Here is a 57,671-nt window from a genome sequence, read left to right on the forward strand (position 1 = left end):
GCACGAGATAAGTTGGGTAGTCAAAAGGGAAAGAGCCCAGACCACCAGCTAAGGTCCCAAAGTGCGTGTTAAGTGGAAAAGGATGTGGGATTTCGAAGACAACTAGGATGTTGGCTCAGAAGCAGCCATACATTCAAAGAGTGCGTAATAGCTCACTAGTCGAGAGGTCCTGCGCCGAAAATGTCCGGGGCTAAAACACGTCACCGAAGCTGTGGAATTACACTACGTGTGTAATTGGTAGAGGAGCATTCTTAAAACGACGAAGCGTTACCGTAAGGAGGCGTGGAGATTTAAGAAGAGAGAATGCCGGAATGAGTAGCGAGATAGAAGTGAGAATCTTCTAGGCCGAATATCCAAGGTTTCCGGGGTAAAGCTGATCTGCCCCGGGTAAGTCGGGACCTAAGGCGAGGCCGAAAGGCGTAGTCGATGGACAACAGGTTGATATTCCTGTACCTTATATAGACAGAACTGTGGGGACACGGAAGGGTAGGAAGAGCCGGGAATGGAAAAACCGGTTCAAGCACAAAGGTTAGTCTGGGAGGCAAATCCCCCGGATGTTACTGAAGTGTGATGAGGAGCGAATTTAAAGTAGTGAAGCTTCCGAACCCATGCCGTCAAGAAAATCCGCTATTGTTCTATGTAAGCCCGTACCGTAAACCGACACAGGTGGATGAGGAGAGAATCCTAAGGCCGACGGGAGAAGCATTGTTAAGGAACTCGGCAAAATAACCCCGTAACTTCGGGAGAAGGGGTGCCTACGCAAGTAGGCCGCAGAGAAATGGCCCAAGCAACTGTTTAGCAAAAACACAGGTCTATGCAAAACCGTAAGGTGAAGTATATGGGCTGACGCCTGCCCGGTGCTGGAAGGTTAAGGGGAGAGGTTAGGAGCAATCCGAAGCTTTGAACTTAAGCCCCAGTAAACGGCGGCCGTAACTATAACGGTCCTAAGGTAGCGAAATTCCTTGTCAGGTAAGTTCTGACCCGCACGAAAGGCGTAATGATTTGGGCACTGTCTCGACAATGCACCCGGTGAAATTGAAATACCAGTGAAGATGCTGGTTACCCGCGCCAGGACGGAAAGACCCCATGGAGCTTTACTCTAGCTTGATACTGGGATCCGGTAATGCATGCACAGGATAGGTGGGAGGCTGTGAAGTTGTAACTCTGGTTACAATGGAGCCACTGTTGGGATACCACCCTTGTGTTACTGGATTTCTAACATTCAGCCGTAATCCGGCTGGTGGACAATGTCAGGTGGGGAGTTTGACTGGGGCGGTCGCCTCCGAAAGGGTATCGGAGGCGCTCAAAGGTCTTCTCAGAATGGTTGGAAACCATTCGAAGAGTGCAAAGGCAGAAGAAGGCTTGACTGTGACACCGACGGGTGGAGCAGGTACGAAAGTAGGACTTAGTGATCCGGTGGTATAAAGTGGGATTGCCATCGCTCAACGGATAAAAGCTACCCTGGGGATAACAGGCTTATCACTCCCAAGAGTTCACATCGACGGAGTGGTTTGGCACCTCGATGTCGGCTCATCGCATCCTGGGGCTGTAGTAGGTCCCAAGGGTTGGGCTGTTCGCCCATTAAAGCGGTACGCGAGCTGGGTTCAGAACGTCGTGAGACAGTTCGGTCCCTATCCGGCGTGGGCGCAGGATATTTGAGAGGAGCTGACCTTAGTACGAGAGGACCGGGTTGGACGAACCACTGGTGCATCGGTTGTCATACCAATGGCATGGCCGAGTAGCCAAGTTTGGAAGGGATAAACGCTGAAGGCATCTAAGCGTGAAGCCCCCCTCAAGATAAGATATCCCATAGCATAAGCTAGTAAGACCCCTGGAAGACTACCAGGTAGATAGGACAAAGGTGGAAGTGCGGTAACGTATGTAGCTGATTGTTACTAATAGGTCGAGGGCTTGACCTTAAAAGGTTTACAGTAAACGAACAAAACGTTCGTAAATGGATGAAACATTTTCTAGTGTAGGTTAAAGTCAATATGGCCTGGTGGCTCAGTTGGTTAGAGCGCCGCCCTGTCACGGCGGAGGTCGAGGGTTCGAGTCCCTTCCGGGTCGTTAAGTCTAAAAAGACTTATTGTTATCTCAAAAAAGGGTTGACAATTGATTCATTTTTATATAAAATCATTTAGTAACATTTTTTATAAACCAATATCCCATGGGATCTTAGCTCAGCTGGGAGAGCATCTGCCTTACAAGCAGAGGGTCATAGGTTCGAGCCCTATAGGTCCCACTCAATACAATATCGTATTGGTTTTAGATATTGCCGATGTGGCTCAATTGGCAGAGCAGCTGACTTGTAATCAGCAGGTTATCGGTTCGAGTCCGATCATCGGCTTTTCAACTGAATATTGTTGATATTAATTTTGGATGGGTTCCCGAGTGGCCAAAGGGGGCAGACTGTAAATCTGTTAGCGACGCTTTCGAAGGTTCGAATCCTTCTCCATCCATTGGCTTAATGCCAGTAAGTAATAAATATAAAAAAGTAATACAGGTTTAAAAAAATTGTCGCGGGGTGGAGCAGTCTGGAAGCTCGTCGGGCTCATAACCCGAAGGTCATAGGTTCAAATCCTGTCCCCGCAATTTAACACTATTTCAATCGAATAGTTTCGTAAACCAACGGAGTTAGCGTTTTATCCAATGGTACACGATTTTGACCTTGCCCAGATAGCTCAGTTGGTAGAGCAGAGGACTGAAAATCCTCGTGTCGCTGGTTCAATTCCGGCTCTGGGCATTTTGCTTGGAATAAAGCATGGGATATTAGCTCAGTTGGTAGAGCACATGACTTTTAATCATGGTGTCCCGGGTTCGAACCCCGGATGTCTCATTATTAATTAAACAAGAGAATGAAAAGAGAAGATAATATTCTTCTCTTTTTTTATTGCAATTTATATTAATGTAATGATCGCAGGCTTTATTTCGTTGTAATAATATATTATTGTAGAATAATGCAGTTAATATATTTACGTGTTATATATAAACCGTTGTTATACATGAATCTATAAAAAGGTACAATATATTAGTAACTGACGGTTTACTATATCAATAGCGAATGAGATTCTTGTAAAGAAAATCGGATAGGTATAATATTAAATCTAATCTTAGACCAGTATAAGAATATTAATAGAGTAAAAAATATGAGTATCGGTTATTCGAATTATAAGAGATATAGATACTTAAAAATGACATTATTTTATCGTAATTTGAATAATCAATAGGTCAATTTTATGTAGGTTTTACATAAAAAGTTATTTTAATATACGAATTAGTATATTGAATTGACTAAGTGGATAATTTTTTGGTTATTTTTTATAAAAGTGTAGTAAAAATGTGCATTGTATTGTCTTCAATTATATAGTATATTTAGTAATATATGAGCAAAAAATAAGTAGAGTAACTCAATTGTTTAGGAGTACTTTTCTTAATATATTTTAGGCGAAGTTCCGAAACTTTAGGTCTATGTTTTAGACGGATACTTTGACTTATTTTTAGTCACAACAATACTTTAAGACAAGCTATACGACCAATTTAGGGTTCGAGGAGTTTTGGTTGAATAGCATCTATCACAGGAGGTAAGTTATGAAACTTTTTATTGACACAGCCAATGTCGAGGAAATTAAGAAAGCAAATGATTTAGGTGTAATTTGTGGTGTTACAACAAACCCTTCTTTAATTGCAAAAGAAGGAAGAAACTTTGCAGAAGTTATCGCAGAAATTGCTTCCATCGTTGATGGTCCAATCAGTGGTGAAGTTAAAGCAACAACTGTAGACGCAGAAGGTATGATTGCTGAAGGTAGAGAAATAGCAAAAATCCACCCTAATATGGTTGTTAAGATTCCTATGACCTTAGAAGGTTTAAAAGCTACAAAAGTATTAGCAAGCGAAGGTATTAAGACAAATGTAACACTTATCTTTTCTGCTAATCAAGCGCTTTTAGCTGCAAGAGCAGGCGCAACATTTGTTTCTCCTTTTGTTGGACGTTTAGATGATATTTCTCAGCCTGGTACTGAGTTAATCGCAACTATCGCTCAGATTTTCGAGACTTATGACATTAAATCAGAGATTATTGCAGCAAGTATCCGTAACCCGATTCACTTAACAGAATGTGCTTTAGCAGGCGCTGATATTGCAACTGTTCCTTATAGCGTAATTGAGCAAAGTTCAAAGCATCCTTTAACAACATCCGGTATTGAGAAATTCGTTCAGGATTATAAAGCTGTCTTTGGTGAATAATTAAACTTTAGTGTAATAACCGGAATTCGAACGTTTTGAAATCTTAAATAATAAATCTATGTGATTTAAGGAGGAACAAAAATGAGTAATATCGATACCATGTCAGTAAATGCGATAAGAGTATTATCCGCAGATGGTATACAAAAGGCAAATTCTGGACATCCCGGACTTCCACTTGGTGCAGCTGCAATGGCATATGAATTATGGGGTAAACAAATGAACCATAATCCTGCAAATCCAAAATGGCCTAATAGAGACAGATTTATTTTATCCGGTGGACATGGATCCATGCTTCTATATTCTTTATTACATTTATTCGGATATGGTCTTACAACAGAAGATTTATCTAATTTCCGCCAGGAGAATTCTTTAACTCCAGGACATCCGGAATATGGTCACACAACTGGTATTGAGGCAACTACAGGTCCTTTGGGAGCAGGTATGGGTATGGCTGTTGGTATGGCTATGGCTGAGGCACATCTCGCTGCAAAATTCAACAAAGAGAATTTCCCGGTTGTTGATCATTATACCTTTGTACTTGGTGGCGATGGTTGTATGATGGAAGGTATTACATCAGAAGCAATGTCACTTGCTGGTACACTTGGTCTTGGAAAATTAATCGTATTATACGATAGCAATAAAATATCAATCGAAGGTAGCACAGATATCGCCTTTACTGAAGATGTAGCGAAGCGTTTTGAAGCATTCGGATTCCAGACTTTGACCGTTGAAGACGGTAACAATCTTGAAGAGATCGGTGCAGCGATAACAGCAGCAAAAGCTGATTTAACCAGACCTTCTATGATTACAGTTAAGACTAAAATTGGTCATGGTAGCCCTAGAGAAGGTCTTGCAAGTGCACATGGCGAGCCTCTTGGAGCAGATAATGTTAAAGCTTTAAAAGAGAAGCTTGGTTGGCCAAGCCAGGAAGACTTCTTCGTACCGGATGAAGTATATGCAAACTACAAAGAACTTGCAAATAATGGTGCGAAAGCGGAAGAAGCTTGGAATAAATTATTTGCTGATTACAGCACATCTTATCCTGAGTTGAAAACGTTATGGGAACAGTATCATGATGAAGATGCTCCAAAGAAATTACTTGATAATGAAGAATTCTGGGCATTTGCAGATAAGCCGGAAGCTACTAGAAATCTTTCCGGTTTAGCTATTAATAAACTTAAGAATATCCTTCCTAACTTAATTGGTGGAGCAGCAGATCTTGCTCCTTCCACTAAGACATATATGAGTGATATGGGAGATTTCTCGAAGGATAATTATGCAGGCCGCAATCTTCATTTCGGTGTTAGAGAGCTTTCGATGGCAGCGATGGGTAATGGTCTTGCTATTCACGGCGGACTTAGAGCATATGTATCAACATTCTTCGTATTCAGCGATTATGTAAAACCGATGGCAAGATTATCAGCTCTAATGGGATTGCCGTTAACTTTCGTGCTTACACATGATAGTATCGGTGTAGGTGAAGACGGCCCAACACATGAGCCAATTGAACAGCTTGCTATGCTTCGTTCTTTACCGAACTTTACCGTATTTAGACCGGCTGATGCTACAGAGTGTAATGCTGCTTGGTACTATGCGGTATCTTCAACAAAGACACCTACTGCTTTAGTGCTTACACGTCAGAACCTTCCACAGCTCCCGGGCTCCTCAAAAGAAGCATTGAAGGGTGGCTATGTAATCTCTCCTTCCAAGAAAGATGTTCCGGATGCTATCATCATGGCGAGTGGTTCTGAGGTTGAACTTGGCGTAAATGCTCAGGCAGAGCTTGCAAAAGAAGGTGTAGATGTTAGAGTAGTAAGTATTCCTTCTATGGATTTATTCGAGGCACAGTCTTCTGAATATAAAGAAAGTATTCTTCCTAAGAGCGTTAGAGCTAGAGTAGCGGTAGAAGCTGCATCCGATTTTGGATGGGGTAAATATGTTGGTCTTGACGGAACAACAGTTACTATGAAGGGCTTCGGAGCATCTGCTCCTGCAAGTATTCTCTTTAAGAAATTCGGATTTACTACTGAGAATGTAATAAATGCAGTAAAAAGCGTATTATAATAATTAAAAAAAGAATAGAAATAAAGAAAGAAGTCGCAGGTTTTTCCTGCGGCTTCTTTCTTGTAATATGATCATTATTTAAGTTATGTTGTAGTACTTACATATGCAGCGTACATACTTAGTTTACATAGTTTGCTCATCTAAGGTAGGGTTTTTATGAAATTGTAAGTAGGCTCCTTCGATCAATATATTTACATATTTACTTTCTAATGAAATTCTAATTTCCTTATATTGAAAAAAATGATTATAACCGATACAATGGAGGAAGAAAGTTCATTTGGAGAAATTGATGTTGTATATAATAGAAGCAGAGAGTTGCATCTACGAATAAGAAAGTTTATTAATATAAAGTATGGAGGGATATACATGGCTAAAATATTGATTGTTGAGGATGAGGTTAAAATTGCCCGCTTTCTGGAGTTGGAACTGAAACACGAGGGGTATGAGGTTGAGCTTGCCGGCGATGGCAGACTAGGATTAGAAAAAGCGCTAAATAATAATATAGATTTAATTGTACTAGATATTATGCTTCCCGGTCTAAGTGGTATCGAAGTATGCCGAAGAGTAAGATTGGAATCTCAGGTTCCCATTATTATGCTTACTGCCAAGGATGATGTAACGGATAAAGTGGCTGGATTAGATATGGGAGCGGATGATTATATGACAAAGCCGTTCGCAATAGAAGAGCTTTTAGCAAGAATTCGTGTTGCGTTAAACCGAAAAACGAAAAAAGAGGAGAACAAAAGTGAAATTCTTCAAATTGGTGATTTAAAACTAAATATAAAAAGTCATAGCGCATTATATAAAGAGGAAGAATTGGTATTGACGAAGAAGGAATATGAACTTTTGGAATACTTAATACGAAACAAAAATACTGCACTGACAAGAGAGCAGCTTCTCAATAATGTATGGGATTACGAGTATTTTGGTGATACCAATGTTGTAGATGTGTATATTCGTTACTTGAGACAGAAGATAGATGAAAAATACGGAATACGCTTAATATCAACGGTACGTGGGTTGGGCTATATAATAAAGGATTGAAGATAAATTACTTAACGAAAAGGGAGAACTTTTATGGGTGAAAAGCTGCTTGAGCTGATACGAACTATATTAAGGAAAACTGTTCTTCCATTTAGAAAGAAAAAAGAAGAATTATTGAGTAAATTCCGGTTATCGATGGCATTTCGAATCTCCGTATCCTATTTCAAATTATTATTCCTATATGGAATTTTGCTAATGATAGGATTTTTCTTTCTATATATGTATACAGAGGAAAATACTTATGAGAACATGGCTGATAAAGTTGTTAAAGCTTATTCAAACAAAGGGGTTGACGGGATTGTTAACCCCTATTATATCAATGGAATCTCTGTTCGAATTATTGATAAGAAGACGAAGACAGAAATCTATAGTGATATGGATAAGGAAGCAAATAAAAATATGGAGTTCCTATATGGAATTCACTTTAATAGAAAAAGCCAAAACAATATATTAGTTATCGACCAAGATAAAAACTTTACGGTGGATGGAAAGCATTACTTAGCCGAATTTAATTTTGATTTAACAGGGAGCTATTTAAACTTTTTTAATTTACTATGGAAGTTGATTATTCTCTATCTTGTAATTGTTATATTCATATTAAGAAGCGGAAGAAGAAGCGATGAGAAGCTTTTTGAACCACTTCGGATTATGTCAGCAACGGCGAATCGTTTGACGGTGAACAATCTAGATAGTGAGAGGTTAAATGTAGAAGGGACAAAGAATGAGTTAAAAGATTTAGCAAATGTAATCAATGCTATGTTAGATCGTCTGGAAACTTCGTATGAAAGTCAAAAACAGTTTGTATCAGATGCATCACATGAACTGCGTACTCCAATCGCCGTAGTGCAAGGGTATGCAAATCTCTTAAGTAGATGGGGAACGACAAATGAAGAGGTTTTGCATGAATCCATTGAGGCCATTCAGAATGAATCTCGATCAATGCAGGATCTGGTAGAGAAATTATTATTCTTATCAAGGCACGATATGAAAACCTTAAAACTAAACAAACGACGTTTTAATATGAGACTAGTTGTGGAAGATATGGTTAAAGAAACAAAATTGGTGGCAACGAATAGAATTATCAGTAATCCAATTATGGAGGATGTGATTGTATACGGTGACAAGCAATCATTAAAGCAAGCGATCCGCATCTTTATTGAAAATGCAATAAAATACACACAGGATGGGGATGAAATAACAATCCAATGTCAAAAGATCAATGATGACTGTGTAATTACCGTACAGGATACCGGTATTGGTATGAAGAAAAAGGATATCGATCATATATTTGATCGTTTTTACCGTTCGGATTATGTAAGAAATAAAAATATCAGCGGGCACGGCTTAGGTTTATCACTGGCAAAGTTGATTATCTTAGCACACACAGGAAGAATTAAAATTAGAACCCAGTTTAAGGCGGGTACTAGCTTTATTATTACCCTTCCGAAGAGAAGATATTAAAATATATACCAAAAAAGAGAATGTTCCGGGAAAACCTCGTAAAGAATTCGTACGAGATATATATAAGCTTGTAGAGATATACCGAATACACAAATGCTAGTTAAGATATACGGGATACTCGTAAGCTTGTGGAGATATACCGAATACACAAATGTTAGTTAAAATATACGGGGTACTCGTAAGTTTATTGAGACATATATAATACTCCAAATTGAATGACTTGCAGGTTATACGAGTAATAAGATTTAATTATCTGACTCTATACAGTATTCTATAGTATGCTGTTGTAAAGTATTAATCGCTAAGAAAGAATGTTAGTAGACAACATTCTTTCTTAGTAGAAATGTATTTTACAACAGCATTTTGTTATTCTGATTAGAGACAGCCGTTATCCGTTAATATGGCAGGAACATCAAATTTACTTAAAGTATTTGAATCAGCAAAGGATATTAAATGAATCAGATAAGAGGAACCATTTTGCTGAATATTAACGGTGACATTCTCGGGTATTTGACCGGGATCAAATTGGATTAATTTTATTGCATTTTTACCACTGTATACTATATTCCATTCATTTTCAATTACTCCGCCATCCTTAAATGCAAAGCGTTTTACTTCACCTTTATTAACCCAACCGATCGTAGAGATTGGCTTGGAGTCTAGTTTTTCTTGTTTCTGTGTAACACTCCAGATTCCAAATGAATTCTTAGTTAGAATAGCAAGAGTATCTGATTTATCCTTCGAGGTAGTTTTAATCACTTTGAATTCTTTATCATTTTCATCATGACTGGTATCAATAATCTTAACATCGGAGGTGCTATACCCTGCGATTAATAAAGTAATGTAAAAATTTTTAGCCCATGCGGTTGACAGGGCAGTTATTAATACGGCTGCAACAGCTAGTATAATAATTACCGGCTTCTTCATAAATTTCCCCTTTATTAAATAGTCTTTACAGTATAATTATATCCAAATGTAGAAAAAAGGTGATTTATAAGACGAAAAGATATTATATGCAGAATTATGCGTAAACTCATGCTGTTATTAAAGTGTTATTGAACTACTACTATAGGTTATCTATATAATTATACATCTTACCTACGTATTCTGCATCTTACTGGTAGAGATATTGAATATCCAATAAAAGGATAATATAATCATAGAAGATTAATAATGGAGGTAATTATGGAAGATATCATTCAAGTAAATAATCTTAAGAGATATTTTAAAGAAGTAAAAGCAGTTGACGATATCAGCTTTCGAGTTAAAAAGGGAGAGCTTTATGGATTTTTAGGAGTAAATGGAGCAGGGAAATCCACAACCATCAATATTTTATGTACATTACTTAACAGCGGCGGAGGGGACGTTAATATATGTGGGCATACATTAGGGAAAGAGGATAAGATGATCCGACAAAAAATTGGAGTTGTATTTCAGGATAATACCTTAGATGAAAACCTTACAATTAAAGAAAATTTGTTAACCAGAGCAGCCTTATATCACAAAAGCAGTAAGGTGATTCATGAGAATCTTAAATATGTGAGTGAGGTTCTAGGAATCGAAGACTTGATGAAAAGGCAATTTCGTAAGTTATCCGGTGGGCAAAAGAGAAGATGCGAGATAGCAAAAGCATTGATGAACCGTCCTGAAATCCTCTTTCTGGATGAACCAACTACCGGTTTGGATCCTCAGACCAGACAGATGGTATGGGAAAGTATTGAGAAGTTGAGAAAAGAGGAAAACATGACGGTGTTCTTAACGACTCATTATATGGAGGAAGCGGCAAAAGCACAATATATCTCGATTATGGAAGCAGGCAAGTTGGTGGCTACAGGAACACCACCACAGCTAAAGGAAACATATGCTCATGATATATTAAAGCTCGTGCCGGAGGATCTAGATGTACTGAAGGAGGATTTACATAAATCCAATATAGATTATCTAGATAAGAGCAACCATATTCATGTAATAATTCCGAATACTATGTATGGGCTGGAGATTTTGAACCATGTTAAAGACAATCTAAAATCTTTTGAGGTAATTCAGGGAACCATGGATGATGTATTTTTAAATATAACAGGAAAGAGTTTATAGGAGGTAATTATGCTTTTATTAAGATTAATAAAAAGAAACATCTTAGTTTACATCAGGGATAAATCAAATATATTCTTTTCCTTGCTATCTATGCTTATTATTATCGGGTTAATGGTTGTATTCCTTGGAAAAATGAATGCAGATGGTGTTGTTGATCTATTAAATCACTATGGCGGCACAAGAGATAAGGTAGCAGACCGTGACAATGCAAATCAATTAGTAATGCTGTGGACACTTGGCGGTATCGTTGTTGTAAATTCCGTTACAATCACTTTATCCATGATAGGAATTATGGTGGAGGATGAGGTAAAGAAGAAGCTTGGTAGCTTCTATGTATCACCGGTGAATCGAATTATATTTGTGCTTGGATATATTAGTGCTGCAATAATTATGGCTATTATTATGTGTGTGCTAACGGTATTTGTGGGGGAGGTTTATTTTTCAGTAATTGGTGCAGACATTTTATCCGCTACACAGTTCTTTAAAATTTTTTGTTATATTGTTTTAAATGTCTTTACTTCTTCATGTATGGTATTCTTCATATTGAACTTTGTGCACACCCAAAGTGCATTATCCGGGTTAGGAACAATTATCGGAACATTAGTAGGTTTTATGTCTGCAATCTATCTGCCGATGGGAATGCTTCCGGATAAAGTTCAAACGGTGTTAAAATGCTTTCCGATGGTACATGGATCGTCTTTTCTTCGAGATCTTTTTACCTCTGATATTTTAATAAAGACATTTGAGAATTGTCCTCAGAAGGTAATAGATCAATATAAGGAGTATATGGGGATGACGTTGACATACCAGAATGACATAATTTCGGATGGATTTAAGATAGCATTTCTGATGATAAGTGGTATAATTTTTATAGGAATCTCTACGATTTTGCAGAGAAGAAGAAATGTTATGAAAAGATAGGAGCCCTATGAAGATTATAATCGAAGAGCCAAATCCAGAAGAGGAAGATCAGATTATTATTCGCTGCAAGGTTATGGACGAGAATGTATTAAAAGTAATATCGGACTTAAGGATGGGACAAAAAAAACTGAGCGGAGTAAAGGACGGTAATATTACCATGATAGATCCCATCAATGTGTATTACTTTGAAGGGGTGGATAATAAGGTGTTTATGTATTGCAAGCAAAACGTATATGAAACCCGGTTAAAGTTATATGAAATAGAGGATGATTATAAAAATACTGATTTCTTTCGAGCGTCAAAATCAGTGATTCTAAATGTAACCAAGATAAGAAGTATAAGCCCCGCATACTCTGGGCGTTTTGAAGCAATTTTACTAAACGGAGAAAAAGTTGTCATTTCAAGACAATATGTACCAGAGCTTAAAAGAAAGCTTGGTCTTTAGGAGGTAAGAATATGTTTGTATATACAATAAAAAACATGATTAAGATCTTTTCCTATATCATGGCTGGAATGTCCATCTGTACAGCAACCTTTATCACAATTTTTAATGGTAATGCAAATATTACAGTGGATATATTATGGCAAATAATCGCGATAGCAGCCGTTTGTTCCATGGGAAATGTACTCTATATAAATCATGCTGTATTAACCAAGCGAATCATGATTATAAGATTTTCCTTCCACTATCTTTACGTCAATCTAGTTGTAATCGGAGGTGGGTTTTACTTCAAGTGGCTTACCATGGATAAGTTTTATGAAGTGGTAGTTATGTTCATAATGATTGCAATCGTCTATATAATCATTATGGTGGTTGATTTTACGCAAGATAAAAAAACAGCTGATTCCATCAACCATCATTTACAGATGAAGTATCCACACAGGGAGGAATGATGACTTTTAACGAGTGGGTAAAATAAAAGAAGCAATATAATAATAATATTGAAAAAAAGAGAAATAATGTATAAAACCATGGATTAATTTTCTTGAATTTACTTATACTACATAGTAATATAAGAGTGTAAGACAAATTATGGAATATAGAAGGTAGGGTGGAGTAAATGAAAGGAAAAACATGGTTAAGGTATCTGTTTTACATTATTCTAACTATTATAGCAGTGTACTTTAAGGGGTATTTTGAGAATTTATATGCTAAGGAAATAAGCGAAAATTTTAAAGTAGAATGGTACATGCTTATTTCAACGGCTCTGATCACAGCAGCAATTGGGGGTGCTTTGGGATTAGAACATCTATGGATTCAAGCGAAAGAAAAAGGGGTTTGGAGATTAAATGGCGGAAGGTTTATCATTCTGGGAATACCGGCGCTCTATCTTTCCTCGATGTATATAATATCCAATATGCCTAATATGAATGGATTAGTGTGGCCAGTTTACAAGATTTTTGGTAATGCATCCTTTATATCCATTTTTCAAATTGTTTTTGGTTATGTGTTAATCACTTCGTTTTACAAGAAAGAACAAATGGTGAAGCAAAGTACATTTGATGATTTAATGAATGAAGATATTGAGGATTCAGAACTATTGGAAGAAGAAACAGAACCGAATCCCGGTGCAGAGTTATATTTTTATTAATTATTAAATTATAGAATGCGAACTACTATGAATTTATGTAGTGTAGTTCGCTTGGATTTATAAAAGAAGGAGTGTTTAAAACCAGCTGAGATTATCTTATACGAGATCTCTTCGGGATTAACACTCCTTTTTAATTTTATAGGAAAAACCTTGTTATTTTAAGTGATAAAGTTTGTGAAGCCTATTGGTATGTTTTATAGCAATGTCATGGATTATAGGTTCTTAAACTGTGCCATATAGAGGTCGTAATATAGGCCTTTTTTCTCTAGAAGTTCCCCAGAGGAACCCTCTTCCATAATTCTTCCTTCATCAATGACGAATATACGATCTGCTTTACTGATTGTAGAGAGCCTATGTGCGATGACAAAGGAGGTTCTTCCTTTTAATAATGCTTCAATACCCTCTTGAACAAGTAACTCAGTATGCGTATCGATACTTGAGGTTGCTTCATCCAGTATCAATATCTTCGGCATGGATATCATGGTCCTTGCAAATGCAAGAAGCTGCCTTTGACCGATGGAAAGGCCTGCACCTCTTTCTTTAAGCTCTGTTTCATATCCAAGCTCCATCTTCATTATGAAATCATGTGCATTTACTGCTTTGGCAGCAGCGATAATCTCTTCGTTGGTTGCATCCAGCTTTCCATATCTAATATTATCTGCGATGGTGCCGGAGAATAAAAAATTCTCCTGTGTCATGATACCCATCTGCATTCGCAAGCTCTCTATTGTAACATTCTTTATATTGTGGTCATCTATAAAAATATTGCCCTGCTGAATGTCATAAAAGCGGCTGATTAGGTTAACGATGGTTGATTTACCGGCTCCGGTAGGTCCGACCAAAGCGATAGTCTCTCCAGGATTTACAGTAAAGCTCACATCATTCAGTACTTTAGAATCCTGATCATAAGCAAAGGATACATGATCAAAATGAACCTTGCCGTTGATGGGAGGAAGCTCTGACACGGAATCTGAATCGGTAAGCTGCGGGGCGGTATCCAAAATCTCAAAGATACGCTCAGCACCTGTCATATTGGTGATTAAGGAATTATAAAAGTTACTTAAGTTCATGATTGGTTGCCAAAACATCGTGATATACATACCAAACGCCATCAAGGTTCCGACGCTTCCAGCATTAATACCTAGGATAGAGACAGCTACGAAGTACATCGCTACGGATCCAATACTCCAGCTGATATCAACACTTGGAAAGAACGCATCATTGAGTCTTACGGCTTTAACAAAGGCATTGCGATGATCGACTAGAAGTTCTTCAAATGATTCCTGTGCCTCGTCCTCCGCAGTAAAACTTTGAATAATTCTTACGCCGGATAAATCCTCGTGAATTAAGGCAGTTAAGTTTGAGCTCTTCTTGCGCCATGTTTGCCAGTGATGATGAGAGTGGGTCTGTATGAACCACAACACAGCCATCATTAGCGGCACTGCGATAAGTGCTGCTAATGCCAACTTCCAGTTGATAATCAACATAATGGTTACGACGGAACAGATCGTTATAAAATCCGGAATCAAGGTTGTAACACTATTAGAAAGGACATCCTTTAATGAATTAACATCACCAATGATTCTGGCCAAGATTTTCCCTGTAGGTCTGCTATCGAAAAAGTCAAAGCTTAGTTTCTGTATATGAGTATATAACTCCTGTCTAATTGTGAGCAAAATTTTGTTGGATATCTTCGCCATAATATACATACGAATCTTAACCAATATAACAAATAATATATTTAGACCAAAGGCAAACAATCCAAGCTTTATCAAACCGTCAAAATCTTTATTTGCGATGTTGTTGTCAATAGCGGATTGAATAATGAGTGGGTTCGCTGTCGTGATCCCAACTGTAACTAACATAATCAGAATAACTAAAGCGATCGAACCCTTATAATCTAGCATATATCGAAATAATCGAAGAAGAGTAACTCTTTTACTTACTATCTTCAGATTTTCATCTTCTCTGGTTGAATTTACTGCCATATAGCCACCTCCTTTGCATATGAACCACCTGTATAGGTATGGCTCTGTTTCTTGTTCAGATAATCGCCATACTGTGCCATATAGGTTTTATAATAATATCCTTTTTCCTGAAGAAGAGTTTCATGGGTACCACGTTCCACAATACGACCTTCATCAAGAATAATAATCTCATCGGCATTACGTACCGCAGAAATACGATGAGCAATAATAATCTTGCTAACTTCAAATTCTGATAAGGAGCTCTGAATCATATGCTCCGTTTCCATATCCAAGGCGGAAGTAGAATCGTCAAGAACCAGGATAGGAGTTTTCTTAGCCAGTGCTCTTGCAATACTGATTCTTTGTTTTTGTCCACCGGACAGCCCGACACCTCGTTCCCCAATAACGGTATCATATTGATTATCCATTCTTTCTATAAATTCAGTTGCTTGGGCATTTGCAAGCGCCCCCAGTACATCATCTTGTTTCACTTGCTTTTTGTTACCCATTTTCACATTCTCATTAATTGTATCGGAGAATAGAAAAACATCCTGCATTACAAGGGAGATGCTTCCTCGTAATTGATTCAGTGTCAAATCTTTAACATTTACACCATCCAGCTTAATCGCTCCATCCGTAACATCATAAAAACGCTGAAGCAGATTTATAATAGAAGTCTTTCCGGTACCGGTTGCACCCATGATGCCGATTGTCTTGCCAGCGGATAAGTCAAAGCTAATATCCTCTAGAATACTCTTATCATCGAGGGAGAAGGAGACATGATTAAATGAAATATTCCCCTCCACCGTATCTAGGGATAGAGGATTTTCTGGATCGGTTACAAGTGGCTTTTCCTCGAATATTTTGCTGACTCTGTTGCCTGAGGCAAGGGCTGAAGCAAATAGATTGGACAGCCATCCAAACATCTCTAAGGGCCATACGATATTCATGGAATATTCTGCAAATGCACCCAGAGTACCAAGCGTAATTTTACCGTCAATTACCATCTTACCACCAAGCACAACAACAACTAAAGGAAGAATCTTTGTTACAAACTGAAAGTATGGGTATAACTTAATAAAGATCCTGGATTGTTGCATGTTTAAATCATAATACCTTTTATTATGGGATAAGAATTTTTTGATTTCATGCTTTTCTCTGGCAAAGGCTTTTACCGTACGGACACCCGCTAAGTTCTCCTGTGCTACCAGGTTTAGCTTTGAATTCTCATCACTGATTTCTTCATATACCTTACCTAATTTCCGTTCCATATAGATAGCGAGCATACCCATAACAGGAATTAGAATCACCGGGAATATCGATAAGGTAGGGGACAAATTAAACATACAGAATAATATAATTACGGTATGAATCGTGATTTCAATCAGCAGCATGCTGACGAAACTAAGACCCTCCCATATATGATCAACATCATCCTTTACACGTGACATTAATTCCCCCGTGTTTGTTTTATCAAAGAATCTTAACGAGAGACTTTGAATATGTTTAAATAAATCTTTTCTTAGATTTACGGAAATCTTTGATCCTACGAGGTCAAATAGGATTTCCTTCGTATAATGAAAGATACATCGCCCAATACCTATAATAAAGATAAAGAGTAATAGCTTAGGCAGCAGGTTTTTATCGCCCCCTACGATGACATCATCGATTACACGCTTTGTAATCTGCGGTGTAAGCATATCAAGAGATACAGCTATCACCATACTAAGTATCGCAAAGAAATATACGTACCAGTATCTGAATATATATTTTGAAATTTTTTTCATTCATTCCTCCGTTCTTGCATTCCCTCAAATGCAAATTATGTAATACATGTTGTCTGAATAATTGTTCTCATGGATTTTCGAAGATTGATAATGATTTCTTCGATAATGGCGATAGTTAACCGGGCGAAAGCGCAAAAAAAACCACGGTATGACATACCGCGATACTATAGTTAAAATATGTGATTATAATTCATTCTCTCGGCTGCAACAACAAGAGAAGTAGAAGTAAATCTTAATTTTTACTATTCCATGAGGTAATATCATATAGCTTATTCAGTATTAAATTATTGCGTTTGTTCATAATTGCAATCTGCATATGTTTTACCTCTCTTTCTGTAATAGTCTGCCAATATTATAGTCTGCATAAGCTTGTCCTGTCAACCTATATTTATAAAAAATTTATAATTTGCATGAAAATTATGGGATTTACAACGCGTTTTTAAGGATGAACAAGTATTTCATAGGTAAATGTTTCAAGATTCTTAATTTTTGATTAATCTTTTAAAACTTCAAGAATTGTTCATATTTCTATGATATAATAAAAAACGTAAATAAGATATGAACACAGATTACCATAGTAGTTGGTGAATGATATAAAAGGATAAGGTGGTACTTAAAAATGGAGTTACCGGTGTTTTATAGCGAAGCAGAGGATTGGGGAAGCGCTTTGTTATTGTATGATGCTGCGCTAAAAGAGATAAGCACAAAGTTAGAGATATTAAACAATGAATTCAAAATGGATCATCAATATAATCCGATTGAACATATTACATCAAGAATCAAAACACCTCAGAGTATTGAGAAAAAGCTTAGACATAATAACAGAGAATTAACGATTGAAAACATAGTAAAGTATGTTAATGACGTGGCAGGAATCAGAATTATCTGCTCGTTTACTTCTGATATCTATCGAATTGCAGATTTAATTGCCAAACAAAGTGATATCAAGGTGCTGAAGGTAAAGGATTATATTATGTGTCCGAAAGAAAACGGTTACACAAGTTATCATATGATTGTATCAATTCCGGTTTTCCTCTCAGATCGTACCGTAGAGACCAAGGTTGAGATACAAATTCGAACCATTGCGATGGATTTTTGGGCGAGCTTGGAGCATAAGATCTATTATAAATTCGAGGGTGGAGCACCGGAGCATATTCGTAAGGAGTTAAAGGAGTGCTCTGATATTGTATCGTATCTTGATCAAAAGATGTTAAAACTAAATGATGAGATTAGAAGCTATAGCAAAGATAGAATTGGAGAATACCATTCTGAAATGACCACCAAGCACCGAACTGTGGTGGCTGAAACCTTCGGTACCATCGTGGAAGAGGAAGAAAACACAATTGAAGTGACGATTTCAAACGAAGAAAATACAGTGGAAAGTGAAAAGACGAAAAAACGAACATTTTTTGGCTTTCGCTAGAGTGTGATTTTACATTAATAAAAACTATACAACAATATAATAGGATATTGAAGTTCAAAGACCAACATGAGTTTTGTTACCTTGAACTTTAATATCCTATTTGTCTACACTCAAGTCAGAACGCACTGTCAAATTAATCAATTCGATATCTCAAGCTCTATAAGATAATTATATGACTAGAGTTAAGTGTACCTCTTTTGTCATTAACCATATTATAGCTTAATATTCTTTAACAATGCAGCAAGTCCTGTAGTCGCTTCTTCCCCGGTGGTAAATGTGTAAGGGGCCACTTCAATATCTTCAACGACTTCTTCTTTTTCTTCAACTGCTTTGATGCTTAAGCTTATCTTACCTTCTTTCACATCGATGATCTTAACCGTTACAGTCTCCCCTTCTTTTAGAACCTCATTCGGAGATTTGATTCGTTTATCACAGATTTGAGAGATATGAACTAATCCGGTTAATCCGTCTCCAATGTTAACAAATGCGCCATACGGAGCTATCTTTTCTACTACGCCGGTGGTTACAATTCCTATCTGGAGGTGAGAGATTTTATTACTCTTCTCATTACTTTCTTTTTCACGTTCCACTTCCTTTGCTGATAAAACCAACTTCTTATCTTCAGAGGATGCTGTAATCACGACTACTTCCACTTCTTTACCAATCCACTCTGATAGATCCTCAACGTAGGATAGGGATAACTGGGAAGCTGGGATGAAGGCACGAACACCGTGTAAATAAGTTACTACTCCGCCATTAACGGCTTGTGATATTTTAACGGTATATTTTGTTTTATTACTTAGAGCCTCTACCAGATGATCCCATGCTAGAATATCATCTGCACGTTTTCTGGAAAGTAATATATTGCCCTGACCGTCATCCTCACGAATTACAATTGTGGATAATTCTTCGCCCATCGTAACATCGGCTTTGATGGAGAAGGAAGGGTCATTGCTTAATTCCTCTAATTTTATAATTCCCTCTGCATAATAACCAAGATCAAGAATTACTTCGGATTCAGAGATACCGATTACGGTACCGGTAAGTATATCACCTTCTTTGACTTTCTTGAAAGAGCGAGCAATCTCCTCTTTGAATTCATCCATTGACGGGATTACTTCAGCAGTAACCTCCTCTTCTACAGAGTTATTTTCAATCTGTTCATTTGATACATCATTCATAAGTCGAACCTCCTTTATGTTAATATTAATATCAAGTATACCACATATACTTGGAAAAATTAATGATTTTACTGTGTAATTAGTTAATCGGTGTATCCAAAAAGTCATAATTTCTACGGGAATATACAAAAGTATTGCCCTTCTTCCCAATTCTTTCAACAAGGCCGATATAATGGAGTATACGTAGCGCAGTTTGTGCATGGTGCAGGGATAGTCCGGAATCTTTCTTATAATCTTTGGAGGTAAAGGTTTCGCCAAGTGTATCCGGGATTAATAGTCGGTAATCCATCAATGTATTGATTTCCACCTCTTTGACTAGTTCGGTTGGGATGCGGTCGCAGCGAGTGGATCCTTTCTTTTTATCCTGGCTCCATCCGTCAAGAAAACGATATTCCTCCAAATTCATCATAATAATCTTAAGCTTGAGATTTGGATTAAGCAGGAAATCCTTTATTTTATACAATTCTGGAAAGATACTGTAGGGTGATCCTGACTTTGGTGATTTTCTACGTGGACTAATTTCACCTGTTTGTGGATTAACCCACCGAATCCATTTGATATTGTGGATAGGATATACGATGGTAACGGGTGAAACTACGAGAAATGCTTGAAGCTTTCTTCGAAGCTTATCAAAATTCCTTGTTTGAACTTCAATAATTTCGTTGCCGGTGCAGATATCCGCTACAAAGCCGGCTACTTTAATCTCATGGAGAATTTGGTCGGGTGCCAGATAGTTTTTTATTACAGAATGGACTGTTTTTTCAGCTAATGTTCCGATCCCATTTCTCGTTTGAATTTGTCCAATCACATCATCGCATATTTGATCAAATAATTGCTTATCCATTACTTCTTCTCACCTTCTTCATATCTTACATTAAGAATAAAGGATTCCATCATATTAAGCAATACAGAACATAGTAAGCAATAAAAGTTGGAAATTCTTTTATGCATTATTACATAATAATCATAAAATATGATAATTCCTATTGACATATTGCCTAAAATTTGATAATCTGATAAAGGCTAGTACGTGAGAAGGTATTATCCGGAGGAAGAAGCTGGGGAAGCGAGAGGGTAGATGATAGAATAAGGTTGACTGAAACGTATGTCTTTATGATATACCTTTTCGGTCAACCTTATTTGTTTATTCCTACATACTACTCAAATACTTAAGAAAAAGTAATGAGTGGTATGCAGGAAGATTGTTAAGTTCATCGATTTCATAATCAGGGTTTATACCAGCTACCGAGAACCTGCTTTGCCAGGTTACAAAGCTTCTTATAGGTTATGTTACCTTGCTTTGCTAAGTCTGAAACTCCGTGTCGTTTCGCTAATTTTTCATTATAATCATGGAGCTTATAGATGCCATAATGATAGTCCGCAGGTCCATTTTCATAATGGGTTACAATTGGGGTGATGGATGATTTCGTAATACGAGTTCCGGAGGAATCTTTCGTAATTGTTACTTTTGCCATACCGCCAAGCATACGGGGAGCTTCCCTTTGATATGAGATAAAATTACCTAAGGAATAATACACTAACATACTATGATTGGGTTTTGTTTTAATCCATTTTACGGGTTCGATTACATGAGGGTGAGCTCCAATGATAAGATCCACTCCATTGTTATAGAAAAATTGGGTCAAATCCTTTTGGTATTTGGTCGGGGAATAGGTATATTCGGTGCCCCAATGTGGAAACACAACTACAAAATCTGATTGTGCTTTTGCCTTTTTTATATCCGCAGCCATTTTCTTTTTATCGATAATATTAACAAGATAGGATTTGTTCTTAGGTGGTTTTTTACCACCATTTAATCCGAAGGTATAGTTTAGCATGGCTATTTTAATACCATTCTTGTTGACGATATCAATCTTATCGCGTTCCTTTTGAGAAGAGTTGATTCCCAGTACCGTAATTTTGGGATGTTTCTTCCAATAGGACAAAGTATTTTCTACTCCCTTAACACCCTTATCCAGGGTATGATTGGAGGCTTGAAGAACAACATCAAATCCAGCCTTAATCACGGCATCGCCGATCTGGGTCGGGGAATTAAAAGAAGGGTATCCGGTATAAGGGATACTTTTTCCGCCAAATATTGTTTCCTGATTGATCACGGCAATATCTGCAGCCGAGATATCTTTCTTTATCTTGGAATAAAGATGATCATAATTATAAGTACCATTTTTCTTCTTGCCACTTTCGATAATCTGGATATGTATTAAATTATCACCGACTGCCAATAAAGTTACCGAGGTAGATTTCTTCTTGGTAGTAGTGGCGGCTGTCACAGGAATGGTATCCGTCTTATTATCATTAAGTGAAGGTTTTAACGTTGGGGTCTTGTTATCCTGTTGATTGTTTTCATTATATAATGAAGCTCTTTTGGTACCACAAGAACTTAACGGTATAAAAAGTAACAATAATAATGAGAATAATATGTATAGGATCAATCTTTTGTGAGATAATGCTTTATTAGATACTTTCATAACAATGCTCCATTCTGCCAATACTCGCAATTAATAAGAATTGCAAAACATATTTTGATTTTATACATTTCATTATAACAACTATCAGGAATAATACAAGTTCTTAAGGTAGAAAGCCTTTGACAAAGGAAAATCAGCATGATATACTTTGCATAAATATTGTAAAGGCAATGAAAAGAAGAGTAGGTAGTGGATCGGTCAACAGAGAACCCCGGTAAGCTGAGAAGGGGAGATGAACGAAGTTCTATGTGCCCGAGGGGCGGATACGAAGAAGCTGCTGAAGATGGTCTTGGAGCTGCGCACCGAGGAGAAATCTTAGGCTGCGACGGATGCAACCGTTATATTGCTTAGCTGTAGTTCATAGCAGCGATGGAGGCTTTTACTGTAAAGTAAGGGCAAATTAAAGTGGTACCACGAGAGTTTCTCTCGTCTTTAAAGTGATTTTAAAGGCGGGGGTTTTTTTATTATATTTCTTAGGAAATATGCTGGGCGTTCCAGACAGAATGAGAACTCGGTGGCTACGATGAAGAAGCATGAAGATAATATGTTAATTAAATGAAATAGTGAAAGGAATGATAGGAAATGAGTAAAAAACCGTATTATATTACAACCGCGATTGCATATACTTCCGGTAAACCACATATCGGTAATAGTTATGAGATCGTATTAGCAGACAGTATCGCACGTTATAAGAGATTTGAAGGTCATGAAGTATTCTTTCAGACAGGAACGGATGAGCACGGACAGAAAATCGAGTTAAAAGCTGCTGAGGCAGGAACAACTCCGAAGGAATTCGTTGATAATGTTGCCGGAACCATCAAAGACATCTGGGATTTAATGAATACCTCCTATGATAAGTTTATTCGTACTACAGACGCGGATCATGAGGTTCAGATTCAAAAGATATTTAAAAAGCTGTATGAGCAGGGTGATATCTATAAAGGAACTTATGAAGGAATGTATTGTACCCCTTGTGAATCTTTCTTCACTTCTTCACAGTTAGTGGATGGAAAATGTCCGGACTGTGGCAGAGAGGTACAGCCTGCCAAGGAAGAGGCATATTTCTTAAAGCTTAGCAAGTATGCGGATCGTTTGATTGAGCATATTAATACACATCCCGAATTCATTCAGCCGGAATCCAGAAAGAATGAGATGATGAATAATTTCTTGCTTCCTGGACTTCAAGATCTCTGTGTATCCAGAACCTCATTCAAATGGGGTATTCCGGTAGACTTTGATGACAGACATGTCGTATATGTATGGATTGATGCATTAAGCAACTACATCACCGGTATCGGCTATGATGCCGACGGTAATAGCAGTGACCTGTATAAGAAATTCTGGCCGGCAGACTTACATCTGATTGGTAAGGATATTCTTCGCTTTCACACCATCTATTGGCCAATCATGTTAATGGCGCTTGGAGAAGAATTACCGACTCAGGTATTCGGTCATCCTTGGTTGTTACAGGGTAATGCAGGTGACAAGATGAGTAAGTCCAGGGGTAATGTAATTTATGCCGATGATTTGGTTGAATTATTTGGTGTAGATGCGGTTCGTTACTTCGTGCTTCATGAAATGCCGTTTGAAAATGACGGAATTATCACTTGGGAGCTGTTGGTAGAGCGTATCAATTCTGATCTTGCCAATACCTTAGGAAACCTTGTGAACAGAACAATATCTATGTCCAATAAGTACTTTGGTGGTATCGTTCAAAATGGTAAAGTAACAGAAGCAGTGGATGAGGAACTCATCGCCTTAGCTCTTGAAACACCTAAGAAAGTCGCAGCAAAGATGGAGCTGCTTCGTGTGGCTGATGCAATCAGCGAGATATTTACGTTGTTTAAACGTTGTAACAAATATATTGATGAGACCATGCCTTGGGTATTAGCAAAAGAGGAAGAGAAGAAGGCACGTCTGGAAACCGTTCTTTATAACCTGACTGAGAGCATCTGTATCGGAGCAACCTTACTTGCGTCCTTTATGCCGGAAACAGCTAAGAAAATCTTAACACAGCTTAACGCAAAGGAAAGAACGATTGAAGACCTCTCCTCCTATGGTTTATATGAAGACGGTACAAAGGTGACCGAAACACCGGAGATTTTATTTGCAAGACTTGATCTTAAGGAGGTACTTGAAAAAGTGGAAGCATCAAAAGAAGTAGAAAAGGTATCAACAGAAGCTGTGGTAGAAGAAACAAAGGCAGCAGACGTGATTGATATCGAAGCAAAAGCGGAGATTACTTATGACGATTTTGCAAAGTTACAGTTCCAGATTGGTGAAATCATCGCCTGTGAGGAAGTTAAGAAATCCAAGAAATTATTATGTTCACAGGTAAAAATTGGTTCCCAGGTAAAGCAAATTGTATCAGGAATCAAACAGCATTATTCTGCTGAAGAGATGGTAGGTAAGAAGGTTATGGTAGTTGTAAATCTTAAGCCTGCAACCTTAGCAGGTATATTATCAGAGGGTATGCTCTTATGTGCAGAGGATGCAGAAGGTAATTTATCTCTTATGGTGCCGGAGAAGCCAATGCCTGCAGGAGCAGAGATTGCTTAAGCTTAGGAAATAAAAGTAGATTAATCGTTAAGCTAGATTTATAAATTAATAATTCGGGAAGGTTCTAGAATAGAGTTACATTCTATAACCTTCCCGTTTAATATAATAAAATAATTCTTTATTTTTTAGTATTCTATTTTCAATCATTATACAGTCATAAACAGTATGGAGTAGATAGATAATGCATTACTGCTTCATTTCTCTAAAATCGGTTGGGGAGATTAAAAAATAATTCTTAAAGGCCTTACTAAAATAATTACTATTACTATAGCCCAAAAGATCGGATATCTGTTGTATCTGAATATCGTCACGTAACAATAACTCCTTTGCCCGATTCATTCGTAAAGAAAGAACATATTCATAGATACCAATTCCATAGCTCTTTTTAAATAATTTAGATAAGTATTCCTTGGTAAAATGATATTTTTCACTAATATCAGTTAAATTAATTTCTGTAGTATAGTTTTCATTGAGATAGTTCTTAATAACCTCCGGTATCTCAGCAGTATTATAGGTTTCTAACTGCTTGATATCCGTATCCGTAGACTGTCCTGTATCATTATTTAGCGAAGATACAGCAAGTGCGATCACCTCATTCAATTCCTTGCCGGATATCGGTTTTAGCAAGTAATCGATGGCTTTAGTCTGAAGAGCGGTTTTTACATAGGAGAATTCATCGTGGCCACTGATCACAATATACTTTATGGAGGGGAAACTGACGGAGGCCAGCTTTAAGAATTCATTGCCATCCATAATGGGCATCTGCATATCTACAAATACAATGTTGGGATGGAAATCGCGAATCATCGAGATGCCATCTTCACCATTTGTTGCGGTGATTGGAGGCTCGATTCCGAAATCCTGCCACCGACCAAGCTTTGAGATTAATATACGTGAGGATTTTTCATCATCAATAATTAACGCCTTATACATTAAAACCACCCTCCAACTCTGAGTCATCAATAGGAAAAATCTTAATACTGATACAAGTGTATTTGCCGTAGACACTGTCAACCTCTAATGTGGCACGTTTGTTATATAAGATCTTAAGTCGGCTAGCAATATTATATAGACCGATGCTTCGGTTTTTACCTGAAGTATCGATCACGTCTACGTCCTCCAGAGATTTCTTGATGGAACTTAACTTGTCCGGAGGGATTCCCATTCCATTATCTTCTACCCTCAACAGGATATAATCCTTGCATTTTTGAACGGTAATGTTTATTTCAATCTTTTGACCGGAGCCCTCCATACCGTATATGATAGAGTTTTCAATCATTGTGATAAAGGATAGCTTCGGCACTTGAATATCCAAACAATCTTCAGGTGCATGAATGTAATATTCCACAAGATCCTCAAACCTGGATTTTTGTAAAAAGAGATAATCTTCTACATGTTTTAGCTCTTCCTTGATCGGAACCAAATCACCACCTTTTATGGAATAGCGGAACATATTAGAGAGAGATAAGATCATCTCATGAATATGCAGCTGGTCATTTTCTACGGCCTTGGCGCTAATGGTTTGAAGGGTGTTGTAAAGAAAATGAGGATTGATTTCTGCCTCTAGAGCAAGTAATCTGGCGGTTTTTTCTCTAAGTTCTGTGACGTAGTTTTTCTCAATTAAATCAGTTATCTGAGTAATCATTCCGTTGAAATCTTCTGTTAATGTACTGATTTCACTACAACCACTGATATCAATCGTGGTTTTGAAATTACCCTTACCTACCTGACGCAAACGATGTGCCAACTTGGATAGCGGCCTGGTAAACAGTTTAACAAGAAGTATGGCAAGCAAGGTGGCAATTGCAATAGCGATGACACCGATAATGATCGTAACATTACGCGTTAAATTAGCTAGCTGATCAGTGATATTCTGTGAACTTAAGGAAAATACAGACCATCCACTTTCGGAATCCTTAATTGAAACAAATAAGTATTTATCACTTCCTAAATTAATAATGCCCGTTTGTTGATTCTTATTCGCTAAAGTTAACTTCGGATTATAATCTTTCTTACTGATGATCTCCGGGTTACTACTGTATAGAATTCTACCGTTTTCATTGGATATGCAAAATATTGAGTTATTCTCGGTTTGAGTACGAGCAAGTTCATTGGGGTATGAATTATTAATGCTTAACTTAACGATGGCAAGGGGCTTTTGTGTTTTTATATCTATGATTGTTCTATAGTATATAATAAAATCATTATCGTTTGGTGCAGGATATATTGCACGAAAGTAAGGTGGTTGTGTAAATATTACAGAGCCCATTAATTCACCCACGGATAAGAAGGGTTTCATGATTATATTACGATTGGTTTTTGATATGGAAAATGAGGATTTTTGATTCACTAAATATAAATCATATCGGTTTAAATCGTTACGGGAATAGAAATTTACGCGAAGAAGATTCTGAATATATATAATGTTGCTTTGGGTTAATCCCTCATTAGAGGAAATCAGCTTCATAAAAGACTCATCACTTCGAAGCAGCAAAGAGTACTGATCAAGCTGGTTTGCATAGGAATTTAGATTTTTATCTTCTAAGGAAAGAAGAGCCTGCTGACCGGAGGCCTCTAGCTTGTTAATTGTATCGATGTTTCTAATATAAGAATAGCCAACGACCAAAAATAGAATAATGGTCATTGATAGAACGAGCATGACGGTTAGTTGGACTGCCATGGATAATGCATTTATTTTATTCTTTATAAATTTCAACTTAAATCACCTCGTATTTGGTATTATAACACGGAATAATCATTAATTCCAAGGATATTTTTGTTCATTTTTTTACCCATAAGCGTTTTGGATATTGCATTCACCATATATTCTGACAATGATATAATCAGATTACAAAACATAATTCAACATTTTTTAGGAGGAGATATTTATGAAAAAGCTTTTTGCTGTAATGTTAGTATCGCTCTTACTGGTATCATCCCTTGTAGGTTGTTCCAGTAATACATCAACAAATGATAAACCAACTCCCGCAGGAGACAAAAGCTCGAGTGAACCGGTAACACTTCACTTTATGTTAAACAGTCCGGAGAACACAGATGCTTATAAGGCTATGGCCGCTGAGTATCATAAAGAGTTCCCGAACGTAACAGTTGAGATGGATATCTTACAGAATGATTATCAGACTGTGTTAACAACGAAACTTAATTCAGGAAATGTTCCTGATCTGTTTATGACTAGTGCTTATAGTGATAACACAACTTATAAGGATTATATCTATGATATCACGAATGAAGGCTTTATAAAAAACATTGATCCGGCGCTTCTATCCAGTGTGTCGGTAGATGGCAAAGTAACCGGTTATCCATTCCTTGTTCAAGCACATTCCTTCATTTATAATAAAGATCTTTTTGAAAAAGCAGGAATCACTGCATTACCTAAGACACTTGATGATTATAAGGCTGCTTGTGAAAAGCTTAAGGCAATTAAGGTACAACCTTTTAGCTCTGGTTTTGGTGAATGGTGGGTTATGCCTCAGACAACCTATCCTTCTATGAGTGATGCATACAAGGGTGACTATGTAAAACTCTTTGGTGATGTTCAAAGTGGCGCATTAAAATTCGGTGATCTTCCTCAGATTGATTATGCACTAGATCTTCTTGATATGATTAAGAATAACAGTGGTAAAAAACCGATGGAATCAACTTTCGATGTACAGGTATCTGATTTAGCATCTGGTAAGGTAGCTATGATTCATCAGGGAACCTGGGCAGAGGGAAGCATTCGAGCAATCAGCCCTGATATTAATATCGGATTCTTAGCTGCACCTCGTTTGGATGGCAAGGATGTAACAGCAGTAGAATCAAACCTCACTTTCCGTGTGGCAAAGGATTCCAAGAATCGTGATGAAGTTTTAAAATTCTTAAACTGGTTATCAACCTCTGATTATGGTAAGAAATGGGTTCCTGAAGTGGTTAAACAGAACTCACCGCTTGTTGGAGCACCGGCACCTGATACACAATTAGCAAAAGATACTGCAGCAGCGCAACAATCAGGCGATATTTGCCCTTGGTGGATCTTTAATGCTCCATCAAAAATGGAACAACCATTTGGCGAAGCATTACAAGCTTATGTTGCAGGAAGTGCTGATCGTGCACAGACGAAAACAGCCCTGACCAAAGTATTCAAGGACGCTTATCAACAGTAAAGATATTTAGTGGGGTAGGGGGTTACAACATCCCCTACCTTTTATAACGAAAGGATCGTTCTAATGAGCAAAAAAACTTCCAAAAAGTTTACCTCCACATTGCAATTTTTTGTATATACATCACCGGCAATTATTGCAATTATGTTGTTTGTAGGAATTCCGTTTTTATCTACTATCAATTATTCCTTCCGCAGTTGGAATGGTATCGATAAGGTTTCAACCTTTATCGGTTTGAAGAACTATATTCGTCTATTTACGGATGATCCCTCCTTTCTCCATGCGGTGGTTTTCACATTTATCTATGCATTGTTTGTTGTAATCTTCGTTAATATATTTGCACTATTATTTGCGCAATTATTGGAATCAAAGATTCGTGCTAAGGGACTCTTTCGAACAGCCTTTTATCTACCTAATATCATCAGTCTTGTAGTAATCGGTTTCATATGGAAATTCATCTGCACACGTGTATTTGACCAGTTGGCGACAGTTTCAAGTATCGGATTCTTTGATATGAGCTGGTTGGGTGATCCAAAGCTAGCGGTTGCTTCCGTAATCTTTATCTCAGTTTGGCAAGGGTTAGGATTTTATATGGTAATCTACATAGCAGGATTACAATCTGTACCAGAGGATATCGGTGAAGCAGCCATGATTGACGGCGCAAGTTCATTTCGAAAATTCTTCAAGATAACACTACCGATGATCATGCCTTCAATTTCTTTCTGTATGTTTTACTCGGTGGCAAATTCCATGAAGATGTTCGATCTTATCTTCAGTCTTACAGGTGGCGGCCCTGGCGCTGCTACTACACCGATGTCACTCGATATCTATAATACCGCTTTCGGAAAGCAGATGATGGGATATGGAACTGCGAAGAGTGTTGTTTTATTCATTATCGTTGCAGCGATATCGGTTATACAGATTAACTTTTTCAAGAATAAGGAGGTAGAATCATAATGAGAAGAAAACGCAATCTTACTACGATACTGATTACGCTTTTACTGATGTGTTTTCTGGTGATCTATTTGTTACCACTTGTGCTTATGGTTACCAATTCCTTTAAGTCCTATAGTCAGGTTATGCTCAATGCGCTCTCCCTCCCGAAAGTATTCTCCTTTGACAACTTTAAAAAAGTATTTGAGACCATGGATTATCCAAAAGCATTTATTAATACTTTTATTATTACATTGATAGGAGTTTTTGGTATAATAATAATTGGATCCATGGCAGGTTATAAATTAGCAAGAACCAAAACAAAGCTCAGTAAATACGTATTCCTGTTTTGTATTATGCCGATGATGATACCCTTCCAGTCCTTTATGATTACCCTTGTACAGGTATCCAGGCAGATGCATCTTACAAATAGTGTGTTAGGAATTACCGTGGTATATTGGGGTCTTGGCGCACCGATGGCAATCTTCCTGTATCAAGGTTTTGCAAAATCCATACCACTGGAGCTTGAGGAAGCAGCGATTATTGACGGCTGCAATCAATTTCAATTGTTTACAAGAATTATATTCCCCCTCTTAAAATCAGTAACGGCAGCAGTCGTCGTAGTAAATGCGATGTGGGTTTGGAATGACTTTTTACTTCCGCTCCTAGTACTTGGAACAGATAAAAAGAACCAGACCCTGCAGCTGGCCGCATATTCATTTATGGGTCAGTACAAGATGGAATGGCAGAATATTATGGCAGCAGCCATTATGATTATTATTCCTGCTCTAATTATCTATCTGATTTTCCAAAAGCACATTATTAAAGGTATGATAGCCGGTGCGGTAAAGGGATAGTAAAGTATGATTATAAATTTTATAGAAAGTGAAGGATAGATATGAAATTTACAGATGGTTTTTGGGTTGTTAAGCCTGAATTTACAGCAAACTATGTCCAAGACATATACACCGCAAGAGAAGAAAATGATACATTATATATCTATGCTCCTTATAAAAAGGTTCAAAACAGAGGTAACACACTCAATATCGGATTGATGAAAATTACTGCAAGTGCACCCATGGAGGATGTACTAAAGGTTACGCTGACTGCTCATGGCGGTAAATATAAAAAAGCGCCGGAATTTACTGTAGCGGAAGCACCGGTTAAACCGGTGATATCAATCGATGAAAGAAGTGCTTCGATATCTTCCGGTGCATTAAAGCTTTCGGTAGAATACGGAAGTCCGATGCTTACTTATACCGCTAATGGCAAGCCGCTTACTTCCAGTAAACATAAGGATTTGTCACAGATGACCCATAAGGATGGAAGAAGATTTATAGTTTCTTCCCTTTCCCTTGATGTAGGGGAGACAGTATACGGTTTTGGTGAGCGTTTTACCGCATTTGTAAAGAATGGTCAGTCCATCGACATATGGAATGAGGATGGAGGAACCTCCAGCGAGATATCCTATAAATCAATACCATTCTATTTCACCAATCAAGGCTATGGTGTGTTTGTAAATCATCCGGGTAAAGTCAGCTTTGAAGTAGCAAGCGAGAAGGTAGAATCGGTACAATTCTCGGTGCAGGATGAAAATATCGAATACTATATAATATATGGACCAACTCCTAAGGATATATTAGAAAAGTATACCGCCCTAACCGGTAGAGTGCCACTTCTTCCAAAATGGAGCTATGGGCTATGGTTAACAACCTCCTTTACAACCAATTACGACGAAGCTACGGTAAATAGCTTTGTTGATGGAATGGAGGAAAGAGGCCTTCCGTTAAGTGTGTTCCACTTTGATACTTTCTGGATGGAGGCCTTTGAATGGTGCAGCTTTATCTGGGATAAGAACATGTTCCCGGATCCGAAAGGTATGATAGAACGTCTTCATGCGAAGGGACTAAAAATTTGTCTCTGGATTAATCCGTATATCGCAGAGAAATCCCCTCTCTTTCAAGAAGGTATGGACCTTGGATATCTGCTTAAGAATTCTGAGGGTGACGTTTGGCAATGGGATATGTGGCAGGCCGGTATGGCATTGGTAGATTTTACGAATCCGGACGCGGTAGCCTGGTATAAGAGTAAGCTAAAAGCGCTACTGGATATGGGCGTGGATTGCTTTAAGACTGATTTTGGTGAGAGAATCCCGGTTAATGTTCAGTATCATAACGGTGCAGATACCCTAAAGATGCACAATTACTATACACAACTTTATAACCAGACGGTATTCGAATTACTAAAGCAGGAGAAAGGTGAAGGTCAGGCAATTCTTTTTGCCAGAAGTGCAACAGTGGGCGGGCAGCAGTTCCCGGTTCATTGGGGCGGTGATAGCACAAGTCAGTTCGTATCTATGGCAGAGAGCTTACGTGGTGGTCTCTCCTTAATGGATAGTGGATTCGCTCTATGGAGCCATGACATTGGCGGTTTTGAGGATGAAGGATCTGCAAGTGTATATAAGAGATGGGTTCAGTTTGGTATGCTGTCCTCTCACAGCAGATTGCATGGATCGGATTCTTATCGTGTTCCGTGGAACTATGATGATGAGGCATGTGATGTGCTACGCTTCTTTACGAAGTTAAAGTACCGCCTGATGCCTTATATCTATAGCAAATCAGTGGAAGCACACCTAACGGGTATTCCGGTTATGCGTCCGATGCATATCGAATTCCCAGATGATCCGGCTTGTGAGTATCTGGACAGACAATATATGCTGGGTGATTCCCTGCTGGTTGCACCGGTATTTAACGAAAGCGGTGACGTTTCCTTCTATCTACCAAAGGGTAGATGGACGGAGCTTTTGACCGGTAAAGTTGTGGAGGGAGGAAGCTGGTATCAAAGACAGTACGGATATTTCGAACTACCCCTCTTTGTGAGAGAAGAATATTTCCTACCGATGGGTACAGAAGAATCTACACCGGTATATGATTATGCCAAAGACACCGTGGTTCATCTATATTATCCGACTAGAGAAACAACCTGTAGGGTCTATAATGAAAGCGTAAATCCGGAGCTGGAGATAACAGTGAAACCGAGCATGGATGGTTATGAATTTAACTGTTTGATCAAGATTGGAGTGGAAATAGTCCTTCATACCGAGAAGAAACTGCTATCTTGCACGAATGGTTGTGTATGTGAAGAAATAGAAGACGGAATTCGCATTGTTCCTGTGGAGAATAGGTTCTCAGTGACGGTAAAGTAATAAGAAAAAGGCATATTTTATATTGTAATATAGATTAATAGATAAAAAGTGCTGTAGAAAATCCCGGATTTTCTACAGCACTTTTTTAAAATTTATTTTTCAAGCTCCGCTACAACATTCTTTAACGCTTCGAGTGCATCTTCAGGAAGTTTATCAAACCCACCCTTTTCGGTATCTCTTGATTCAACGAAAGCGATTCGATCCTTCATTCTTGCAATCAACTGAGCCTTGTAAGCAGGATCATCAAGATTAGGAACGAATCCATCCCACTCAAAGATTTCAATATCAGAGAACGGTCCCCAAGGCTTAAAGTTGGTTTTGCCTTCTACAACGGCTTCGATTATACCTAATGTGTCAGCGGGCTTAACCTTCTTGCCCATGAAATCACCGGTATTGATGATATAACAATCCACGTTTCTTTCCCCAACGAGCTTCTTAAACTTCTCATAGTCGTTTACCAAAGGATAGGTTCGGAATGGATTGGCATAAGGCTCAACAACCAATGCATTAGGGTCAACACCCGGGGCGAGACGCTCAGCGGTTGTTCTCTTAGTGGCGAGTGTAGCGCCCATGACGGAAGCCAAGGAAGCACCTTTTAATTTAACAATTGGTGGTATCGTTGGATCTTTCATAATCCAGAAGATTGAGTTAACCGGTTCATAAATCTTATCAACACGGTTTGGCGACCACAGCTTTGACTTGATTGCACGACCGTTACCATTACGGATATCTTCCGTTACGAGTACGACTTTGCCGTCTTCGTCGATCGTTGCAGAACAGTTTTGAGCAGTCAGTAAGTATTTGTTATCCTCACAGTTTGTGGGATAATCCTGAGTTTTATCAAAGTATGTAGGCTCCATCGCGATAGAAGAACCGGTTTCTGTATTGATAATGAAAGCATCATCATGAAGAACCGTCACATCATATTTGTTGCCATGCTTTGCATGGGTTATGGTTGATTTGCCGGATCCTGAGAGACCGAATACAGCAGCAACATATGATTTACCGTCAGCCAGGTTATATCTCTTCTCTCCGCCGTGGCAGGAAGCATAACCGTTACGATTAGCGATTGCCCAGGCTATAGTCAGAGTACCTTTTTTGTGTTCACCAAAGTATCTCATACCAAGAAGAGCAGCACAGTTTGTGGTTGTATTAAAATAAGTTAATCCCATAGGGTGGTCGGTATGCTTCCACTGGGGATTTGAGAAGATATAGATATCGCATTCGTCCCCAACCTGCTTAGAGGATTTATACATTCTCACATATTCATCAGACATATATTGAAAATTAAGCATCCAGGAGTAAAGAATATTTTCTTCGCCCTCCGGTATTAATAAATGAGCCTTTACCATAAATTCCGGATCCAATCCGATAAATACTTCAGCGTGGTATAGTGTAGAGTATCTAGTGTCATAGATAGCGTCCATCAATTTACTGTCAAGATTGGTCGTGTCTACTCCGGGTTCACCGGTTATCTTTCTTGCAGATGCAGCGCGCCCGGTCACAAAACCGTCGTTAAATAATAAAACCTTTGCATCTTTTTCCAAACCGAAATCTTCGCCGTGGTAGACCGGCATATCTGTAACTACAGTACCTGGTGAATTTTTTGCCAGTTCATAAGCTTCTCTTAGAGTATTCACTTTTATAACATTATTACCATAAAATGCAGCCTCAATAATAGAACGCGTTTTAGAAAACCCGGGTTTTCCGGTGCCGATTTCGTCACGTTTAAAGTAAGCTTTTGTTGACATGTTAAATCCTCCTAATTTCGTATTTTAAATAAAAGCCATACACGGCATACGAGTATTACTGTATACAATATCGCTCTTATTTAGTATAATTGTCAGAAATTAAAATGTCAACGAATAAAAGTAAAAACAAGGAAAATTTAGCAATTATTTCTTGATGTTTTTGACCCATTCATTCATATGTTCTTTAATGATTTCAAACTGTGCAGGGCCGATATCCAGAAGGAACTGATGGAAGTCTTTTGCAACAAATTTATCGCCCAATGCACTTTCTGCATCATTTCTTAAATCATCCATCTGAAGGTAACCGACAGCATAAGGAAGATAGATTGCAGGTTCCTCAAGAAGGGTATCATAAATCTGTTCCGCGGCGCTATCATCATTAATATACTGCTTGATAAATGTAACCACATCCGCTTTTTTCCAACCTTGATAATGGATGCCAATATCTGCACGAGCGTACATGCAGAGGACAATGATATTATTGTACTCCAAAAAGTCGGCTAGCTTATCATCGATTCCTGCCAGGTGGTAGGAATATAGCTCAACATAAGTGGCCCATCCCTCATCATACCCGGTAAAATCCAGTACACTGCGGATCGGAGCCGGGTTTTGATTACGGAAGTATACGCATTGGTACAAGTGTCCGGGGTATCCCTCATGTGCTACAGTGGTATAAATCATGGAGAGTGTTTTTTGATTATTTCCATTTATGTAGATGTTGTTATTATTAAAGTTATCAATCGGCGGAACCAGGTACATAGCAGGACTGAGAAAATCAGACAATGACGGGGGAACATATTTAATCTTACAGTTAACCGGTACGGCAGGAGGGAAATCTTTCGCGATATCCTTTTTTAAATCCTTCAGAATATCCTTCGGGTTAGTAATTGGGAAGGAGTTAAAGTCCAGGTATTTGTCGATTACATCTGGGTCGGATTCTGTTAAAGCATTCAAGTCTGCCATATTGCGATTAATTCCGGAATTAAGTAACTGAATCATCTGATCCATCGTCTCATTACTGCCAACCTTCGACTGAGCAAGACATTCATAATAATCCTTACCCTTAGGATAATAATATAAACCGGCACTGTTTTTTCCCGTTCCTAACAAATTCGTAAGGGAGGTAACCAAATTCTGGTACGCAGGGATAACATAGCATAAAACTGCTTCTGTATTTTGCTCTTTATAATAGTTAATCTGATCTTGTGAAAGCCCTTTAAAGTTCGAAACCTTCTCATTAAAATATCCTATTAAAAAATTACTTTCAGGATTTTTTATAAATGTTTTACATTGCTCTATAATTCTCTTAGCCACGGAATCACTCATAAATAGCCCATTTTTTGATTTCTCCTTCTCGTATTGAATGATATCTGCAAAATAATCCTTTACACAGGGCAAAAGGTTTAAGTATTCTTCGATGTCCTGTTTATCGTTAAAGCTGAACTCAGCCAGGAGGATGGGCAACTGCGCCTGTATTCCGGTAGTGGGTCCTAAGCATTCTGAATAATAAGGATATTTCTTGAATTTGATTTGTTGCTCCAAATAACTTCTAACGATTTCGTAAGTAAGCTTCTGCTTTTTAGTAAGTTTGTTATAATTATAGTTTTGAAGCTTTTTTAATTCATTTTCAGAATTTGTCCAATCCTTTTTCATCTGGGTCAGGCTATATTCTCCAAAAGTCGCAGTGTTTTCATTAATACCGTAGTTTTCAGGATGTGCGAGGGAGTAATTTAAAGATAGAGTATCAGATTGAACCTCTTGAATAAAGATATCATTCATAAAAGAATCAAACTGATGCTGCATCAGCTGATGTTTTGTTTGGTGAGCACAACCAAATGCGATTAAGGCAGTACAAACCAGAAAAGTGAGGAATAGAATGGGCTTGAATCTTTTTTTAATCATAAGGACCTCCTTAATCATTTCCAATAACAATATGATGTACCATGAAAGATCATCCTATGGCGAGGGGAAATACCCGGATGTACAAGATATCTGCTTGTTCGCCATTTATCAAGAGGATAAGCTTCTCCCAGTATGTAAAATGCTATTTAATTCATGTTTATTCGAGAAAATGGACGATAAGAAGTAGTACAATTAACTTTTAAATAAAAATTGTATCATATTACCTACGCTCAACAATGCGGACAAAGGTTAAGTTTTGTCATTGGTTTGCCGAAATATACAGCATAGGCAAGAATAATGAAAACGCTTAATTGAATGCAGAAAGCAAAGGTGTTCGAATGAAATATAACAATATATTAAATAACGGAACCGGAGTTAAGACAAATAAATCAAATATTAATCAACTTAAAATAGAACAGGGTAACAAGGATAAGGGTATCAATTCACTTAAAAATGGGCAGCAGATAGCTGGACTGGTTGTGTCTGTGGGTGATCAGATTACGCTTAATTTTAACGGTCAGGAAGTGACTACCTCAAATAGAGTGCTGGGTGATGTAAAACCCGGTGATGTGAAAAAGTTTGAAGTAGTAAAGGCAAATGGTAAAGAGATAGAGCTTCGTGTACTAAATGAAACACTAAGTGCAGCCGGCACTACTTTTAAAGCAGTCTTAAAAAAAGATTCGGATTGGGAATCCGTACTTGAACAGAAGAAAAAGAATGCAGATAAATCAGAAAAAGAAGCTGACATTAATCAGACGAAGAATAAATTGAACAAACTGCAAGCCTTGATAACGGAACAGGATTGTACCAAGCTAGAAAGCGCCGGTTACAAAATAGAGGATTATACAATTAGCGCGTTACATAGGGCTTTAAAAAGAATTAAAAGACAAGAAAAGGGAGTGCAACAGGAGCAAGCTAATGATCATCAAGGAAATGATGTGAAAGGGTTTGAGAAGGTATTAAAAGATAATAACTTACCAACAACCCCGGACAATGTAGCGGCGTTAACCAAAGCAATGGAATTGACCTCTTCAATACAGGGAATGAATGATAAATCCATGAAATATCTGATATCCACGAATTCAGTCCCTTCTATTGAAAATATATATAAAGCAAATTACAGTCAAACAGCGGTAAATAAAAACAGCACCCAGTCATTATCTGAGGATACCTGGAAGGAGCTTCAGGGTCAGGTGGAGGATGTGATAAAATCCGCGGGGTATGAAGTGAATGAGAGCAGCCTAAAGGATGCGAGATGGTTAATTGAAAATAATCTTCCATTGACAGAGCAGACCTTTACATATAAGAAAAGTCTTGATCAGATGAAAGAAAATTCAGACGATAACACCATATTAAATAAGATGGTGGAAGGGATGAAAGAGGGTATAGACCCTAAAGATGTCTCTTTGGTGGAGGGAAGCGCGGGTAATGCAAAGCAATTGGTTGATGATGTCCAATCAATTAGTGATGAGGCTATATCAAAGGCTGTTCAAGACGGTGACGAGCTCACCATAAATCGATTAAAGACGATACAGGAAGGACTATCCTCCGTTAAGAAAGATGATAATGGTGCTGAGAAGGATGTAACGATACCTTCCGATGAAGATACAAAACAAGCAACAGTGCAGGATCAGAGCAATCAACCTCAGGAGATTACATCTAAGGAATATGAAGAAGCAAAAGCAAAAAGGCAGATGGAAGAGATACGACTGAAGATGACACTGGATGCTGCCAGACAACTTGAGAAAAAAGGGATAGATGTTGATACGCAGAGCCTGGAAAAGGTAGTGGACGAACTTCGTCGTATTGAGGAGCAATATTATCAGAAGGTTCTTCAAGAGAGTGACGTGGAATCAAGTGATTTTGCTGTTCAGATATTAAGAGATACTTCGAACAGTATGGAAACGCTCCGAAATATGCCGAGTGCTGTACTTGGAAGTACCTTAGCAAATCGTGCGACACAAACGATACCAGGGTTATTATCAGAAGGAAGTAAGCTGCAGTCAGAGTATGCTAAAGCCGGAAATGCTTATGAGTTATTAGCTACCGTTCCAAACGCTGAATATGGTGATTCTATTCGAAAGGCATTTGGTAATGTGAGTGAACTACTGGCTCAAATGGGACTGGAAGATACACAGCTAAATCAAAGAGCGGTTCGCATCCTCGGATACAATCAGATGGAGATTACAGAAAGCTCTGTTAATCAGGTTAAGGCATATGACCAACAGGTAACAAGCCTTATGCAAAATCTTAACCCTGCAGTAACGGTTCATATGATAAAGCAGGGAATAAACCCTCTTGATATGACGATTACGGATTTAAATAGGACAATTGATCAGTTGAAAGAGGAACAGGGGATTAACGCGGAGGACAAATATAGCGTATACCTAAATAAATTGGAGAAGCAAAACGGCATAACCGAAGAGGAGAGAAAAGCCTATATCGGGATCTACAGGCTTCTATATAATATAGAAAAATCAGATGGAGCAGTTGTTGGCTCTGTGGTGAAAGCGAATCGTGAGGTAACATTAAATAACCTACTAACTGCAATTCAAACGAATAAAAAGGGAAGCCTGGATGCAGTAATCAATGATGAGTTCGGAACACTCCAAAGCATCACGCAGAATAAGGAGAGCATCTCGTCCCAATTAAGCTCGTTTAACGGGGAGGGTGCCAAGAAACAACCGGAACAGCAAGGTACCGGGCTGTCTGTGGAAGAGCAGATAGAATATGCTGACCGCGTATTAAAGCAGCTAAAGGATGAATTATCTCCAGCCGGGTTAATGGATGTTGTAAGCAAAATGGCACATTCGGGTATGCAAAAAGGAAAATCCACTACCGCAGCACCGATTTTATCCGGGGATAATGGGGTATGGGATAGCATTAAGAATATGTCACCTGAAAAGTTGATCGATCAGCTTCGCCAGAACGGAGATAGATCTGCGGAAGGTGACTATACAGCCAAGATTAATGAACTTCGCGAGATATGTAAAAATGCAGAGCAGTCCATTCGGTTTTTAAAGGACTTTAGAATGCCAAGTACACCGGCTAATATGATGATGACAAGTCAGATATTAAGCAATGGAGAATCCGCGGTTAAAAAGTTTCTTAATTTGGAAAAAGAAAGAAAAGTCGAAAAATCCGAAAATGATATAAAGAATCCTGACGATTTATCCGATAAACTAATCGACAGCCAATCAATGAAACAAGCATACGAACAACTAGATACCCAGGCGAAGAGCGCAGTGGTTCAAGCTTGTTCAGGTGAACAGATTGATAGCGGTAAGCTAGCGCAGTTAAAAAGTATCGGGCAGCAGATAACATTTGCAAAAGAATTAGCCCACAGAGAATTCTATCAGATACCGATTGAAACCAAGAATGGTATTACGAATATGAACTTGACCATACAGCGGGGAGCGAAGGAAAGCGGAAAGGTATCCGTATCTCTAGCCTCAGAGCAACTTGGGAATGTGAAAGCAGAATTCATGTTAAAGGAAGATAAAATAATGGGCTTCCTCGGTAGTGATAAGAAGGATGGTTTGGATTGCTTGAGACAGAATATGGGCGCGATAGAAAATGCCGCACAAGAGCAGAACGTAACGATAAAACATATTGATTACGGGGTATTGCAAAGAGACAATGATACTTACAGCTATGGGAATGTAGATGCTGATGGAAATGGTACAAGCATATCTACAGATACAGAAAGAATTCTGTATCGAATCGCAAAAGCGGTCGTTCAAACAGTACGAATGGCAGAAAACAGTGAAACAGCTTTTGATAAAGCAGTTTCCTAAATGAGATTAAATCGGCCACATGGAGGTTGCTGATCATAGAATAAACTTTTATGTAGAACCATCAATTCACGGAGGGTAGATGGATTCGATCAGAAAGGGAAAAGGTGAAACACAGTGAGAATTAATCATAATATCGCAGCTTTAAAAGCAAATAACCAATTAGGAAAGACCAACAAATTATTAGACAAGAGTTTGGAGAAATTATCCTCCGGATACCGTATCAACAGTGCAGCAGATGATTCTGCAGGTATGGCAATTTCTCATAAGATGAAAACTCAGATCGCAGGTCTTGATCAGGCATCCAGAAATGCTTCCGATGGTATCTCGGTTATTCAGACAGCAGAAGGTGCTTTGAATGAAGTTAGTAGCATGCTCCAAAGAATGAGAGAACTGGCGGTACAATCTTCAAACGGTACCTATACAACAGAAGATCGTGGTGCAATCCAGTCGGAAATCAATCAGCTGAATCAGGAGATAACAAGAATCTCAAAAACAACAGAATTCAACACCATGACATTATTAGATGGTAATATTGATAGAAAATCATTTTCCAGTAACAACAATGTAAAATTGGTATCCTCCTCAGATGATGTACCGATCGGTGATTATAAGATAAAAGTTGAGGAAGATGCAAGACAAGCGGTATTTATAGGTAACACCTCTGCTTTTGGTGGAACGACTACAATTGGAGAAGAAGGAACCATTAATCTTAATGGAGAAACCATAGAAATCAAAGCAACCGATACCTATGATGATATATTCAAGAAAATCATTGATGCCGGCGATACTGTTGGGGTTGATGTATTTGCAACCTCAGCAACAGCAGCTTCCGGTAGCACAGGACCTGCAGGATATGCAACAACAGCATGGGCAACCGGTACTCGTTTGGGGTTTGCATCCCAAGACTACGGTTCAAGTCAAAAGATAGAAATCTTCACAGATAATGCGGCATTAGCAACAAAGCTTGGTTTATCCGCTGCTAAAGTTACTACGAACGGCATTGATGCAAAGGCATCCTTAGTACTGGGAACCGGTTCACAATTTACGAATACAACAACACTTTCCATCACAGGTAATAAAATTGCGTTATCGGATAGAAATAATTTCTCCATGGTAACAGAAGTAAAGCCGGGTACTTGTGGGACAGTATTTAATGATGCTGTGTATAACGGAACAACAACAACCGCACAAACTATTAATACAGCAGGACCTGACACAACAGTTACAATATCCGTACTGGATGCAGGCCCGATGGATCTTCAGATTGGTGCAAATGAAGGACAGACAATGTCAGTTCGTATTCCTAAGGTTGATCCGGAGACACTTGGTATCGATAAGATCAATATCGCTACGGCAGAGGGTGCACAGAATGCAATATCCCTTTTGGATTATGCAATTAATCAAGTATCTGCAATTCGCTCTAAGCTAGGCGCTTACCAGAATCGTCTGGAGCATTCCATCTCAAATCTCGATACGACTTCAGAAAACTTAACTGAGTCATTATCCCGTATTGAAGACGTGGATATGGCTTCTGAGATGGCAGAATATACACAGAAGAACGTATTGGCTCAAGCAGGAACATCGATGCTGGCACAGGCAAATCAGAGACCTCAGTCTATCTTAACTCTTTTACAGCAGTAAAAAGGATAAGTCTCGAGACAGAAGCGGTTAGTGGAGGTTATTCATGAAAAAAGAAGCAATCCAGGCTTTTACAGCAAGAGTGACGCAGGCATCAAGAAGTGAACTCATCGTAATACTTTACGAGATGATATTAACGGAGCTTGATGAAGCAAAAGAAGCGTATCATAAAGAAGATTTAGTAACATTTGAGAAGGAATTAAAAAAAGCTCAAAAATACGTGAATGAATTAATGGCCAGTTTAGACTATCATTATAATATTTCTTATGATTTGGTTAGTCTTTACCTATATATTAACAAAAGAATCATAACAGCCATCATGAAGAGAAACCCGGTTTCTCTGGACAGTGCAGAAGAGGTAATTAAGAAACTGCTTATTGGTTTTGAAGAAGTTAGTAAAGAAGACAATAGCGGTCCAATGATGCGCAACACACAACAGCTCTATGCGGGCTTAACCTACGGGAAGGGAACATTGAATGAAACTTATATCAATCCCTCCAATGGAAACCGTGGGTTTATTGCATAAATAAGCCACTACCAAAGAAGCATTACAAATTACAAACGAATCAAAAGTACCGAAGAAGTGTTAATTTACGAAAGAGATTCAACAATGACTTACAAAAGATTTTAAAGATACCTAGGAATGTAATTAACAAAAGAAATCAAAGGTACAAAAGATGTATATGTATGGTGCGGAGATTTCCATCCCAAATAGCTTACCAAAGACTTTAATATACTAAAGACTTTAAAGAACCAAAGATTTAAATTTACTAAAGATTTTAAAACACATAAGATTTTAATATACGAAAGATTTTAAATACAAAAGAATAATATAAGAATGTACGAATGACATACCTGTACATAAGATAAAAAACTGTCCCAAGGATGAGAATGAAACCACGAGTAATCGTAGGATCATCTCATAAGTGGGACAGTTTTTTTGTGATTTACCATTATCCAAAATTAGTATCGGTTTCCTTTGCCTGCCTTAGTAAGAACTTGTACCTGTTTTGAACAGCATTAAGTTCATAAATACAACTGTCGATCAAATCGGGGTCAATTACATTTTGGAAATTTGAGTATGCTGCTTCCATTGCAATCTTTGTCTTGTTAATTTCGTCTATCAGATAATTATCTTTCGGAACTTTCTTTTTCGCGAATACCAGCACGATCTCACCAACCTTATAAGAATATATTAATAGTATAGTCAAAAATATTTCCATTTATTCTTTTAAATAACATAAAATGGATGGACTTGTATATAAATGTATTAGGTCGTATCTTGATAGGGGGGTGGACACATGGGAACGGAAAGTAAAGTATTCCTCGGCATCATAGTTGTCTGCGTAATATTTATTGTTATTAGTCTAGTTAAACATAAACCGGAAATGATAGTGAATGCGTTTTTGCGTACCTTTATTGGTACGGCAGGAATCTATCTTCTGGATTTCGTTCTAAAAAGTAATGGGATACAGGTTAATGTAGGCATCAATGCTGCTACGGTTTTGACGAATTCCTTTCTTGGCCTGCCCGGTTTTATCATGCTTTATGGCTTGGCAGCCTATTACACTTATAGTTGATCATATATTATAATAGATCGTACGAGAAGCCCGGAGGAGAGATAACCCCCAAATCATAGCTGAGTAAGCTAAGGTTTGGGGGTTGTTTCGTGCAATTTGTTTGATAAATCAGACAAAATATGTATAAAAATTACAAAGTTCTGCAATTACCCATATCGTTTATTGACAAGATAAATTGAATAATGTAATATTATTAAAAAATATAGAAATAAATGTAACTCAATTGAAGTACATGAGATGTTCTATTACTTTTCCAACTCGTTGTCACACGAGGTATCGTTTTTTGCAATTTCTTTGTTATGAATTTCCCCAAACACATTATATTCAAAAAGGAGAATAGCATTGGATAAAATTCTCGCACTTTATGATTCAGATGTAGGTTATGCTACCCGTTTTATGGAGTATTTCTCAAAAACAGAAATCCCCGAATTTAATATAGTTGTATTTACATCCATCGATACTGTAAAACAGTATGCTATTTCACATCCCATAGAAGTGTTACTGTTTGGAGATAACACGACCCTTGAAGACTTGATGACAGAGCACATAAGATATATATTTCAATTAACGGATCATCAACGACCGGAAGGTGAAAATCAATATCAAGGCATATTAAAATACCAATCCGTAAAACAGATACTAAAGCAGGTTCTTACTATCACATCACAAAAAGAGGAACACCCACAAGCACGTAAGTCTGGTGATACCACAATTCTATCAATTGTTACATCTATTCCCCAATTAGAAACATTATCTTTTGCATGGTCACTAAGCGCCATGAGGTCGGAGCAAAGTAAAACATTATTTACTTTGTTTGATCTATTCCCCATTCCATTTTTATCCCATATAAACCATCAAAACCATAATCTATCTGACTTGATTTATTACCTAAAAGAGAGTGATAACATTACTTCAAGATTTCATTCTTTAGAACAATCGTTTCCACTTTTGAATATAAATCACTCGGTTCATTATCTAACAGGAATTCACCACTGCTCCGATTTATTGTCCATAAGTAAAGAAGATATCAGCACCCTCGTTGAAGCAATTCGAGATAAGACAGATTATGAAAAAGCGATATTTTATGTAAGCTTTGGCTCGGAGGCAATGATGGAGTTATTGAATCTGAGTGACTCGGTATTGGTCCTATCACTGGATAGCGAGTATGAAAGAGCGTGTCTAAAAGAGTGGTATAGCCAAATGGAGCGAATCGGATTATCTTATCAATCTGATAAGTATCAATTTATAACATTACAAAAGGATGACAGAAGTCCTAAGCTACCGATAACGATTCAGGAGCTGTCCCAAAGTTATGCGTGGGAAAGAACTAAGGAGTATCTGAATTCCTGTACCTAGGAGGTAGAGGTGCATCATTATAAGGATATACTCAGACAAAAGGTTCTGGAAGATGTTGACCTATGTCGAGATATAGATGACAAAGAAATATTGGAGATGATCGACCGAGAAATCCTAAGCTATAGCAGGGAAACATATATCAGTATTCAAGATAAGCTATCTCTGAGAAGAGAGATCTTCAACTCGATTCGTAGGCTTGATATCTTACAGGAATTCATTGAGGATAGTTCTATTACCGAAATCATGGTGAATGGAACAAACAATATCTTCTATGAAAAAGGTGGTCAGATACTTCAGAGTACAAGAAAGTTTGAAACAGTACAGAAACTAGAGGACGTAGTACAGCAAATCGTATCCCAATCCAATCGTATCATCAATGAAGCGAGTCCTATTGTAGATTCCAGGCTATCAGATGGTTCTCGTGTTAATGTAGTACTTCCTCCCATTGCTTTGGAAGGTCCGATTATAACGATAAGGAAATTCCCAAGCAATCCAATTACCATGGAGCAATTAGTTCGACTTGAATCCATAACCGAAGAGGTAGCCTCATTTTTGAAGCAGCTTGTAATAGCTGGCTATAATATATTCATAAGTGGGGGAACGGGTTCAGGAAAAACTACATTTCTAAATGTCTTATCTAATTTTATCCCCTCGGGCGAAAGAATTATTACGATTGAGGACTCTGCGGAGCTTCAGATTCGTAATATATCCAATCTTGTCCGCCTAGAGGTCCGGAACGCTAATTCGGAGGGAAGCAATGAGATTACTATTCGTGATTTAATAAAGACTTCTCTTCGGATGCGACCCGATCGAATTATTGTTGGAGAGGTTCGTGATGCGGCAGCAATTGATATGCTGCAGGCTTTAAATACCGGGCATGATGGATCATTATCAACCGGACATGCGAATTCACCCACTGATATGTTAAGCCGATTGGAGTCTTTAGTCCTAATGGGTACTGAGATCCCTCTACTCGCTGTTCGTAAGCAAATAGCCTCTGCCATTGATATTATTGTTCATCTGGGTAGGCTAAGAGACCGATCCAGAAGAGTACTTGAGGTAACAGAGGTACTTGATTGTATTGATGGCGAGATCATGATGAATCCAATTTACGTATTTGAAGAGATAGGCGAGAAGGAAGGACAGGTGATAGGTTCCCTAACCCACTCGAATAATCTTCAGAATAATGACAAGCTTTTACGTGCCGGATTAATGAGAAAGGAGACTTATATTGATTCGGGATTACAATAAGTATCAATTTACTAAGAAGGAAGAAATAATCTATTCTATGATGGGTGCGATAATCGTACTGATTCTAGGGATTTTATTCTATCGAAATATTGTCGGGGTGATTATTCTATCACCAATCATCTATTATTTTAGAATATTGAAAAGAAATTCGGTTGTAAATAATAGAAAGTGGAAGTTGAACCTAGAATTTCGTGACGGTATTGCCGCTCTATCAGCAGCCCTGGAGGCAGGGTATTCTACTGAAAATGCGTTTGAACAGGCATGTAAGGATTTAAGATTGTTATATGACCAGGACTCGATGATAATCAGTGAGTTTAACTATATCGTTAATCAGATACGAATGAATATTACCGTCGAAGAGGCTTTTAGAGATTTTGGTGATCGGACTGGAATTGATGACATCAAGAGTTTCGCGGAGGTTTTTAACACAGCCAAGAGATCAGGTGGAGATCTGATTAATGTTATTAAAACAACCAACTTAATTATTAATGACAAAATTGAAGTAAAAAGAGAAATCATAACACTCATTTCTGCTAAACGGTTGGAGGCCAATGTAATGAAGGGAATTCCACTGTTTATTCTATGCTATCTGGCAGCAACATCTCCAGGCTTTCTGGATCCCCTATATAATAATCTGATAGGCTTTATGGTTATGACAGTAATGCTGGCATTCTACTTAGCTGCATTTTTGATCATTGATAAGATAGTTTCAATTGAAGTATAAAAAAGGAGGATATCTTGTTCGTAATAAATATTATAGTAATAGTATCCTTGGTTATGCTAAGTACTTTTTGTTTTTTGAGAGCAAAGAGTGGTCAATTTAATTATGATAAGAAAAAGCATAAGCTATATTTTTTGTTTCCGTTCGCAGAGTGGATCCTAGTGAGGGTAAAACCGGATCGATGGATAAAGCAAAGTGAACGAAAGCAAGAGATGATGAAAGTACTTAACAGTGACTTAAAAAAAGAGGAGATATCCAAGGTATACTGGTATGACAGAATATCCACTGTAATTGCCATTGTAATCCTATTTAACGTCTTATCCATGGTAGCACAGCTGGCAAGCAGTGGCTCCGAACTAATTAATGGTGAGTACATCTTAAGACCTGATCCGGGAAAAGGAAGTAAGAGTGTAGAACTGAATGTTACCATGGAGAAGGAGAGCAAAGGAAAGAACTTACAAGGATCGGAGGATCCAAAATCAAAAGATATAGGGATTACCATAAGGGAACAGGCCTATAGTTTAAAGGAGAAAGAACAGCTATTTGAAGATGCATACACCTACCTAAAGGGCAGTATATTAGGTGAGAATAAATCCTTTAATAAAGTTTATACGAACTTAAACCTAATAAGTCAGATACCAAAGACGTCTATCACAATTGAATGGAGGCCATCGGACTATTCTTTGATTCAGGCGGACGGTCAAATCCATAATGAAAAGATTAGTTCGGAAGGAAAGAAAGTGACGGTCACTTCTGTGCTATCACTTCAAGAGGAGAAAAAGGAATATAGGTGGGATTTTATAATCATGCCCAGAGAGTATACCAAAGAGCAGCTTGTAGAGAATGGTTTAGTTGAAAAGCTAAAAAGCTATGCGAAGGACACAATAGGAATGGATTATCTAAGGCTACCAAATGAGGTTGAGGGTTATCGATTGAATTGGAAGGACAAAGAGAAAGGTAATACTATAAATTGGTTGCTTCTAGGTGTGATGGCTTCCGTTATAGCCTGGTTGATTGCAGATAAAGAGTTAGAAAATAGTATGAAAAAGCGTAAAGATCAGATGGAACTAGATTACCCCGAGATTATTAACAAATTCACACTCTTAGTAAATGCGGGAATGACGGTAAAACAGGCATGGAGTAAGATTATAGAAGATTATAGAGAAAAGTCTGACTTAAAATCATATCAGAGAAGATTTGCTTATGAAGAGATGATAACAACGATGAATGAATTAAAATTAGGAATTACGGAGCAGGTCGCTTATGAGCAGTTCGGAAGGCGAGTTGGATCTATTCGATATATTAAATTTTGCTCCTTAATCAATCAGAACCTAAAAAAGGGAACGAGAGGATTTACGGAGTTATTAATGAAAGAGGCAGAAGATGCATTTGAATTACGAAAGCAAAATGCGAAGCGCCTAGGTGAAGAAGCTGGGACGAAGCTATTGATGCCAATGATGATGTTACTAATTCTTGTGTTTCTTATCATTATGATTCCAGCATTCTGGTCTTTTAAAGGATAAAAAGTTTGGAACAAAGTACTTAATTAACAAGAAAGGGAAAGGGGTAGTAAAGTGAAAAACCGTATCAAAACGTTATTTAAGAAAGCCTCAACAGTAGAGTTAGATGGAATTGGAGTGATTGAAATCATATTAATTCTGGTAATAGTTATCGGGCTAGTATTGATATTTAGGAATCAGATTACCGAGATAGTGCAGAATGCATTCAACTCTATTAATGGGAATGCTGACGGAATAAACGAAGAGATAAGTATTAGTAATATAAAATCATAACATGAGATATATAAATTAGTGTATTCGGTATGTTAAAGAGAGGGGGAGTGTTTACTGAAAGAAATGATGAAACAAAAAGAAGAGGGAACGATTACGGTATTTATGAGCCTTGTCCTAATTCTAATTCTCTCCTTACTTCTAACTATTATTGAGGGAGCAAGAGTGAATACAACGAGAGCATTTGCGGAGCGTGCATTGATGACAGCGACGGATTCTCTGTTGGCAGAATATTATAAGCCCCTCTGGGATGAATACCATGTCTTTGGCTACTATTCAAATCAAAATGACGAGCTATCAATGAAGAAGGGAATAGAAGACAAGCTATATGGTTATATGAGCCATACTTTCCAACCGACAGAAGGCTTAACCAGAATTAATTCGAAAGATTATTATAATTTTTATCCGATTGAGATGGGTGATTTAACGGTTGAAAATGAGACATCGCTTATGGATTATCAGGGGACTTTGTTTATCAATGAAGCTGTAGAATATATGAAATATAAAGAGTTAGGCAAAGGAGCAGAGCTTATATTGGATAAATTCTCGCTTCTAGAGGAGCCTGAGAAACTCAGTTATGTGTATGAGAAGAAGCAATCAGTGGAGGAAGAACTGGTTGAGATTGATAAAGGCATACTAGAATTGATGGAATTGCTGGATGGGCTAAAGACAAGCAAAAGTGGTATCGAAGTGACTAGCAAGGGTAAATTATCCTCCGTAGATTACTTTGTTAAAAAGATATGTTCTTCTAAAGTATCTATGAAAAACTTGGAGATTAATCAGAAAGAGGTATATCAGGCAGTAAAGAGCTTATATTGCAATCCGAAAAAAGATTTTGAGACGATAAGCAAAGAGGTTGGAGAAGTAGAGAAGGAACAGGGTCTAATCGATGGCAAAGAAATAAAGTGTAGTGAGCTAGAGGATGAAATCTTAAAGAAAAAGAATGAAATAAAGCTTATTGAAGATATGGACAGTAAAACAAGAGAGAATGCAATCGAGGTATCTAGACTAAATAATGAGTTGACGGATTTTAAAAATAGCAAAAAAGATATAGAAAATCAACTAGAGGAGCATAAGGACAATAAGAAAAAGCTTCTTCAGGGTATAGAAGATAGGGAAGAAAAGCTAGAAGTATTATTCAAGAAGGTTAAACCAGTGATCCAAGAAGCGATAACTTGCGTGGACACTCTTGTTGTAAAGACAGAAGTAGCAAAGCCGATATTGCAGAAATATAAGACATATTTATATAGTCAGAAGGAAAGCCTGGATCAAGATACATTTTCTGGTTTGGAACAAAACTATAAAGAACTTGATAAGTATGTGGGTAACGGTGGTAATGGTTATGATTTTAAGAATATGAAGAAGATTCTTAATGATAATCTTGAGGTAGTAAATAATGTGAAGGAATTATTAGCGAAGGAACAGACGCAGTTATCCAATCAGGAGTATACAGATGCTAAGGCGAGTGCCGGATTATCAATAACAGCGCTTAAAAGTTATAAGATAAAAGGATTAAAACTGGATTATAGCACACTGGTTCTGGATAAAAAAGCACATATGGATAATCCAATTGATGGCATCAACAATCTATTGAAAAAGGGTATCTCTACACTGGTCATTAATCCGGAGGACATATCGGAGAAAAAGCTTGCTGAGAGTGCATTACCCTCGGATATCGTTGAGATGTCGAGAGATAACAGGGATTACACAGGCGTATTCACTGATTTTTTTGATAAGATATCAACAAAGGAGGATTCCTCGGGATTAGGAGAAGTATTTGGGAGTTTAGGAGCAAACAGTGATTTTAGTACAGTCCTTACAGGGGCTGTTAATAATGTAGCGGAAAAGTTTTTGTATTTGGATTATATGAAGGAACATTTCTATACGTATAATACAAGTGAGAAAGATAGGAAGCCCTCTGCGCTCACCTATGAACAAGAATATCTTCTATGTGAGAATTCATCCGATGCAAAAAATCTATCCTCGGTAATCATGAGAATTACGATGCTGCGAGCAGTCATGGACTTTGTGAGTATATCTGGAAACAGTACGAAGAGAAATGAAGCGAGGGCATTGGCAGCAGCTCTGGTTGGGTTTACCGGGCTGCCGATATTAATCGGTATCGTTCAAGCAGTGATATTATTGGCGTGGGCCATAGCTGAGGCATTACTCGATGTATGTGCAATGATGATGATGGGAAAAGATATTCCAGTACTAAAAAAGAAGGTTGTTCTGCAATTACCTGAGATATTTTTAATTAATCGAACATTTCTACAAAACAAAGCAAAATCGATTCCGGATTCGAAGGAGTTTAGTTTAGCTTATCAGGATTATCTTAATATTTTTCTGTTTCTAAAAAATAAACAAGACTTAACCTACCATGCAATGGATCTGATACAGGAGGATATTAAACTTCGTTATGATTCACCTGGGTTTCAGATAAATCATTGTTTGTTTGGATTTGATGTGAAGGCGGATATTGTAATACCCGCCAAGTTTATCAGCTTAAATTCAGTTGGTAATATGTTCAGGAATAGGGAATCGGGTTTTCGCTTTTCTACAAAATTATCAAACAGCTATTAAGTATATAAGATCCTTGATGGACTGGGATGTCCGCTCTTCTGCCTAAATAAAAAATCCTAAAAATAACGATAAAAACTCTCCAAGAAATCATTTGCTGATATGAAATAATACACCTTTTCTTTGGAAGAACGGACATCCCAGTCCATCAAATTATAACTACATACTGTATATTCGGTTATACGTGAACTATTAACCTTGAACCGGAAATGAAACGACTATGATTAAAATGATAAATAAGTTAAATGGAATATTTTCAAAACAAAATAGGAGATTTCTACAATACAGACAGACTTATAGCGGAGCATTAACCGTAGAAGCGGCATTAGTTACGCCAATTTTTCTGTATTTTATGATTGCTTTTCTGTATTTTATTCAGATATTTACCATTCAGGAGCAACTTCAGTCATCCGCAACAAAGATGGGTCTTGATATATCTAAAGCTGCGTATTTTTACCAGGATTTCCCCGATCTTTCAGAGGTATTGGATTTTGATAAAACGGTGTTACCTGAAGAGATAAATTCCATGCTCACGGATGAATCCAACAAGTTTGTAAGTGAAAGTAGCCTGTCTCTTTATGCACGAAGATATATGGATAAGGATCGCTTCAATCACTCCTGTATTAAGGGAGGGTTTCATGGAATTAGTTTCTCATATTCCAGTATTCTCAATGATGAGAATATAGTAGATATTGTATTACAATACAAAGTAAATCTTCCACTAAGAATTATTCATATAGGCGATATGAATATGTTGCAAAGAGTTCGACTTAGGGCTTGGACGGGATATTCTGTCGCACTGGCATATGGTACTAACCAGCCCGGAGAAGAAGAGATGGTATATATTACAGAGACCGGTACGGTATACCATAAAACACTGGAATGCTCCCATATTAAACTGTCCATTCGAGAAGTAATCGGCATTCCTACTGATTTACGAAATGTTAATGGAGCAAAATATTATCCCTGTGAAACTTGCTGTAAAGGTGGCACAGTAAATGGTGGAGTATTCTACATAACATCGGACGGCACAAGGTATCATACCACGAGAGGTTGCTCCGGTTTGAAGAGAACGGTAAAGAAAATTCCAATATCTCAGGTTGGAACCAGGAAACCTTGCTCCAGATGTGGGAAATAAGAAATAGAAGTAATATAAAATAAGATTTGAGAAATGAAATAAAGTAATGTGCCAGAATTATTGTTTTAGTTGAGATAGGTATCTATCATAAATTATGCTAGTAGAAAGAAGGAAAAACAATGGCTGAGCTATCAATACAATGGGTTTTAATGGTTATGATATTCTTATGTGGAATTCAGGATATGCTTAAGAAAAAGATTTATCTATGGTTTATTATAACTGGTGCATTACTTATCATTGCCTGTGTACCCTTTTGTCAGTCATATGAATTATTAGATCGACTTGCCGGGTTTTCCATCGGCGCAGTAATCATTGTAGTAAGTATTGCAACTTCAGGCAAAATTGGTTTAGGGGATGGAATATTACTCTGTGTTACTGGGCTTGGATTGGGATTTTGGGGTAATCTTGAACTGTTTGCGATCGCACTAACACTCGCAGCTGTTATTTCAATCGGTCTTCTTACCTTCCGTCTTGCGGACAGAAAAAAATCCATACCGTTTGTTCCCTTTTTATTCATAGCTTATCTATTTATGTTCTTTTCAAATCCATAGGAAATGAGGTAATAGTGATGGAAAGAAATCAAAGATATCATAAAATGAATTATGTTAAGCGGGATCGTTCCCTTGTTTCGGTGCATTCGACTATAAATGGATCAATTACGGTGGAGGCTTCCTTTGTTATGCCATTCGTATTGTTATGTATCTTTGCATTAATTTATCTATCTTTTTATCTGCAGGATAAAAATCGGATTCAGACGGTCACTGATACATCCTTACAAAAGGCTGAATTTTATTTTAAACATAGATCAGATCTGGTAACAGGGAAAGTTGATTATAGAAACATTAGTAACAGGGGTGTGTTTTACCTGTTAGCGGATACATTGACATCCAAGGAGGAAGCAGTAAAAAAGTTAATTATAAAGCAATTAGCCGATAAGTTATATCTTTTGAGAGTGAAAGAGATTCAGGTGAATGCTAACCATAATAAAGTCACCGCAGTGGTTTCTGCTCATTCAGAAATTCCGATACCATTTATAAAGCAACTATTTCGACCTTATTCATTAACGGTGATAAGTGAGGACTATTCCATACATAACCCAGCAGAAACAATACGATGCATGGAGGTAATATTGGAAACGGGATCAAAAGTTAAGGGAGTCCGGCAGCTACAGGATAAATTAAAGCAGATATTAAAATAGTTAGACGGGAGGTACGTATAGGATGAACATAGAGTATAAAAAGGACTTAAGGCATAATTATCTGGTTATTACGGATGATTCCTTACATCGGGAAGACTACAGTACAAAGGTATTGGAGCATCAGAAGCTGGAAGGATTTCTTACCTTGAATCAGAGAATTATGGATAATAAAACCTATTTATATTATGATATCTCTTCAAAGCAATCCATGTCGGTAATGTATGAAAAGGTACGCCTATCCTATGAGATGATAGAGGGCATGTTTAGGCAGATATTCATCATTATACAAACAGCATATGAATATCTTCTATCGGAAAATGATTTTCTACTGGAGCCGGAATATATTTATCTGGACTTATCAACAAATAAACCGGTTTTATGCTTCTTTCCGGGACTTAATAAAAGTCTTAAGGAACAAATTGTATTATTCTTAGAATATCTGATGAATAAGGTAGATTATAACGACAAGGAAGCAGTCTTGCTAGTGTACCGATTATATGCATTAAGCAAGGAAGACGGATATACAATCGATCATCTAATTCAAGCTTTAACTTATAAGAAATTTGAGCGCTCATTACCGGAAGTGCAAGAGGAGATAAATCAAGAAATTTCAAGTCAGAATTGTAATGAGAATATTGATGACTACAATGAGCATAACAAGGAGAATATTGATGATTACAAACAACATGATGTAGAAGAAGTTATAAAGGCGAAAACTGGAGAAAAGGACCAAAAGAATATACATAAGAGTTTTCAGAAGCAATCTAGGAAGCGAGAGGTTAATGCAGAAAAGAACATTCCAGTCATGTCGGAGAAACTAGAAAGTGAAAAAGAAGTATTATATTACCCACTAAAGACTTATTTGCTTACAGGTGCAAGTGTATTAGCCTGTTGTATTCTGTTCATTGGTTTCTTGATGTCGGGGATACTATATAATTCCTTTGGCAATAGACTGGACACCACAAAATTATTAGCGATAGTTTTAATTTTTCTATGTTCTGAAAGCTATCTTCTCAAATTGATCTGGGAGAAAAAGAATAGATTATCGAAGATTGTAATCCATCATGAGTATGTCGATCCCAGGGGGATCACACGAACCGGTAGCGAGATGAATAGGATGAAAGTAGATCAAAAGAGCGCAGTATTCGAACAAAGCCAAATAAATTCAGGAACGATTCAGAAGGAATCAAGTAAGAGCTACACACAGACGAATAAGAGTTTTGCTCAGCCGAAACAAAAAGATATCAGCTATCAAAACGAAGAGAAGCTACTATCTGGGGAGAATAAGGAAATTGAAAAGATTGATGTAAAGTATTCGGGGAAACAGGCCATCCAGAATAACTCTAATATTACCCTCAATCCAACCCCTAAAAATCATAAAAAGTATATAAGTAAAGGCATAAGTTATAGTGATAATATTATTCTCGGCTTTGAAGAGGATAATCCGACCTGCTTGTTAAATCCCATTCAAGAAGAGGTCGATGAAGAGGGTGAGAGTGGATTTGCAGACACCCAAGAGCCTCAGATTGTCCTTAATCCGGAAGATGATACACTTTATCAACCGATTGTCCTAAATGCTATCCCCTTTTTTGTGGGTAAAGTAAAGAAAGATGTGGATTACTGTCTGGAAAATGAGGTGATTAGTAGATATCATGCCAAAATCTTTACGGAGGAGAATCAGTATTATATCGCGGATCTCAACTCTACAAACGGAACCTTTGTGAACGGTGAAGTTCTAATGCCTTATCAAAGGAAGGAGCTTCAATTAGAAGATGAGGTGATGTTTGCAAACATTAAGTATAGGATTGAGCGAGTATAGAGAAAAAACGATTATCAATCTATCAAATCCAAAGAGGATTTGATAATAAAATAAATATAAATAAAGATTAACGTACAGTTAGGCGCCCCGAGCTCAGCAGCTTCTATACCCCCAGATTCCCTGCTGAGCTTTTTCATCATATTATGTAGTGACAGGAAGATTTCTCTTGAATAGGGAAACTTCTTGTCATATTAAGGCACCGAATAGTGGTCGGATGCACTCCTCACCACTATATAATCAGCTTGTAATGGATGGGACAAAGGTGGTAAAATAAAGGTAGAAAAAGAAAGTTCCCCGACGATTGGAGGTATTCTTATGATGAAACGTTATGATATAACTCAGACAGTTATTTTAGCTTTGCTTCTTGCATTTTCCATATGGGTTGGTAATGTGGTAATCAAAGGAATCCTTTTATTGCTTTTCTCAGGGATGATGATATTCAATATTATCAACATATTGAAGAAAAAAAGGGAAGATAAGTACATAGCGAGAGTCTTATATGGCTTATTATTGTTCTTAGTGTCTATACTGGCACTAACCTCAATTTATATGATAGCGGTTACCATTGTTAAGGCTTTTTAAGCAGTACATACATAATACGAAGGATATGAAATAATTTGAAAAGAGGATAGCAGAATGAAACAATACATAATGGCGCTAGATCAGGGAACGACCAGCTCAAGATGTATTATTTTTGACAGACAGGGAAAAATGAAGAGCGTCGCACAGAAGGAATTTACTCAAATATATCCGAAACCCGGCTGGGTGGAACATGATCCGATGGAGATCTGGTCCACCCAGATATCTGTTGCCACCGAAGCGATGGCGAAGTCAGGGATTAGAGCAGAGGAGATTGCTTCGATTGGAATCACGAATCAGAGAGAGACCACGATTGTGTGGGATAAGAAAACTGGACATCCCATCTATAATGCAATTGTATGGCAGTGCAGAAGAACCTCTGATATAATCGATGAGCTGAAGGCGAAGGGCTTTGATGAATATATTAAGGACAGAACCGGACTAATACCGGATGCTTACTTTTCTGGAACGAAGATTAAGTGGATTCTGGATCATGTACCGGGAGCCAGAGAGGGAGCAGATGCAGGAGACCTGATATTTGGAACAGTGGACAGCTGGATTATCTGGAATCTGACGAAGGGAAAGACCTTTATCACGGATTATACGAATGCTTCGCGAACCATGCTTTATGATATTAAGGAATTAACCTGGGATGAGAAGATATTACAGGAGTTGAACATACCAAGAACGATGCTTCCCGAAGTGAAACCCTCCAGCTGTATCTATGGATATACGGATAGAAGTCTGTTTGGGGAAGAGATTGCGATAGCTGGAGCAGCAGGCGATCAGCAAGCTGCTTTGTTTGGACAGTGCTGCTTTACAGAGGGAGAGGTTAAGATTACGTATGGAACCGGATGTTTTCTGCTTATGAATACCGGTAATTTGGCGATTGAATCAAAGCATGGATTATTGACTACACTGGCAGCAAGTACGCAGGAGAAGCCACAGTATGCCCTTGAGGGCAGTGTATTCGTAGCCGGAGCTGCGATTCAGTGGCTTAGGGATGAACTACAGCTGATTCGTACTGCAGCAGACAGTGAAAAATGTGCACTTAATGTGGAGGATACGAATGGTGTATATGTCGTTCCTGCATTTGCCGGACTTGGCGCACCTCATTGGGATCAGTATGCGAGAGGTACGATCGTAGGAATCACCCGAGGATGCAATAAAGATCATATTATACGCGCTACTCTGGAAGCGATTGCTTATCAGGCTCATGATGTAATCCGCTCAATGGAGGCAGACTCAGGCAATTCACTGAAATCCTTAAGGGTGGATGGCGGAGCCTGTGCAAATAGATTCCTGATGCAGTTTCAATCGGATATATTAAATACGAATGTATTAAAACCGGAGTGTATTGAGACGACGGCACTTGGTGCAGCATATCTTGCCGGATTGGCAGTTGGTTTTTGGAGGGATAAGGAAGAGATTAAAGCAAATTGGTCTTTG

43 protein-coding genes, 7 tRNA genes and 1 rRNA gene (2 of these 51 cut by a window edge) are annotated in these 57,671 nt (G+C 37.8%); 40 read left to right on the top strand and 11 right to left on the bottom strand.

Annotation, left to right across the window (positions count from 1 at the left end; translation table 11 throughout):
• The 12 genes from AC6IWN_RS16970 to AC6IWN_RS17025 form a co-directional block, all read left to right on the top strand.
• Positions 1-1,919: ribosomal RNA gene (locus AC6IWN_RS16970) — 23S ribosomal RNA — on the top strand (it extends 984 nt beyond the left edge of the window).
• A 74-nt stretch (positions 1,920-1,993) separates the two neighbouring features.
• Positions 1,994-2,067 (top strand) — tRNA-Asp (locus AC6IWN_RS16975).
• Positions 2,068-2,169: 102 nt separating this feature from the next.
• A tRNA-Val gene (locus tag AC6IWN_RS16980) sits at positions 2,170-2,242 on the top strand.
• Between the two features lie 32 nt (positions 2,243-2,274).
• Positions 2,275-2,347: transfer RNA gene (locus tag AC6IWN_RS16985), tRNA-Thr, on the top strand.
• Positions 2,348-2,377: 30 nt separating this feature from the next.
• Positions 2,378-2,459 (top strand) — tRNA-Tyr (locus tag AC6IWN_RS16990).
• A gap of 59 nt (positions 2,460-2,518) precedes the next feature.
• A tRNA-Met gene (locus AC6IWN_RS16995) sits at positions 2,519-2,592 on the top strand.
• Between the two features lie 78 nt (positions 2,593-2,670).
• Positions 2,671-2,743: transfer RNA gene (locus AC6IWN_RS17000), tRNA-Phe, on the top strand.
• A 20-nt stretch (positions 2,744-2,763) separates the two neighbouring features.
• Positions 2,764-2,836 (top strand) — tRNA-Lys (locus tag AC6IWN_RS17005).
• A gap of 752 nt (positions 2,837-3,588) precedes the next feature.
• Complete coding sequence (gene fsa / locus AC6IWN_RS17010; protein WP_497989022.1) at positions 3,589-4,242, top strand: fructose-6-phosphate aldolase; 654 nt, start codon at positions 3,589-3,591, stop codon at positions 4,240-4,242.
• Positions 4,243-4,323: 81 nt separating this feature from the next.
• Complete coding sequence (gene tkt, locus AC6IWN_RS17015; RefSeq protein ID WP_497989024.1) at positions 4,324-6,306, top strand: transketolase; 1,983 nt, start codon at positions 4,324-4,326, stop codon at positions 6,304-6,306.
• A gap of 366 nt (positions 6,307-6,672) precedes the next feature.
• Entirely contained in the window at positions 6,673-7,350 is a 678-nt protein-coding gene (locus AC6IWN_RS17020; protein ID WP_497989026.1) for a response regulator transcription factor, read from the top strand.
• Between the two features lie 33 nt (positions 7,351-7,383).
• The gene (locus AC6IWN_RS17025) at positions 7,384-8,811 is read left to right on the top strand and encodes a sensor histidine kinase (RefSeq protein WP_497989028.1); all 1,428 of its coding nucleotides are present in this window, start codon (positions 7,384-7,386) and stop codon (positions 8,809-8,811) included.
• 375 nt (positions 8,812-9,186) lie between these two features.
• Here AC6IWN_RS17025 and AC6IWN_RS17030 read toward each other — a convergent pair whose 3' ends face one another.
• Positions 9,187-9,738, bottom strand: a complete 552-nt coding sequence (locus AC6IWN_RS17030) for a hypothetical protein (RefSeq protein WP_497989030.1) — start codon at positions 9,736-9,738, stop codon at positions 9,187-9,189.
• Between the two features lie 255 nt (positions 9,739-9,993).
• On the opposite strand from AC6IWN_RS17030, the gene AC6IWN_RS17035 reads away from it, so the two are divergent.
• From AC6IWN_RS17035 to AC6IWN_RS17055, 5 genes are all read left to right on the top strand, one after another.
• Positions 9,994-10,905 carry an ABC transporter ATP-binding protein gene (locus AC6IWN_RS17035; protein ID WP_497992221.1) on the top strand — a complete coding sequence of 304 codons (912 nt, stop codon included), beginning with the start codon at positions 9,994-9,996 and terminating at the stop codon, positions 10,903-10,905.
• 9 nt (positions 10,906-10,914) lie between these two features.
• The gene (locus AC6IWN_RS17040; protein WP_497989032.1) at positions 10,915-11,826 is read left to right on the top strand and encodes an ABC transporter permease; all 912 of its coding nucleotides are present in this window, start codon (positions 10,915-10,917) and stop codon (positions 11,824-11,826) included.
• Between the two features lie 7 nt (positions 11,827-11,833).
• Positions 11,834-12,271 carry a LytTR family DNA-binding domain-containing protein gene (locus tag AC6IWN_RS17045; RefSeq protein ID WP_497989034.1) on the top strand — a complete coding sequence of 146 codons (438 nt, stop codon included), beginning with the start codon at positions 11,834-11,836 and terminating at the stop codon, positions 12,269-12,271.
• Between the two features lie 11 nt (positions 12,272-12,282).
• On the top strand, positions 12,283-12,720 hold the full coding sequence (locus AC6IWN_RS17050) for a DUF3021 family protein (protein ID WP_497989036.1): 438 nt from the start codon (positions 12,283-12,285) through the stop codon (positions 12,718-12,720).
• A gap of 167 nt (positions 12,721-12,887) precedes the next feature.
• Complete coding sequence (locus AC6IWN_RS17055; RefSeq protein WP_497989038.1) at positions 12,888-13,418, top strand: hypothetical protein; 531 nt, start codon at positions 12,888-12,890, stop codon at positions 13,416-13,418.
• Positions 13,419-13,630: 212 nt separating this feature from the next.
• On the opposite strand, the gene AC6IWN_RS17060 is transcribed toward AC6IWN_RS17055, so the two are convergent.
• Together AC6IWN_RS17060 and AC6IWN_RS17065 are read right to left on the bottom strand one after the other, a co-directional pair.
• Positions 13,631-15,406, bottom strand: coding sequence for an ABC transporter ATP-binding protein (locus tag AC6IWN_RS17060; protein WP_497989040.1), 1,776 nt, complete (start codon positions 15,404-15,406; stop codon positions 13,631-13,633).
• Positions 15,397-17,172, bottom strand: coding sequence for an ABC transporter ATP-binding protein (locus AC6IWN_RS17065; RefSeq protein WP_497989042.1), 1,776 nt, complete (start codon positions 17,170-17,172; stop codon positions 15,397-15,399). The genes AC6IWN_RS17060 and AC6IWN_RS17065 overlap by 10 nt, the downstream gene beginning before the upstream one ends.
• A 619-nt stretch (positions 17,173-17,791) precedes the next feature.
• Between AC6IWN_RS17065 and AC6IWN_RS17070 the strand changes: the two genes are divergently transcribed.
• Positions 17,792-18,595 (top strand): GTP pyrophosphokinase, encoded by an 804-nt coding sequence (locus AC6IWN_RS17070; protein ID WP_497989044.1) that lies wholly within the window; start codon positions 17,792-17,794, stop codon positions 18,593-18,595.
• 212 nt (positions 18,596-18,807) lie between these two features.
• On the opposite strand, the gene AC6IWN_RS17075 is transcribed toward AC6IWN_RS17070, so the two are convergent.
• The 3 genes from AC6IWN_RS17075 to AC6IWN_RS17085 form a co-directional block, all read right to left on the bottom strand.
• A complete protein-coding gene (locus tag AC6IWN_RS17075) occupies positions 18,808-19,776 on the bottom strand; it encodes a S1 RNA-binding domain-containing protein (RefSeq protein WP_497989046.1) in 969 nt (322 codons plus the stop codon).
• 79 nt (positions 19,777-19,855) lie between these two features.
• The gene (locus AC6IWN_RS17080; RefSeq protein ID WP_497989048.1) at positions 19,856-20,620 is read right to left on the bottom strand and encodes a DUF8091 domain-containing protein; all 765 of its coding nucleotides are present in this window, start codon (positions 20,618-20,620) and stop codon (positions 19,856-19,858) included.
• A gap of 382 nt (positions 20,621-21,002) precedes the next feature.
• Positions 21,003-22,265, bottom strand: a complete 1,263-nt coding sequence (locus AC6IWN_RS17085; protein WP_497989050.1) for a CapA family protein — start codon at positions 22,263-22,265, stop codon at positions 21,003-21,005.
• 189 nt (positions 22,266-22,454) lie between these two features.
• On the opposite strand from AC6IWN_RS17085, the gene AC6IWN_RS17090 reads away from it, so the two are divergent.
• Together AC6IWN_RS17090 and metG are read left to right on the top strand one after the other, a co-directional pair.
• Positions 22,455-22,616: a hypothetical protein gene (locus AC6IWN_RS17090; protein ID WP_497989051.1), complete on the top strand. Its 162-nt coding sequence runs from the start codon at positions 22,455-22,457 to the stop codon at positions 22,614-22,616.
• A gap of 231 nt (positions 22,617-22,847) precedes the next feature.
• Positions 22,848-24,824, top strand: a complete 1,977-nt coding sequence (metG, locus tag AC6IWN_RS17095) for a methionine--tRNA ligase (protein WP_497989053.1) — start codon at positions 22,848-22,850, stop codon at positions 24,822-24,824.
• Positions 24,825-25,010: 186 nt separating this feature from the next.
• Here metG and AC6IWN_RS17100 read toward each other — a convergent pair whose 3' ends face one another.
• Both AC6IWN_RS17100 and AC6IWN_RS17105 read right to left on the bottom strand, forming a co-directional pair.
• Positions 25,011-25,757 carry a response regulator transcription factor gene (locus tag AC6IWN_RS17100; RefSeq protein WP_497989055.1) on the bottom strand — a complete coding sequence of 249 codons (747 nt, stop codon included), beginning with the start codon at positions 25,755-25,757 and terminating at the stop codon, positions 25,011-25,013.
• Positions 25,750-27,540, bottom strand: a complete 1,791-nt coding sequence (locus AC6IWN_RS17105; protein ID WP_497989057.1) for a sensor histidine kinase — start codon at positions 27,538-27,540, stop codon at positions 25,750-25,752. Before AC6IWN_RS17105 ends, AC6IWN_RS17100 begins: the two co-directional genes overlap by 8 nt.
• Positions 27,541-27,712: 172 nt before the next feature.
• Here AC6IWN_RS17105 and AC6IWN_RS17110 point away from each other — a divergent pair, with 172 nt between their 5' ends.
• The 4 genes from AC6IWN_RS17110 to yicI all read left to right on the top strand — a co-directional run bounded on the left by AC6IWN_RS17110 (position 27,713) and on the right by yicI (position 33,122).
• Positions 27,713-28,987, top strand: coding sequence for an ABC transporter substrate-binding protein (locus AC6IWN_RS17110; protein WP_497989059.1), 1,275 nt, complete (start codon positions 27,713-27,715; stop codon positions 28,985-28,987).
• Positions 28,988-29,050: 63 nt separating this feature from the next.
• Complete coding sequence (locus AC6IWN_RS17115) at positions 29,051-29,941, top strand: carbohydrate ABC transporter permease (RefSeq protein WP_497989061.1); 891 nt, start codon at positions 29,051-29,053, stop codon at positions 29,939-29,941.
• Positions 29,941-30,774, top strand: a complete 834-nt coding sequence (locus AC6IWN_RS17120) for a carbohydrate ABC transporter permease (RefSeq protein ID WP_497989063.1) — start codon at positions 29,941-29,943, stop codon at positions 30,772-30,774. Before AC6IWN_RS17115 ends, AC6IWN_RS17120 begins: the two co-directional genes overlap by 1 nt.
• A 41-nt stretch (positions 30,775-30,815) precedes the next feature.
• Positions 30,816-33,122 (top strand): alpha-xylosidase, encoded by a 2,307-nt coding sequence (yicI, locus tag AC6IWN_RS17125; RefSeq protein ID WP_497989065.1) that lies wholly within the window; start codon positions 30,816-30,818, stop codon positions 33,120-33,122.
• Positions 33,123-33,214: 92 nt separating this feature from the next.
• Here the strand turns inward: yicI and AC6IWN_RS17130 are convergent, their stop codons facing one another.
• Entirely contained in the window at positions 33,215-34,873 is a 1,659-nt protein-coding gene (locus tag AC6IWN_RS17130; protein ID WP_497989067.1) for a phosphoenolpyruvate carboxykinase (ATP), read from the bottom strand.
• 144 nt (positions 34,874-35,017) lie between these two features.
• Positions 35,018-36,775 (bottom strand): DUF885 domain-containing protein, encoded by a 1,758-nt coding sequence (locus tag AC6IWN_RS17135; RefSeq protein ID WP_497989069.1) that lies wholly within the window; start codon positions 36,773-36,775, stop codon positions 35,018-35,020.
• Positions 36,776-37,113: 338 nt separating this feature from the next.
• Between AC6IWN_RS17135 and AC6IWN_RS17140 the strand changes: the two genes are divergently transcribed.
• The 3 genes from AC6IWN_RS17140 to AC6IWN_RS17150 all read left to right on the top strand — a co-directional run bounded on the left by AC6IWN_RS17140 (position 37,114) and on the right by AC6IWN_RS17150 (position 42,736).
• Positions 37,114-40,572 carry a DUF6240 domain-containing protein gene (locus AC6IWN_RS17140; RefSeq protein ID WP_497989070.1) on the top strand — a complete coding sequence of 1,153 codons (3,459 nt, stop codon included), beginning with the start codon at positions 37,114-37,116 and terminating at the stop codon, positions 40,570-40,572.
• Between the two features lie 114 nt (positions 40,573-40,686).
• Positions 40,687-42,213 (top strand): flagellin N-terminal helical domain-containing protein, encoded by a 1,527-nt coding sequence (locus AC6IWN_RS17145; RefSeq protein WP_497989072.1) that lies wholly within the window; start codon positions 40,687-40,689, stop codon positions 42,211-42,213.
• Between the two features lie 43 nt (positions 42,214-42,256).
• The gene (locus AC6IWN_RS17150; protein ID WP_497989074.1) at positions 42,257-42,736 is read left to right on the top strand and encodes a flagellar export chaperone FliS; all 480 of its coding nucleotides are present in this window, start codon (positions 42,257-42,259) and stop codon (positions 42,734-42,736) included.
• A gap of 427 nt (positions 42,737-43,163) precedes the next feature.
• On the opposite strand, the gene AC6IWN_RS17155 is transcribed toward AC6IWN_RS17150, so the two are convergent.
• Complete coding sequence (locus AC6IWN_RS17155; RefSeq protein ID WP_497989075.1) at positions 43,164-43,421, bottom strand: YaaL family protein; 258 nt, start codon at positions 43,419-43,421, stop codon at positions 43,164-43,166.
• A 90-nt stretch (positions 43,422-43,511) separates the two neighbouring features.
• On the opposite strand from AC6IWN_RS17155, the gene AC6IWN_RS17160 reads away from it, so the two are divergent.
• From AC6IWN_RS17160 to glpK, 13 genes are all read left to right on the top strand, one after another.
• Positions 43,512-43,790 (top strand): pro-sigmaK processing inhibitor BofA family protein, encoded by a 279-nt coding sequence (locus AC6IWN_RS17160; protein WP_497989076.1) that lies wholly within the window; start codon positions 43,512-43,514, stop codon positions 43,788-43,790.
• Between the two features lie 342 nt (positions 43,791-44,132).
• Positions 44,133-45,146 (top strand): hypothetical protein, encoded by a 1,014-nt coding sequence (locus tag AC6IWN_RS17165; RefSeq protein WP_497989077.1) that lies wholly within the window; start codon positions 44,133-44,135, stop codon positions 45,144-45,146.
• A 9-nt stretch (positions 45,147-45,155) separates the two neighbouring features.
• Positions 45,156-46,397 (top strand): TadA family conjugal transfer-associated ATPase, encoded by a 1,242-nt coding sequence (locus AC6IWN_RS17170; RefSeq protein WP_497989079.1) that lies wholly within the window; start codon positions 45,156-45,158, stop codon positions 46,395-46,397.
• Positions 46,378-47,121 carry a type II secretion system F family protein gene (locus tag AC6IWN_RS17175; RefSeq protein WP_497989081.1) on the top strand — a complete coding sequence of 248 codons (744 nt, stop codon included), beginning with the start codon at positions 46,378-46,380 and terminating at the stop codon, positions 47,119-47,121. The genes AC6IWN_RS17170 and AC6IWN_RS17175 overlap by 20 nt, the downstream gene beginning before the upstream one ends.
• Positions 47,122-47,135: 14 nt before the next feature.
• On the top strand, positions 47,136-48,641 hold the full coding sequence (locus tag AC6IWN_RS17180) for a type II secretion system F family protein (RefSeq protein WP_497989083.1): 1,506 nt from the start codon (positions 47,136-47,138) through the stop codon (positions 48,639-48,641).
• Between the two features lie 51 nt (positions 48,642-48,692).
• Complete coding sequence (locus AC6IWN_RS17185; RefSeq protein WP_497989085.1) at positions 48,693-48,911, top strand: Flp1 family type IVb pilin; 219 nt, start codon at positions 48,693-48,695, stop codon at positions 48,909-48,911.
• Positions 48,912-48,974: 63 nt separating this feature from the next.
• Entirely contained in the window at positions 48,975-51,491 is a 2,517-nt protein-coding gene (locus tag AC6IWN_RS17190) for a DUF5702 domain-containing protein (RefSeq protein WP_497989087.1), read from the top strand.
• Positions 51,492-51,708: 217 nt separating this feature from the next.
• The gene (locus AC6IWN_RS17195; protein ID WP_497989089.1) at positions 51,709-52,626 is read left to right on the top strand and encodes a TadE/TadG family type IV pilus assembly protein; all 918 of its coding nucleotides are present in this window, start codon (positions 51,709-51,711) and stop codon (positions 52,624-52,626) included.
• A gap of 119 nt (positions 52,627-52,745) precedes the next feature.
• A complete protein-coding gene (locus AC6IWN_RS17200; protein ID WP_497989091.1) occupies positions 52,746-53,177 on the top strand; it encodes an A24 family peptidase in 432 nt (143 codons plus the stop codon).
• A 17-nt stretch (positions 53,178-53,194) separates the two neighbouring features.
• The gene (locus AC6IWN_RS17205; protein WP_497989092.1) at positions 53,195-53,824 is read left to right on the top strand and encodes a TadE family protein; all 630 of its coding nucleotides are present in this window, start codon (positions 53,195-53,197) and stop codon (positions 53,822-53,824) included.
• A gap of 22 nt (positions 53,825-53,846) precedes the next feature.
• Complete coding sequence (locus AC6IWN_RS17210) at positions 53,847-55,643, top strand: DUF6382 domain-containing protein (protein WP_497989094.1); 1,797 nt, start codon at positions 53,847-53,849, stop codon at positions 55,641-55,643.
• A 315-nt stretch (positions 55,644-55,958) separates the two neighbouring features.
• Entirely contained in the window at positions 55,959-56,225 is a 267-nt protein-coding gene (locus tag AC6IWN_RS17215) for a hypothetical protein (protein ID WP_497989096.1), read from the top strand.
• A 54-nt stretch (positions 56,226-56,279) separates the two neighbouring features.
• On the top strand, positions 56,280-57,671 hold the 5' portion of the coding sequence (glpK, locus tag AC6IWN_RS17220; protein ID WP_497989097.1) for a glycerol kinase GlpK. 99 nt of this gene lie beyond the right edge of the window; 1,392 of the gene's 1,491 nt are visible here — the first part of the coding sequence; the start codon lies at positions 56,280-56,282; its stop codon lies off the right edge, out of view.

This window comes from Variimorphobacter sp. HTMS_6 (assembly GCF_059717775.1).

Excerpts from the sequence above, each read along its gene's own strand:
- fsa (WP_497989022.1), top strand. The coding sequence starts at position 3,589 with ATGAAACTTTTTATTGACACAGCCAATGTCGAGGAAATTAAGAAAGCA.
- tkt (WP_497989024.1), top strand. The coding sequence starts at position 4,324 with ATGAGTAATATCGATACCATGTCAGTAAATGCGATAAGAGTATTATCC.
- AC6IWN_RS17020 (WP_497989026.1), top strand. The coding sequence starts at position 6,673 with ATGGCTAAAATATTGATTGTTGAGGATGAGGTTAAAATTGCCCGCTTT.
- AC6IWN_RS17025 (WP_497989028.1), top strand. The coding sequence starts at position 7,384 with ATGGGTGAAAAGCTGCTTGAGCTGATACGAACTATATTAAGGAAAACT.
- AC6IWN_RS17030 (WP_497989030.1), bottom strand. The coding sequence starts at position 9,738 with ATGAAGAAGCCGGTAATTATTATACTAGCTGTTGCAGCCGTATTAATA.
- AC6IWN_RS17040 (WP_497989032.1), top strand. The coding sequence starts at position 10,915 with ATGCTTTTATTAAGATTAATAAAAAGAAACATCTTAGTTTACATCAGG.
- AC6IWN_RS17045 (WP_497989034.1), top strand. The coding sequence starts at position 11,834 with ATGAAGATTATAATCGAAGAGCCAAATCCAGAAGAGGAAGATCAGATT.
- AC6IWN_RS17050 (WP_497989036.1), top strand. The coding sequence starts at position 12,283 with ATGTTTGTATATACAATAAAAAACATGATTAAGATCTTTTCCTATATC.
- AC6IWN_RS17055 (WP_497989038.1), top strand. The coding sequence starts at position 12,888 with ATGAAAGGAAAAACATGGTTAAGGTATCTGTTTTACATTATTCTAACT.
- AC6IWN_RS17060 (WP_497989040.1), bottom strand. The coding sequence starts at position 15,406 with ATGGCAGTAAATTCAACCAGAGAAGATGAAAATCTGAAGATAGTAAGT.
- AC6IWN_RS17065 (WP_497989042.1), bottom strand. The coding sequence starts at position 17,172 with ATGAAAAAAATTTCAAAATATATATTCAGATACTGGTACGTATATTTC.
- AC6IWN_RS17070 (WP_497989044.1), top strand. The coding sequence starts at position 17,792 with ATGGAGTTACCGGTGTTTTATAGCGAAGCAGAGGATTGGGGAAGCGCT.
- AC6IWN_RS17075 (WP_497989046.1), bottom strand. The coding sequence starts at position 19,776 with ATGAATGATGTATCAAATGAACAGATTGAAAATAACTCTGTAGAAGAG.
- AC6IWN_RS17080 (WP_497989048.1), bottom strand. The coding sequence starts at position 20,620 with ATGGATAAGCAATTATTTGATCAAATATGCGATGATGTGATTGGACAA.
- AC6IWN_RS17085 (WP_497989050.1), bottom strand. The coding sequence starts at position 22,265 with ATGAAAGTATCTAATAAAGCATTATCTCACAAAAGATTGATCCTATAC.
- metG (WP_497989053.1), top strand. The coding sequence starts at position 22,848 with ATGAGTAAAAAACCGTATTATATTACAACCGCGATTGCATATACTTCC.
- AC6IWN_RS17100 (WP_497989055.1), bottom strand. The coding sequence starts at position 25,757 with ATGTATAAGGCGTTAATTATTGATGATGAAAAATCCTCACGTATATTA.
- AC6IWN_RS17110 (WP_497989059.1), top strand. The coding sequence starts at position 27,713 with ATGAAAAAGCTTTTTGCTGTAATGTTAGTATCGCTCTTACTGGTATCA.
- AC6IWN_RS17115 (WP_497989061.1), top strand. The coding sequence starts at position 29,051 with ATGAGCAAAAAAACTTCCAAAAAGTTTACCTCCACATTGCAATTTTTT.
- AC6IWN_RS17120 (WP_497989063.1), top strand. The coding sequence starts at position 29,941 with ATGAGAAGAAAACGCAATCTTACTACGATACTGATTACGCTTTTACTG.
- yicI (WP_497989065.1), top strand. The coding sequence starts at position 30,816 with ATGAAATTTACAGATGGTTTTTGGGTTGTTAAGCCTGAATTTACAGCA.
- AC6IWN_RS17130 (WP_497989067.1), bottom strand. The coding sequence starts at position 34,873 with ATGTCAACAAAAGCTTACTTTAAACGTGACGAAATCGGCACCGGAAAA.
- AC6IWN_RS17135 (WP_497989069.1), bottom strand. The coding sequence starts at position 36,775 with ATGATTAAAAAAAGATTCAAGCCCATTCTATTCCTCACTTTTCTGGTT.
- AC6IWN_RS17140 (WP_497989070.1), top strand. The coding sequence starts at position 37,114 with ATGAAATATAACAATATATTAAATAACGGAACCGGAGTTAAGACAAAT.
- AC6IWN_RS17150 (WP_497989074.1), top strand. The coding sequence starts at position 42,257 with ATGAAAAAAGAAGCAATCCAGGCTTTTACAGCAAGAGTGACGCAGGCA.
- AC6IWN_RS17160 (WP_497989076.1), top strand. The coding sequence starts at position 43,512 with ATGGGAACGGAAAGTAAAGTATTCCTCGGCATCATAGTTGTCTGCGTA.
- AC6IWN_RS17190 (WP_497989087.1), top strand. The coding sequence starts at position 48,975 with ATGATGAAACAAAAAGAAGAGGGAACGATTACGGTATTTATGAGCCTT.
- AC6IWN_RS17195 (WP_497989089.1), top strand. The coding sequence starts at position 51,709 with ATGATTAAAATGATAAATAAGTTAAATGGAATATTTTCAAAACAAAAT.
- AC6IWN_RS17200 (WP_497989091.1), top strand. The coding sequence starts at position 52,746 with ATGGCTGAGCTATCAATACAATGGGTTTTAATGGTTATGATATTCTTA.
- AC6IWN_RS17205 (WP_497989092.1), top strand. The coding sequence starts at position 53,195 with ATGGAAAGAAATCAAAGATATCATAAAATGAATTATGTTAAGCGGGAT.
- AC6IWN_RS17210 (WP_497989094.1), top strand. The coding sequence starts at position 53,847 with ATGAACATAGAGTATAAAAAGGACTTAAGGCATAATTATCTGGTTATT.
- AC6IWN_RS17215 (WP_497989096.1), top strand. The coding sequence starts at position 55,959 with ATGATGAAACGTTATGATATAACTCAGACAGTTATTTTAGCTTTGCTT.